This is a genomic window from Streptomyces sp. NPDC088252 (assembly GCF_044740965.1).
Lineage (GTDB): Bacteria > Actinomycetota > Actinomycetes > Streptomycetales > Streptomycetaceae > Streptomyces.
This window is the reverse complement of sequence record NZ_JBIURS010000032.1, coordinates 1-57,671: the sequence shown is the minus strand read 5'-3', so window position 1 is coordinate 57,671 and position 57,671 is coordinate 1. Positions and strand designations below refer to the sequence as shown.

Here is a 57,671-nt window from a genome sequence, read left to right as displayed (position 1 = left end):
AGTGTGCCGTTGCTGATCCCGCTGGAGAAGGCTCTGTGTCTGTACCGCCGAGATGGCCGTGTCGGCCTGGATACGCCCGGCGAGGAGCGCGGCAGATGTTGCGCTCTCTGCGCTGCGCTTGGTCCACCACGCTGCAACCAAGGCAGTGGGAACGGAGAGAAGGGCTGCGACCGCGCCCAAGTCGACCATGTCCATGGACCAATGCTGGGTGAACAAGACCTGCCATGAGGGCGATTCGGTGCAAATTGATGAGACCCGACATTTGTTCCTGCTCGCCCGGCTGTTGAGGCAGTTCGTTTGATGAGACGTCAGCGCCGTGTACGGAGATCACGGAACCGACCGACGAGGCAGTGTGATGGAGACAGACGAGGGTGCGTTAGCCAGGATGCGGGCGGCAACGGCGAAGCCTTGAAGCTGACTGCGGCCATGTCGCGCGCACGGGCTCACGATGTACCCGCAGAGTCCGTCCACATCAGCGTTCGGCCAGCGGGCTTTGGACAACTGGGTCGTGCTTGGGGGAATGAACTGGGTTGACTGGCGGCTTGGTGCGGCGTACGGAGGCCGACGTGGCGCTGCGACGTGCAGGTCGCGCCTGTGCCGCGTTCGCGTTGAAACTCCGACGCCTGGAAGGCCAATTTGGCTGCGCCGGGAACAGCCGGTCCGGTCGGCACGGTTACATCGACCGAGGGACCGGCGCCGTACGGGCGGGGAGACGCGGAGAGTGCAAGGGTGTCCGCCCCGTCAGGATCCGGGCCCCAGGATCGCGGTACGCCCGCCGCGCACTCGGACCAACCCGTATTTCTGCAGGAGGACTGTTTCATGATTGACCAGCCGTTGACGCTCATGGCAGTGCACGCTCACCCCGACGACGAGGCCACCGGAACCGGAGGGGTCCTCGCGCGGTACGCGGCGGAAGGTATCCGCACGGTTCTCGTGACGTGTACCGACGGCGGTTGCGGTGACGGACCGGGGGGTGTCAAGCCGGGCGATCCCAGGCATGATCCGGCGGCCGTTGCCCTGATGCGCCGCCAAGAACTCAAGGCGAGTTGTGACGTACTGAAGGTCAGCGATCTGGAACTGCTGGACTATGCCGACTCCGGGATGATCGGCTGGCCGAGCAATGACGCCCCCGGATCCTTCTGGCAGACCCCCGTGGAGGAAGGTGCTGCCCGACTTGCGGAACTCATGCGGCACTATCGACCCGATGTGGTCGTCACCTACGATGAGAACGGCTTCTACGGCCACCCCGACCACATCCAGGCCCACCGCATCACGATGGCGGCGCTGGAGATGACCGCGCTGACACCGAAGGTGTACTGGACGACAATGCCTCGCTCGATGATGCAGCGGTTCGGGGAGACCATGCGCGAGTTTCGTGGGGACATGCCGGAACCGGATCCTGCCGAGGCCGCCGCGATGGCCGAGATCGGCCTGCCCGACGATGAGATCACCACGTGGGTGGACACCACCGCGTTCAGCGGTCAGAAGTTCGATGCGCTGGCCGCGCACGCCAGTCAGGGCGAGAACATCTTCTTCCTCAAGATGGGCAAGGAGAGGTTCGGCGAGTTGATGGGCATGGAGACCTTCGTACGTGTCAAGGACGCCACCGGCGCGGCCGTACCCGAGAACGATCTCTTCGCCGGACTGCGCTGATCGGCTGTATGTCGTCATTACCGCGTCGGCGCCGGCGTGGACTGGACAATTCGCCAGTCGGGTGGCGGCCAGCACAGCACTGGGGCTCCTGCCCGCAGTCGGGCTGCCCACGATGGCCCGAACGTCGCAGAGCCGGATCCGTGAGTGGCGCAACTCGCCATGGAAGGGCTGCTGTTTGCGGGTGTGCTTTGGGCCGCTTCGGCGCCGGCCTCCTTTGCCGTCCACTTGACCGTGCTGCGTGAAGACGCAGCACGGTCGGTCCAGCCAGTTGGTAACGTCCTTCCCTGGAGGACCCTCGGGCTGTCTATCGAACTCACCGTCGCTGAACCCACGTCCCGGCTGGTTCCAATCGGGAGCGAGGAACAGCCCACCGCGGGCTCAGAGGTTTCTGGCGACTTACGCTTTCAAACCTCCACACGGGCCTGGCCTTGCTCCCCTTCTCCTGCAGCCTCATCGCCGCAGCCACGCTTGGTGCCGCGCTGGTACCAAAGGTCGGCCCCAAGCAGCTGATGGTCAGCGGTATCGCCGTAGCGCTGATCGGCGCTCTGTGGCTGCCCCAGATCGAACAGACCGGCGGCTAGCTCCTCGTCGTGCTGCCCGCGACGATCCTGATCGGACTGGGCCTCGGAGCAGCATTCGTCGCCCTGCCCAATACCGCCCTGGCCGACATCGACCCCTCGGACACCGGTGTGGCCAGTGCCGTGATCAGCACAACCCAGCCGATCGGAGGCGCGATGGGGCCGGCGCTCCTCAACACGCTGTAGGTTTCGGCGCTCACCGGGTTCCTCGCTGCCCAGGACGGCACGATCACCAAGGCGGTGCGCCTGGACGGATACGTCCACGGGCACCGCGTCGCCTTCATCGCCGGTACGGTTGCCTTCACCCTCGCCCTTGCGGCCGTCACCCTGCTGATCAAGAACCGATGCGTGCGGACACATCCCCGGAAGCACCCGTGCACGTCGGTTGACCGGTGCCCGGCGCACGTACTCGGGCCGACCATTCAGGTCGAGCACGCTGCCGTCGTCGGTGATCTCCACGCCGGTCTTGGTGGCAAGAACGGCTGCATCCCGGCGCCCGGCCAGCGCCTTGCCAAGGAGCTGCTCGTTGGCGAAGGGGCCGTAGCTCTCGGCGGTGTCCAGCAGGGTGACGCCCAGCTCCAGCGCGCGGTCGATCGTGGCCAGCGACTCGGTGTCTCGTCGATGACGCCGTAGAAGACGCTCACGCCCATGCAGCCGAGACCCTGCACGCTGACGGTCAGCCCCTGGCGGCCCAGTGCACGGTGCCCCGACGCGCAACAGCGTGGCGATCTCGCCACGGAGATAAAGCCGGACGATCTCCTGATCACGGTCCTCGCCATGGCTCAGGCGTGGTTCTGGGCCGCCGAGGACGTCGACCCCGGGCCGGTCAGCCAGCCCTGGTCTCCAGAGCGACTGGCCCCGCACCGTTCAGCAGTTGTCGAGGCCGCCCGCCGAATCGGCCGGAAAACTACTGAGGGCTCGTAACACGATCCGGCCGTTCACTGGGTACGGCGCCTGGATCTGCATGGCGCCCATAATTGCCCATGCCTGCTCACTGGCCTGCCGACGCCAGCGGCCGGCCCGTCGAACGCCCCGAGGCGGTCGCGGCCTGAGCACCTCGCGGGCGAGATCCGACGGCACCGGACCATCAGACGATATCTTCAACGATCCACAGAACGCGCGGCGACGGCGGCGGGCTCGGGCAGCAGTTCGGCGGCCGGCCGGTCTCCTCTGCGAGTTCACGGGCTGCGGCAGCCCGCGGTGTCTCTCCCGGCTCGACCTTGCCGCCGGGCGAAGGGGGCGGGTTCGCTGATTTCTGGCGGTCGCAGCCGAACCTCGCCAACGGCATCGCGATCTCCAACCAAAAGGTGCTCGCCCCTTCTCCCTACTGGCCGGCGCCATCACGGCCGACGGCAACACGCTCGTACGCACGGGCGCCATGAACCCCAACTGGAACCACCCTGTGGGCGCCTGTGCGTCAACTCATACGGCAACGCCGTCGACGCCACCGTGAACATCGCCAACACCACGATCACCAACAGCCGTACAGGGCTTGGCGAGGTTCAGCGACATCCAGGCCACCGGGGTCGGCTCGGCCCGACATCTACAACTGCCCCTAACCGTCCGGCTCGGGCACCCACAACCTCGACGCCGGCGATGGCAACTCCATTACACCGCATGGTCGGACTGCGCGGCCTGGCCGCAGCCCGGCCACCGCGATCTCGCCAAGGGCCGCCCGCGTACACGGCCTCGTCGATGTCGAGCGCCACGAACAGGATCGTGGTCCCCCGCTCCCGCCGCAGCCCCTTACGAGGGCCTTCAGATCGGCGCGCGTCTGCGCGTCGACGGCCGCGAACGGCCCGTCCATCAGCAGCACGGGGCTCGTACGCGAGCATGCGGGCGACGCCAATCGCTGATGCATCCCGCGCCTGTCACCAGTTCCCCGCGGGCGCGCGGGCTGCGTCCGCAGAGACGGCGGCGAGCGGCGCCTCCGTTCACCTGAAGAATTCCCTAACCCGGCACGAACACATGCGTCCATGCTGATCAGAGCGGTGGACCGGACCGGACAGTACGGGGCCGGAGCTGCCGCCCCCGCGCGGCGCAGAGTCGGCGGCGGTGACAAGGAGGTCTGGCTGATGATGTCCCGAAGACGCTTACGGCATGCTCCGGTGCTGACCGTGACGCTGCTCGTGACGCTTGCCGCAGCCGGGTGCGGCGGTTCCGGCGATGGGGCTCCCTCCGCTGCCGACCGGCCGCGGTCGGACGCCACGGACCGCACCGGCGACAGCGGCGGAGCCCCGGCGAAAAGGCCGCCGGCGGACCCCTGCGGGCTCGTCTCCGTCCAAGAGGTCGAGCAGTTGGGAGGCGCGTCCGTCACGGCGAAGACGAGCGAGTTCAACACCACGGGCTGCGAGTACTCGCACGAAGGGGTGCTGATCTCCTCGACCGTACGGGGCGACGAAGCCAAGGCCTTCGCCGACGACACTCTCGCGGGAGCCCACAAGAAGCCGCTCTCCGGCGTGGGCGAGGAGGCCTACTCCTACGACGCCTCCGATCACGGGACCTTCGCCGTGCTCTTCCAGAAGTCGGGGACCTGGGTGGCGATGACCGTGGTGGCGGACAGGGCGGACAACGCCGGGCGGCTGAACGAACTCGCCCGGACGGTGGCCGCGCGCATCTGACACCGGCAGCCGGGCCCGCGCCGGGCCGCACCCCACGAGCACGGCGCGCAGTCGGCGGGGGCACGTGCCGGGGGTGGGGGCCGGGCGCGGGCGGAAGTGCTGTCGTGCCGCGCGACCCGTTCCTGCGACCCGCCTCGTCCGGCCGTGCCGAAGCCCTGCACGTCCGCGTGCGAGGCGAGGCGAGGCGGTGGCGGAGTACTCCACGAGGCCGTCTGCCGCCGTTGCCCGGTAGCCGCAGCGACCACGAGAGGCGACGCGGCGACCGGTGGCCCGAAGGATTCTGAACAGGGCGCGAACACGCCAGTTGATGATGGTCTACGAGGTACGGCGCCGCGCGCGTCGGCCATGGCGAACGGATCACAGCATGAGAGGTATCCGGCTGCTGTCGGCTGCGTCACGGGGGGTTGCGGCCCTCCGCCCGGGGTGGACCCTGAGCGCGCGGCGCCCGGGGAGGCGGGGCGCGCCGATCGCGATCGCACTCCTCCTGACCACCACAGCGGCATGCGGTGGCGCACCCGGGCGTGCGCACGAGGGCTCCGGTCCGGCCGACACGTCCGAGGCCGCGCTCACCTACGGGACCCGGCCGGTCCGTGATCCGTCGATCACCTACCAGCCCGACGTCGTGATCGTCGAGGGCGGACCGCGAGCGATCCGGTCGGCATCCAGTGACGGTCTGACCTGGACCATCGACGGAAAAGCCCGCGGTGCCCAGGATGTTCGGCTCGGAAAGGTCCTGTACGCCACCAGCCGCGCGGTGGGGCGGGTGCAGGAGGTGCGTCGGGTGCACGGAGACGTCGTGGCCACCCTGGGCCCGGTGGAGTTCACCGAGGTCTTCCGCGATGCCCACCTCACCCTCGACCAGGACATCGACGGTGGCGCGCTCCACTACCTGGAGATCCCGGACCTGCCCGGGGCGGTGACCGTGTCCGCGGATGCCCCGACGGATGCCCCGACGGACGCTGCGACAGAGGCCGAGAAGGGCGCTGCCAAGGGCGCCGTGCGGGATGTTCCGACGACGGCGCGGACGATCGGACAGACGTCGGTGCGCTCCGCGCATTCGGGGCGCGTCGGCGCCGTGGTCGCACGGGAAGCGGTCCGGGTCGCCGCGGCGGCCGGGGGCACGCTGCCGCCGGCCAGGTCGAGCAGCGTCACTGCGGATCTCGGGGAATGGAAGGCCCAGCCGTACCGCAGCCCGGGGGCGTTCGGCCTGAAGTTCAATCACAAGGCCGCGGCGGGGCTCAAGGTCTTTGTCGACTTCTCACTCAAGACGGAGAAGCTGCACATCCGTTCCGATGTGCCGATCTCCGGCGGTCGGGTCGCCGACGGGGCCACGTTCGCCGTCGAGGGGATCAAAAGCGTCGCGATCACCATCGCCGCCGGTGCGGCCAACGGTGTCATCGACAACTCGAAGATCCGGGCCGAGGTACCGGTCCAGATGACCCTGCCGATCGCTGGGACCCCTTTCGCCTTCAACATCAGCTGGAAGTTCAGCGTCGCCACCGCACTCGGGGGCAACAACACCACGGTGACCGCCGGCGGTGAGTGGGGGCTCGACGGTGCCATCGGCATGGTCAACGGCTCGATCGTCACCCCGAAGCTCTCGGTGATCAAAAGCATCATGGACTCGGTCACCGGAATCTCCGTCGGAGTCAGCGGCATCGCCACCGCCGTCGAGTTCAAGGTCCAGGTCGGAGTCGGTGTGCCCGCTGCCTTCGCCGGTCCCTACGCCAAGCTCGTCATGGACTTCGGGGTGACCAACGGCTCGGCCCTCGGCGCCCCGCTGACCCGCTGTGTCGGAGCGACGCTGGACGGCAAGGTCGGCGGGGGCGTGGGGGTCTCCGTCTCCGCCGTGGCTATGGCCGCCCTCAAGAAGCTCCTGCCGACGATGAAGTTCCAGCTGCTGCAGGAGAGCCTGACACCTTTCGTCCACAGACAGCAGACGCTGCCGGACGTACCGCTGTGCAAGTCCTGACACCGAGACGAAGGCAGACAGTGAGGATCCCCATGAACCGCAACCGCAGCCGCCCGCCGTCCCCACTGGTGCCCCTGGCCGTGCTCGCCCTGCTCGCGCTGTCCGGGTGCGGCGGCCACGGGCAGTCCCCGGCAGCCGGCCCCTCGTCGAGCGAGCCGGCCACGGCAACCCGGACTCCGGAGGAGAGCACCGAGGCGCCGTCGCCGAATGGGGCAGCCGTCGACTCCTGCGCCCTGGTGACCAAGCAGGAGGCCGAGAAGCTGGCCGGAACAGCGCTCGACCCCGCGACACCGGTACGGGACACATGCACCTACACGGGTCCCGTCGCCGGGCCGACGGCCCAGGTGGAGATCTTCGTCGGGGACGGTGCGAAGAAGTACCTCGACATCGAACGCGACCTCGGACACACGCTCAGGCCGCTGGCCGGTATCGGCGACGAGGCGTACGCCGAGGACGAGGCGGTCTTCCTCCGCAGGTCCGACCGGTGGGTGTCGATCCGTCTGGTGCGGCTCAACGCCCCGGCGGAGAACCGCACACCACTGCAAGAGCTGGCCCGAAAGGTGGCCACCCGGATCTGACCCGTGTCCACCGTGCGCACCCGCCCCATCCACAGGAGCCCCCCGCGATCCTACCCGTCGCTGTCGTTCTCGTCGTGCTGCTGTTCATCCTCGCCTTCGCCGTGCCCTACAACGGTCTCGTCCGTAGACGCGGTGCGGTGGACAATGCCTGGGCCCCAGATCGAGGTACAGCTCGAGCGGCGCCACGATCTGGTCCCCCAACGCGTGGAAGCCGTCAGCGGGTAGGCCGCGCACGAGCGGCAGACACAGGAGAAGCTGTCGGTCACCGAGAACCGCATCGCCTACTCCCGGCAGTAGTACAACGACGCGGTCTTCACCTGCAACAACGCGATCCAGACGGTCCCGGCCGACGTCATCGCGGGCTGACCGGCTTCGCGGTACGTGTGCGACGGCGGACGACGGACGACGGGAAGCGCAACGCCGGACCGGCGCAGGCCTGGTCTCCTGTGCGCTGCTGTTGACGCTGATGGGCAGACTGAACGGCGAGCGCGGCACCCGGCAGGACGCCGAGGTCGCGGGCCGCCGGCTGGGTGTTCCTGAACACCTCGCCGCGAGTGGGCTGTTCGGCCGACAGCCCACCGTCCCGGTCACCCCGTGGGGTCGGCATCTGGCTTGCACGGCGGCGCTCGGCCTCGCCCACGCGCGGTGGCCGTCCCGGTCGCCAGTGCCCCCAACCGCTGCTGGGTCGCTGACTTCACGCACGTCGCCACCTGGAGCAAGGTCGTCCACGGCGCCTTCGTCGTGGACACCTTCTCCCATCGCATCGTCGGCTGGTCAGCCTCCACCGCCAAGAAACCAGGCTCGTCCTGGACGTTCTCAAAGTGGCCCTGTGGCAACGCGATCGTGTTGGATTCACGTACGAACAGGGCGAGTTGATACATCATTCGGACGCGGGGTCGCAGTACATATCGTTCGCGGCGCTGGCCGAACATCTGGACCGAGCAGGAATCGCGGCGTCGATCGGCTCGGTCGGCGACGCCTACGACAAGGCCCTGCTGGAATCTACGATCGGGCCTGTTCAAGACCGAGCTGATCAAACCCGGCCGGCCCGGGAAGACACTCTCCCAGGTCGAGCTCGCCACCTCCGAGTGGATCGGCTGGTACTGCCACCGCCGACTCAACGGCGAGACAGGCCACGTCCCACCTGTCGAGTAGGAGACCAACCACTACAGGAGATCCACGAAACCCCAGGTCACAACCACAATCTGGGATCTCTGCCGAACCCGGGGCGGTTCAGAGTATCCTGACGCGGTGACCACCAGCGCGGGAGGGGCTGCGGGTGCTGACCGGGTGCGCGACCCCGATACTGTCGCGCGACTGGCGGAGTCGGCCCTGCGGCAGGGGCAGTACAACGAGGCGCTGCGGCATGTCGCGACGCTCCCGGCAGACGCGCTGCTGCCTGCCGAAATGACCTGGAGGCTCGGCCGCGTACTCCATCAGCGGGGCGAGTTCGAGGGCGCCGAGTCGCTGTACGAACGCGCGGCCTCCGGTGCCGGGGACGTCGGCGCGGACCAGGCCCAGTTGCTGGCCGGCCGGTCGGCAGCACGCTGGGCCCGTGGTGACCGGACGCTGGCACGGAGCCTCGCCGACGAGGCGGTACGGGCTGCCGAGCAGAGCCGCGACGACGCTGCGCTGGCGGCGGCCTACCTCGCCCAGGCGCTGGCCGCCTTCAGTGAGGGCGATCGCGCCGCCAACGAACACGCCTACGCCAGGGCCTTCGCAGCGGCCGAACGGGCCGGGGACATAGGCCTGCAGCTGCGGATCCGCTGCAACGTCGGCTCCCGCCTGGTCGAGGAGGGGCGTCTGCGCGAGGCGGTCGACGCCCTCACCGAGGCGATCCGCCTCGGTGAGGGCGTCCCCCATCAGACGCTGCTCGCACTGGCCCTGCACAACCGCGCCGAGGCATGGCTGGGGCTCAGCGATCTCAACGCCGCCCGCGCCGACGCCGATCGCGCGCTCACCCTGTGGCAGCGGGAGGGCTCACCGCTGGCCGCGTTCGGACTGCTGATGATCGCCCGGGTGCACCTGACCCGGGGCTCCGCCTGGCAGGCGACGGCGACCTACCGCGAGGCCCTGGCGATGGCCGAGCCGGACGGCAACGCCCAGGTCGTGGCACAGGCATGGGCGGGGCTGGCGCGCACCTGCTACGCCGACGATCCGCGCGAGGCGGCACGGTACGCGGAGTTGTCCCTCACGCTTCCGAGCGCCGCCGGGCCGGTCACCGGCGAGTTGGCCGCAGGCTGGATCGCACTGTGCAGCGGAGACACCGCCTCGGCCGCCCAGTACGCCGCAGACGTCCGCTCGGAGGCCGGCCGCCGCCGCGACCCGGCCGGGCTGGCCGAGGCGATGGAACTCGCCGCGCTCGCCGCATACCGGGGTGATTCAGCCGCGATGCCGGGGCGCCCTACCGCACGTCGTGCCGCCGGGCTGGTGGAGGCGGCCGCGGTCTGGGCCGACACGGGCAACGAGGTGGCACTGGCCACCAACGCACTGCTGCGGGCGCGCCACGCGGGCGACCGGCTGTCTGAGGACGTCGCCTGGCAGCGGCTGCACCGGCTGGGGGTGTGCGACGACGTCTGGCACATCGCCGGGCCGCTGGCGGCGATCGGTCCGCCGCCGATCTCCGAGGTTGCCGTGCAGACCCTGGGCCACTTGGCGGTACTGCTCTCCGGAACGCCCGTCCCCCCGGCCGGATGGCAGTCGCGGAAGGCCCGTGAGCTCGTCAAGGTGCTGGCGGGTCAGCTGGGAAGACCGGTCACCCGGACCGCGCTCGCCGCCCTGCTGTGGCCGCAGACACCTTCGGAGGTGGCCAACCGTCGCCTGTCGGTGCTGATTTCGACGGTGCGCGCGGTCCTCGACCCGGCGCGGCGGCATCCGGCCAACCGCTTTCTGGTCACCGATCCCTCCAGCGTGCGGCTCAACACGGGGCACGTCGTCCTCGACACGGTCCGGTTCCACGACGCGGCCCGTGCGGCCATCGCGGCGAACGCCGCGGTCGAGGGCAACCGGGACACGGCGGCCGGCGTCGACATGGTGGCGCGCCTGGAAGTGGTCGTCAGCATGTACACCGGCGACTTCGGCGACGACGGCGAGCCCACCGGGGAGTGGAGCGAACGCCCGCGCGCGGCCTTCGCCGAGCTGCACCGTGACGTCGTCCGTGCCCTCGCCCGCCGCTGCCTGCGGCTGGGCCGCTGCGACGCGGCAGCCGGCTGGTACCTGCGCCTGATCGGCGAGGACGGCTACGACGAGTCGGCCCACCTCGGACTGATCGCCGCACTCTCCGCGGCGGGCCGGCACGGCGAAGCCCGCCGCCGCTACCGGGACTACGCCAAGCGCATGCACGAGATCGATGTCCACCCCGTCCCCTTCCCCACGGCGTGACGGCCCGGGCGAGAAGCCCGCAGGCGTTCCGGTTTGCCTCCCGCGCCCGGCCCTGGCCCGCACCTGACGTCGGTCGCCGGACCGCGACCGTCCCCCGGCCCCGAAGCGGGCCACCCCGCTTCGTCGTCATTCAACCGGCGAAGCAGGAGCAGCAGGTTCACCAGATGTGGCGGACATGAAGGTGAAGGCTCCCGGGGCAGGTACGGCGATCCTCGACGCCTTCGCCCAGCACAAACACGGCCTGTGCTCGAGAGAAGCCCGCAGCACCCCGGCTGCAGCCCCGACCATGTCGGCGAAGCTGACACGGCGACACCTGCAGTCCCTACTCAAGCAGGCCGGCCGGGTCCGCGGCATCCAGACCGAAGCCGAAAGGCTCGACGAAGTCTTCAAGAACGAGAATCTCCACCGCGCGGTGAGCCGGTCGGCCTTCGCCGCGGGGACCGTCACCACCAGGCCGTTGACTACGTTGCGAAAATGGCGGTGGACGGTCAGTGGAATCCCTGCGTGCCCCGCGGCATCGACCAGTTCCCGCTGGGAGTCGTCGACGGCGTGGCCGCCGCGGCACGTTCCTTGGGGAGGATCGCTGCGCGGCCGGTGCACTGTCGAGCGTGATGATGCGGGTTACGGACGACCCGGACCGATCGTCCGTGGCTGCGTGTGCCAGGCTGCCGGGCACGGCGAGTGGCAGCAGCAGGAGGGCGGCCGCTGCGGTGATGGATTGTCGGTTCACGACCAGAGATCCAAGCCCGCGCCTCCGTAGCGGATCAATCGTTTGCAATGTCGCGTTCTTGCCGTGCCGAAAACTCGACGTGGTCCTGTGCGCGCGGCCGGCCTGCCCGAGGCAGGTGGGAACCCGGATGGCTCCGGCGAGTGCCCGGTCAGGTCCGTCACCCGACCGGTGCCGTTGAACGCACAGGTTGCATCAGGCACCCACGTCGATGGGCACGACGTCAAGCCGGTCCCGCCAGACGGGCCGTCAGAACACGGGCCCGGGCCTGCTGGACCGCCCCCGCCTGGGAGGCGGCGAAGCGGAGCAGGCCCGGGGGCGTCCGCAGGTGCAGCGTGTCGGTGACGACGCAGCCGGCCTCATAGCGGTCGATGGTGAAGCGGTAGCTCATGCGGACCCGGCCGGGGCTGCGGACCTCGCCGGATATCTCGGCGGACTGCGGAAGACCGTCCGAGACGGCGACGAGCGTGACGTCGATGATGTTGTCGTGCCGTAGGACGCCGAGGAACCGGAAGCGCTCCACGGCCGTGTAGTGCACGGTCCCGCCGCTGCGCCGCACGTCGCGGACGGCGACGAGGAGCGGCGACAGGCCGACGTAACGCGATGGTTCGGCCAAGTGCGCGAAGACCTCCTCAGGCGGCGCTGTGATCCGGAACGTGTGTTTCAGCTCGGCGGACGGCACCTCGGACCCTCCTCGATACGGTGTGGTGGCACGGTGATCCTCCCATCGCGGGCGCTCGTAAAGGGTCGTTGAGCCCTCGCCCCAAGGGAAGGTCCCTGCGCCTGAGTCGAGGGCACCCGAGTAGGGGCCCACATGCTCTTCACACGCGATCAGTGCGCGACAACGGCCTTGCGCACCCTCAATACGACCTGACGAGACCCCAGCTCAGGGCCAAGCTGTACAGCTCACGAACCTTATGAGCCTCAGAGGAAAGCAGAGCAAAAGCCGCGTATGCACCGGTCCCCAGGTGTCCGGCCCCGCGATGGTGGCTCGCTTACACGGGCGCGCCGGGCCATAGCAGATGGCCAGGTTGCGCCAGGGCGCCTAGTGGGCCAGGTCCCCTGCTCGGGGGGCGGGCGCGTCCGGGGCGCCGGATGTGTCCAGTTTCCGAGGGAGGTCGGCGACCCGCTCGGTCCGGTGGAAGTCCTCCAGGCCGAGCGAGAACGGGAGCAGCGCGGCGAAGTCCCTGGCAGCGGAGCTGTCGCTCAGGGTGGCTCGGACGGGATGTCCGTCGAAGGTGAGCTGGATGCGCACGGCGCTGCTCCTGTCGGACGGTGGGGTGGGCTGGGTGCTGGCCGTCCTGAGGCGCACGGAGGCGGTCGCCGGGGCGGACCGGTCGGCAGTCTGCCCGCTGCCGGAGCAGGTGGTCAGAGCCAGTAGTCCCAGGGCCGCGTCGATCGCCGACTGAACCGGTCGAAGCGGCCCGAGTAGCCAAAGTTGCACCGCCTGGAGAGGGCGCCGGAGACTTGTCCACGGCCTCTTCGTCACTCGCGCATCGGCTCGGCATAGTGGCGGAAGCCGTCGCGCTCGGTGTGCAGGGCGTACAGGCGCTCGGCCGGCACCTGAGGGCTGCTGTGCTCGGAGTCGGGCCGGATCGCGCCGGGGATGATCAGCTCGGTGGCGTGGATGTTCTCGGCGGCGAGCGCGTCGTGGAGCATGCGGGCGTAGGCGCTCTCGGCGGCGAAGGCGACCGAGGTGCCGGCCCGCTCGGAATGCGGGAGGACCGCGCACTTCCACCACGAGGCCGTCGGAGATATCACCCTCGCCTACAAGGGCGTGGAGATGGCGGCCGAACCCGGCCTCACCGTCACCATCTACACGGCCGAACCCGGCTCACCTCCGAAGAGGGCCTGCGCCTGCTCACCTCCTGGGCCGCGACACAGGAAGCCCTCGCCGGGCGGCCGCGAGAGAACTGACCTCTCTCCCCGCGGCGCGCCCGCAGTCCCGGAAGGTGGCGGCGCCGCTTCCAGGGAGCCAGAGGTGGCAGGGTGGCAGAGGCCATCCCGGAGGCGATCCGGCCCCGGGCCTTGGGCCGGATCGTGTCAACGCCGTCGCTGGTCAACCCGCAGCTCGAAGTCGCCGTAGCTGTTGTCGACCGGGTTGACCGTGACCCCGGGGGCGACGATCTCGTCGATGGCGTCGAGCACGTCGGAGGACAGCGTGACGTCGGCGGCGGGCAGGAACGCCTCCAGCTGCTCCATGGTGCGCGGGCCGATGATCGCCGAGGTGACGCCCGGGTGGTTGATGACGAAGGCGACAGCCAGCTCGATCAGAGTGAGGCCGGACTTCTCCGCCAGGACGGCGAGCCGTTCGACAGCGTCGAGCTTGCGCTGGTTGGCGGGGGTGCTCATGTCGAAGCGGGCCTGGGGGCGCGCCGCGGAGGCGGGGCCCTCGGAGGCGTTCTTGCGGTAGCGGCCCGAGAGCCAGCCGCCGGAGAGCGGACTGTAGGTGAGCGTGCCCATGCCGTGGCGGCGCGCGGTGGGGAGCACGTCCTCCTCAATGCCCCGGACCAGGATCGAGTACGGCGGCTGCTCGGTAACGAACCGCTCCAGGTGACGCTCCCGCGAGGTCCACTGAGCCTCGACGATCCGGGAGCCGCAGTAGGACGAGGAGCCGATGTAGCGGACCTTGCCCTGGCGCACGAGGTCGGTGAGGGCGCCGAGGGTCTCGGCCACGTCCGTCTCCGGGCTGGGGCGGTGGACCTGGTAGAGGTCGACGTGGTCGGTGCCCAGGCGCCGCAGGGGGTTCTCGACCTCGCGGATGATCCAGCGCCGTGAGCCGCCTCGCTGGTTGGGGTCGTCCTGGTCCATCGGCATGAAGAACTTGGTCGCCAGGAAGACATCGTCGCGGCGGTCCTTGAGCGCCTTGCCGACGATCTCTTCGGAGACGCCGGCGGAGTACACGTCAGCGGTGTCGACGAAGTTGATGCCCGCGTCGAGGGCGCGGTGGATGATCCGCACCGAGTCTGATTCGTCCGCGTTGCCCCAGGGGCCGAACATCATCGCGCCCAGGCAGAGGGGGCTGACTTGGACGCCGGTGCGGCCGAGTGGTCGGTACTGCATGAAGCACTTCTCCTCGTTGGTGTCCGTCTGGTCAGTCGTTCCCCGGCCGGTCGCTCCCGGAGGAGACGGCCGTTCCGGTGCTCGCCCAACTGGCGAGGAGACCGAGTGCCTCCCGCTCGCGCGAGCCCGGTTCAGGGGTATAGAAGTTGAGCCGGAGGCCGGGGTCTGACGGCAGGTCCATCGCCTCGTAAGGCAGGGCGAGGTCGCCCACCAGCGGGGGGTGCAGGTTCTTGACGCCGGAGCGGTGGAACTTCACGTCGTGGCGTGCCCACCGGCGGGCGAAGTCGCTGCTCCTTGTTGTCAGCTCTCCGATCAGGTCGGTCAGCGCCTTGTCCTGCGGTGCCCGGCCCGTCTCGTTGCGCAGGAAGGCCACCGCGTCGTCGGCGCCCTTGTCCCAGTCGACCCAGAATTCCCTGCTCGCGGGGTCCAGGAACATGAAACGGGCGCTGTTGCCCGGCCCGCGCTGAGCGAACAGCGGCGAGTCGAAGACGGGTGCGTACAGCGCGCGGCCCAGTCCGTTAGTGGCGAGGATGCCGGTACGTCGGTCATGGAGTCGAGCAGCCGCAGGATCGTCGGACGCACCCGGGAAGCGGTCACCGTGGGCCGTCGGCTTGAGGGAGTGGCCGCACGAGCCAGGTCGTAGAGGTAGGTGCGCTCGGCCTCGTCGAGCTGCAGGGCGTGCGCGAGAGCTTCGAGGACCGAGTCGGAGGCTCCGCTGACGTTTCCGCGCTCCAGCCGGACGTAGTAGTCCACGCTCATGCCCGCCAGCAGAGCAACCTCTTCACGGCGCAGGCCCGCGACACGGCGCTTCCCGCCGAAGACCGGCAACCCGGCCTGCTCCGGAGTGATCCGAGCGCGCCGGGTGCTCAGGAACTCGCGGACCTCGGCGGCCAGATTCCTCTTCTTTTCACTCTCAGTCATGGTCAGACCTCGGGAGCTTGATGGGCGACGCGTCGGCGGGGCGCGCCCTCGGACCGGTCGGCGTCGAACGTGGGGTGGGTGAAGGCTTCGGCGCGGGCGGCGAAGGGCACGGGGGCCTCCTCTTGCTCGGTCGGTGCGGATCTGGCCTGCACCCTCACGGTAGGTGCGTCGGTGAGCGCCTGCGAGGTACTGCCATTACCTGGAAAGGGAGTGACTCCCACCTGCGCGTCCAGCCGCGGTTCCCTGGAGAAGGACTGCGAATCCTCGACGGGCCTGATGAAACCGACCTGAAGGAACAGCGTGCGCGCAGCACTCATGTACAAAACCCTCGACATCCGCGTCGGGCAGGGCGCCGACCCGTACCTCAAGGAAGCGCAAGGCCCTCAAGGTTCTGGTGGGGCTGTGAACAGGCAGCATGTGATCAGCACGGTGGACGCCTCCCCTTCTGACGTGCAGCTTCGCCGAGGGCCGGGCTCGTAACCGGGCGATGGCCGCCTACAGCGCTGTCGCCGGTCTCGGCGCCGCGTCCGGCCTGGTCGTCGGAGGTCTCGTCGCAGATCTGATCTCATGGCTGGCCGGGTCTTCCTCAACCTCCCGGTCGGCATCGTGATGACGGTGCCGGCCCTGCGGTTCCTGCCCGAGACCGAACGCCGGCAAGGCCGCTTCGACATCGCCGGGGCGGTGCCGGCGACACTGGGTTCGACCGCACTTTTTTCTCGGCATCGTGAACGCCGCCGACTTCGGCTGGACCGCTGTCCTGACCCTGGTGGCGCTGGTGGCCGGCGTGGTGATGCTCGGGCTGTTCCATGGGCGCGATGATGGGCTTCTTCTTCACCGCGCAGTTCGTGCAGAGCGTCTACCACTGGACACCCGCTGCAGGCCGGCCTCGCGTTCCTTCCGATGACGCTGGTCAACTTCGTTCTCGCTGTCCAGGTCCCGCGGCTGCTGGAACGGGCCGCAAGGCCGCTCGTGCTCCTGACCGGGGTTGTCCTGACCACGGTGGGCGTGGCGTGGCTCAGCCGCCTCGACCTGCACACCCCCTACCTGACGGGCGTGGCCCTGCCCATGGTGCTGATCGGCTCCGGCCGGGGCCTGACGCTGGCCCCGCTGACCTCCAGCGGTGGCGACGGCGTCGCCCCCGCGGACGCGGGGGTCGGCTCGGGCCTGGTCAACACCGTGCACCAGATCGGCAGCGCGCTCAGCCTGAGCATCCTGACCGCCGTCGCCGCCTCCGTCTCCACCGGGCACGCGGCCGAAGACATCGCGGCCCGCTCGGGAACGGCCCTGACCGGCTCCGCTGTCCTGCTCGCTCTGGCGGTCATGAGCGTCCTCACCCTCATCCTGCCCGCACGGGCTACTCACAACGAAAGGTCCCTGTGATGCAGACCCTCACCCTCAACAACGGCGTCGAGATGCCCGCCCTCGGACTCGGTGTCTTCCAGACCCCGCCCGATGAGACCCGGGCCGCTGTCGAGGCCGCGCTCGACCTCGGCTACCGGCACATCGGCACCGCCGCCGCCTACAGCAACGAACGCGAGGTCGGCCAAGCCATCCGCGACTCCGGAGTGTCACGCGACGAGATCTTCATCGAGACCAAAATCTGGATCAGCGACTACGGCTACGACGAGACCCTGCACGGATGCGACAAGAGCGCCGCAAAGCTCGGGGTCGACCAGATCGACCTGCTGATCCTGCACCAGGCCCTGCCATCGGACTTCGACAAGACCCTCGCCGCCTACCGCGCCCTGGAAGAGCTCCTGGCGGACGGCAAGGTGCGAGCCATCGGCGTCAGCAACTTCATGGTCGACCACCTGACCACGCTGCTGGACGCCACCTCCGTCGTGCCGGCGGTCAACCAACTGGAGATTCACCCCTACTTCCAGCAGCGTGCCGTGCTCGACTTCGACGACCAGCACCACATCCTCAACCAGGCGTGGTCCCCGATCGGCGGGATCACCTTCTACCCGGGCTACGGCGAGGACCGCAAGAGCGTCCTTACGGACCCGGCCGTCACCCGCATCGCCAAGGCGCACCTCAAGAGCCCCGCCCAGGTGCTGCTGCGCTGGGGCCTCCAGCAGGGCCGCTCGGTCATCCCCAAGTCCACCAAGCGCACCCGCATCGCCGAGAACATCGGCGTCTTCGGCTTCGAGCTCACAGCAGACGAACTCACCGCCCTGGACGCGTTGGAGACCGGTCGGCGCGGCGGCCCCGATCCCGAGAACGTCACCCTCACCGCCTACGGCCGCGTCATTCCCGAAGCCTGACCCGATCCTCCAGCACCAGAACCCCGGAAGGAATCCATGTGCCCACCACCGTCAAGGCGTTCGGCGCCCACGACGTGCGTCAAACGCTCGGTTCCCCTCATGATCGAGCGCCGCGACGTCGGCCCGCACGACGTCAGGCTCGACATCCTGTACTGCGGCATCTGCCACTCCGACCTGAACTTCACCTGCGGCGAGTTCGGCCCACTGCCGACCAGCCCGCTCGTCCCCGGCCACGAGGTCGTCGGACGGCTCACCGAGACCGGGACCGAGGTCACCCGCCACCAGGTCGGCGACCTGGTCGGCATCGGTTGCGTGGTCAACTCCTGCCGCGACTGCGAGAACTGCCGGGCAGCGCAGGAGCAGTACTGCGGCACGGCGACGGACCGGGCACCGAGGTCGCGGTCGTCGGCCTCGGCGGCCTCGGCGGCCTGGGCCACCTCGGCGTGAAGATGACCAAGGCCATGGGCGCCGACGTCACCGTTCTCTCGCGGTCCGACCGCAAGCGGGAGGCCGCCGCGGCCCTTGGTGCCGATCACTACGCCGTCACCGGCGACGGATCCGCGTTCACGGAGCTGGCCAACGCCTTCGACTCCATCCTCAACACCGTCAGCGCACCGCCCTCACTGAAGGACTTCCTGGTGATGCTGCGTCTGCACGGCACCGTGATCAGCGTGGGAACGGACAAGGAAGCCAGTTCCCAGACCGAACAGAGGAAGTGATTCCCGGCCATCAGACCCGCTCTCCCCTCGTCCGCCGCGTCCGGTCCCCGGCCGGGCGCTGGACACGGCCCGCCGGGCTGGGAAAGCAGCCAGGTCCTGGCTCACCTGCCGCGATCCTGTCACTTCCGGTCGAAGGAGAGCCATGTACCGGCGAGGCCCTGCTGACCCGCCCCGGGCTGGGACCAGTCGCAGACACCGGTTCGGAAGATCGCCTTCAGATCCTCGAACTGGCCGTCGGTCACCGGCACTCGGTAGTCGGAGCGGACCACGGGACGCTTGCGGCACTTGACGATGTCGTTGGCCACATCGGCTCCGGCGACCATCCGCGGCGATGTCCACACCGGGTAGAGGGTGTTGCACTCGGTGTTGTCGATGCCCTCGACCTGGGGCTCCGCGATCTTCTTCGCACCGATGCCACGGGTCCAGCAGGCGTCCGTGAGACCCTGCGGCCGGTGGCGGGCGATCTTCTCGATGGGGGCGTCGTTGCCGGAGTCTGCCTTGATGCCGGTGAGCCACTGGTCCATGTCGGACAGCATCCCGGCGAGAGTGAATCCGTGCCCGTTGGAGCGGGTGAGCATGACCTGGTTGGCGTGGGTGCCGTTGGCCTTGTCCAAGCGCGCACGGGTGGAGAAGGAGTGGAAGCGCATGTGCATGTCGCCGGCCGCCGCGTCGTCCGTGTAGTCGCGGTAGTCGATGATCGGAACGTCGGCGAGACCGCCACCGCCGTTCAGCATGCGGCCCGTGCGGTAGGCCGTCCGTACCGCCTTGAGATCGGCGACGGTGCGCTCGGCGGCGGGCTTGGCGTCGCCGTCGAGGCCGCCGATGCGCCGGTTCAGGTCGATGAACTGGTCCATGTCGATGGTCCCCTTGTTCAGGGCCTCAAGTCCGTACTGGATACCGGTGTTGTCGAGCGGCCTGCGCGCCTTCCCGGTCTCCGGCACTTCGCCGTAGACGTTCACGGTGTGGCTGTAGACGTCACAGCGGGCACCGTCCGGATTGGTGTCGGGGTCGTAGCGCTGCCCCTCGGGCAGCTGGGGCGGGCAGAACACCGTGGGGTCGATACGGCCGCCCGCCCTGGCCAGGCTGCCGATGCTCTCCCACTTGCCGAACCCGGAGACCGCCTGCTGCTGGTCCTTGGTGAACGCGTCCGGCGCGACTTCCTTGAAGTAGTGGTTCAGGAGCTGGGCGTCGCTGAGCGTCTGAATCGTCCCGAAGCCGACGTCGGGGAAGCTGCAGCCGGAGAGGATGCCGTCCAGCAGACCCGGGTAGTTGTCGGCGATCTGGTGGGTCTGGTACGAGCCGCCGGAGCAGCCGTTTCCGATGGTGAAGGCAGGCTCGCCGTACGTCTCCACGAAGCGTTCCTTGACCATGCTCATGGTCTCGGCGGCCAGCAGGTCGTTGCAGTTGTTGCCGAAGACGTTCAGCGTGGACGATGCGACGCCATAGCCCTTGCTCAGATACGTGTCGTTCATGATGCCGACGGTGTTGCGGCCCTGGACGTACCAGCCGCCGTTGCAGCCCCCGCCGAAGCCGTACACGAGGCGCCCGTTCCAGCCCGGCCCACGCTGCAGCGGGTCGGGGGTGCCGGACCTCGGGTCGTGCAGCACGGCCGTCTCGTAGATGCCGCGGTTGATGGTGCCGGTCTCGACGCGGACGATGTACGGCACCTTCTTGCCCGCGCTCGTCGTGGCGGTCGCCAGGTCGGCGGGAAGGACGTTCTCGTCGGGCAACGGAAGGAACTTGCCGGCCGTGGTGCGATACATGTAGTCGACACGGGTCTTGACCGAGCAGTCCTTGTCGATCGGCTGCCCGAGGGTGCCGCCGGTGACCGTCTTGAACTCGGCGGTGTCACAGACGAACGGCTGCTCGTGCGGCCCGGCGAACACCGGCCCCGTGATGGGGTGGTTCTTCAGGGTCAGTTGTCCGGCGTCCGCGCCCTGAGCCCTGGCCGTGAGCCTGTTGTCGCCCTTGGACAACTCCTTCACCACGCCCATCAGCGCATTGTCGCCGGACGGCCGGAAGCTCGAGGTCACGTCCCGGCCCTCTACCTCGACCCGGACTTTGTCGGCCGCTATGGAGGGGGGCACCTCCACACGGATCAAGGCGTCGTCTCCTGACACCGTGCCGGGCCGCGACGACACGGCCGTCACCTGCAGCTTCTCGCGTTCCTGGCTGCCGGCCGGCGTCGCCGACGCGCCTACCAGCACGCCCATGAACGCTATGCCGGCAAGGCCCAGCTCGACCGGCCTCGCGGCTCCTCTGAACGACACGACGGAACTCGCCTCACTTTCTGGAGTCGGAATTCGTGCTCAGTGTGCAGACGCGGGCTGTGGGCCCGCCGGGACGGTGATGCGAATGCCCCGTTGTCATGGTGTGCGGCTTCCCAGCCAGTAACCGGAAGGGACCCGCTCCTTGTCCGGCCACCTGTTCGGTACCGGATGGGACACAAGGGTTGTACGCGGCTTTCGATTCCGCGCGGGCGGGCCCGCGTGGCCGACCGGCCCTCCCCGGCTACCAGTTGGTGAACGCCCCGTCCGCCGTGCGCAAGTGCGGGCGCTCGGCCGCCGCGGCCTGGTACCGGCGCGCCGCCTCCCGGTCGATGTCGACGCCGATGCCGGGCAGTTCGCTCAGCTCCACCCGCCCGGGAAGGATCGTCGGCCGCGCGGTGAAGAGGTCGGCGATGGCCGGATCGGGGTCGGTCTGGTGCTCCTGGATCGCCACATTGGGGCAGGCCAGGTTGAGCTGGAGCGAGGAAGCGGCGGTCACCGGGCCGAGCGGGTTGTGGGTGGCGAGCTTGATGTGGTGGGTCTCCGCCATCGCCGCGATCTTCTTCGCCTCGGTCAGGCCCGCGGCCACCCCGACGTCCACGCGCGCGTAATCGATGAGATCGTCCTCGATGAGTGTTCTGAACTCCCATTTGGAGCCGTACTGCTCACCTGCGGCCAGTGGTACGCCGGTACGGGTCCGCAGCATGCGGTAGCTGTCCGGGTTCTCACAGCGCAGCGGGTCCTCGACGAAGTACGGGCGGGCCGCCTCGACCTCCCTGCACAGGGTCAGCGCCTCCGGCGGATCCAGGCGCGTATGGACGTCAAGGATCAGCTCCACCTCGTCGCCGACCGTGTCCCGCACCTGGTGGAAGAGGTCGGCCGAGTCGCGCAGGCAGCGGCGGGCGTCGAGCGTGCCGTCGGCGTCGTGCGGAGAGGCGAACCGCAGATGACGCCAGCCCTCGGCGACCAGCTCGCGGCAGCGGTCCAGGAACCAAGCGCGATCGTGGTAGCCGTCGCCGACGTGCACATAGGCGGGTACGTGATCACGCACCCGGCCCCCGAGGAGTTCATGCACCGGTACGCCGAGCGCCTTGCCGCGGATGTCCCAAAGCGCCACGTCCACCGCTGCGATGGCGGCGCCGAGTATGCGGTCGGCGGGAAAGAACCCGCGCCGGAACATCACCTGCCAGAGGTGCTCGATCCGTCGCGGGTCCTCGCCGACGATCAGCTCCGCGAGGTGCTCGAGACCGCCCGCGACCGCCCGTTGGCGCGACCTGATGCCGACCTCGCCCAAGCCGTGGATGCCCTCGTCGGTGTCGACCACGACCAGCATCATGCTGTCGCCGTGGTCGGGGAGAGTCAGCACTTCCAGGCCGGTGATCTTCATGCCACTCCTCTATGAAAACGTTCCCGCAATTTCAGTGCCGTTCTTGAGAACACATCATCAGCAGCAGTCGAGTCGAAGCGCAAGACCCGCGCATCCAGCGGGTTTTCCTCGGTGAAATAGTTCTGACACACGTCTTGACACGCCCTGGGAACGTTCGCAAACATCAACCGCATTCGCAGGATCCAGATGCGAGACGACCGGGGTCCCCCGGCTCAAGACGACGAGGAGGCCGTCCGTGGCAGTCACGATCCGGGAGGTGGCGAGCGCCGCGGGCGTCTCGGTGTCGACGGTGTCCCGTGCGTTCACCGCACCCGACCAGGTGCAGCCGGCGACGCGGCAGCGCATCCTCGATGCCGCGGCCGAGCTCGGCTACTCCCCCAACCCGGCGGCCCGTTCACTGCGCGGCGGCGGCACCGGAACGCTCGGCCTGATCGTCCCGGACATCGCCAACCCGTTCTTCCCGCCGATCATCAAGGCGATGCAGGCCCGCGCCCGGCACCTGGGCTACACGGTCCTGGTCGCCGACAGCGACGAGCGCGAGGCGGACGAGTTGGCCGCCATCGCGGCCGTATCGAAGCGGGTCGACGGCCTGATCCTGTGGGCCTCCACCCTCACCGAGGGCCGGCTCCATGAACTCGCGGGCCAGATGCCGCTGGTGGTGGTGAACCGTCATGTGCCAGGCATCCCCGAGGTCCGGATCTCCCTGTCCGCGGGCATCGCACAGGCCGCCGAGCAGTTGAAGGCGTACGGCCATCGGCGCTGCGTCTTCATCAACGCGTCCCGCGCCGAGCTGAGTCGCGGCAAGTCCATCCAGGAGTCCTTCGAAGCGCTCGACCTCTCCCTGTCCGAGCTCGGCCCGTACGAGCCGCGGTTCGAGACGGGTGTGCACGCCGCCACCCTCGTCGCCGCCCACGACGCGACGGCCGTGATCGCCCACAACGATCTGGTCGCCCTCGGCGTGCTGCACCAGATGGCCAACCTCGGCGTGAGCGTGCCGCGCGACGTCAGCGTCATCGGCATCGACGACACGCTGCTCGCCTCCGTCTCCACCCCCAGCCTCACCACGATCAGGATCGACCCCGAAGAGATCGCCACGCGCGCGGGGGACCTCCTGATCGAGACGATCGCGAGCTCAACAGGCCGCGTTGGAACGGGACTTGAAGCAACTGCCCCCTTCGTGGAGATCGGCTCCCGCCTGATCCCCCGCGCCTCGACGGGACCCGCACCCGCCCACTGATCCACGGTGCACGCCACCACAACGAGCAAAGCACCGCACTACACCGCACCGAGCCCACTCCTGCCCTTCTTGGAGCCGTTATGCCCAGAAACTCCCGCCGTGCGGCCATACTTGGCTGCATGGCGCTGACCGCGACCCTCGCGGGCTGTTCCTCCCTCACCCCGAGCAGTGCCGGCGGGAACGGCGATCTCGTGCTGCGGGTGCAGGGCATGCCGCCGGCCACCGACAAGCCGGGGGTCGCCCTGTTCAAGAAGCAGGTGGCCGACTTCGAGAAGGCCAACCCGGGCATCAGGGTCAAGGGTTCGACCACGGTCTTCGACCCGCTGACCTTCTCCGCGAAGCTGTCCGGCGGCAATGTCGAGGACGTCATCAAGGTGCCGCTGACCGAGCCGCAGCGACTCATCCAGCAGAAGCAGGTGCAGCCGATCACCGGGCAACTCAAGGAGTGGAAGCACTTCACGGAGTTCAACCCTCAGGTCCTCCAGCCGCTCACCGACAGCGACGGCGACGTGTACGGCGTACCGCAGAATCCGTACGCCCAGGGCCTGGTCTACAACCGCGAGCTCTTCGAGAAGGCCGGCCTCGACCCGGACAGACCGCCGACCACCTGGGCGGAGGTCCGCACAGCCGCCAAGAGGATCAGCGACAGTACCGGCAAGGCGGGCTTCGTCCACGAGTCCAAGGACAACCAGGGCGGCTGGCAGCTGACGATGCTGTCGTACGCCTTCGGTGGCGAGCTGGAGAAGGAGCAGGGTGGCAAATACGCCGCCACGCTCACCGGAGAGCCGACGAAGAAGGGGCTGCGGCTGCTCAAGGACATGCGCTGGAAGGACGATTCGCTCGGCAGAACCCTGCTCAACAATCAGAACGACGTGATCAAGCAGTTCGCGGCCGGGCAGGTCGGCATGTTCATGGGCAGCCCGGGGACGTACCGACTGGCGAAGATGCAGTTCGGCATGGAGAACACCGACGCCTTCGGAGTGGCCCCGATGCCGCAGTCCGGCGGCGATGCGACACTCACCGGCGGCGACATCTACATGGTCCCGAAGTCCGCCGACAAGAAGCATGCGGCAGCGGCCGTCGAGTGGCTGACCTTCGCCTACGCCAAGCCGCAGTACAGCACCGACATCGCCGCCGAGCAGGCCAAGGCGCTCTCTGCCGACCCGAAGTCCGCGGTGGGCGTGCCGACGCTTCCGGTCTTCGACAAGAAGCGGCAGACCGAGATCGACGCAGCGATCAAGCCGTACGTCAATGTGAAGCTGCAGAACTTCAAGCCGTACATCGACGGTCTCTCCACGTTGAAACTGAAGCCGGAGCCGCCGTACCAGGCGCAGAAGCTGTACACCGTGCTCGACCCGGTGGTCCAGGCTGTGCTCACCAAGCGCGACGCCGACATCGACTCCCTGCTGGCCTCGGCCGAGAAGGACGTCAATGCCAAGCTCGCCGCGGACCAGAAGTAGCCGGCCCATGGCCCTGCTCACTCCGTCCCGGCGCCCGGCCGCTGTGGCCGAGGATCCCGTGCCGCGAACCCTGCCGCAGCGGCGGCGTGGCACCGGCTCCCGCAACCAGTTCACGGCCTGGCTGTTCCTCGTCCCCGCGCTGCTGGTCTTCGGGCTCTTTGCCTGGTGGCCGATCGTGCGCAGCCTGCTGCTCAGCTTCCAGAAGACCAACCTCGTCGAGCCCGCGGTCTGGGTCGGCCTGGACAACTTCCGTACCCTGTTCGACGATCCGCTGCTCGGCACCGCCGTCGGGAACACTCTGTTCTTCGTGGTCCTCGGCCTGCTGATCGGCTTCCCGGCGCCGCTGATCCTGGCCGCGATCATGTCGACGGTGCGGCGCGGCGCGGGCGTCTACCGTTTCCTGGTGTATCTGCCAGTGGTCATCCCGCCAGTGGTGGCGATCCTGCTCTGGAAGTGGTTCTACGATCCCGGGAGCGGGCTCTTCAACAACGTCCTCGGCAAGGTCGGGCTCGGCCCGTACTCGTGGCTGGAGTCCTCCGACAGCGCCATGCTCTCGCTGGTCCTGGAGGCCACCTGGGCGGGCATGGGCGGCGCCGTCCTGATCTACCTCGCGGCGATGGTCGGCATTCCCGGCGAACTCTATGAGGCCGCCGAGGTGGACGGCGCCGGGATCTGGCGGCGGATCTGGCACGTGATGCTGCCCCAACTCCGCTCCGTCATCGGACTGTTGATGCTCGTCCAGCTGATCAACACGGTTCAGGTCTTCACCGAGCCGTACGTCTTCACCGGCGGCGGACCCGAGAACTCCACCCTCACGGTCCTGCTGCTGATCTTCCGGTACGCCTTCCAGGACGGCGAGTACGGCCAGGCCGCCGCGCTCTCCTTCCTGATGGTGCTCGCCCTCGCCCTGCTCTCCGCGGTGTATCTGCGGGCCACCCGCAGCTGGAGCACGTCATGACCACGCTCACCACCTTCGTCTCCACCAACGACCGTCAACGCCCCGGCGTACGCGCCGCAGTGCGCTCCATCCAGGTGTTCGCCCTGATCCTGCTGCTGCTCATCGGCATCGGACCGCTGTACTGGATGGTCAAGGGCGCGGTCTCAACGCCCACCGAGCTCACCACTCAGCCCCTGGCCCTCTGGCCGGACCGGCCGGCCCTGGGCAACTTCTCGGCGGCGTACACCGATCTGAGTGTCGGCCGCTATCTGATGAACACCTTCCTGGTGGTCGGCGGATCGTGGTTCGTGCAGCTCTTCGTCTCGGCCACGGCGGGCTTCGCCCTGTCGGTGCTCAGGCCGAGGTTCGGCAAGGCCGTCTACGGGGCGATCCTCGCCACGATGTTCGTGCCGTACACGGTGAACATGGTCAGCCTCTTCATGACCGTGATCGATGTGCCGTTCCTCCATCTCAACCTGGGCGACACCTACTGGGCGATCTGGCTGCCGGCCGGCACGAACGCCTTCACGGTGCTACTCGCCAAGCAGTTCTTCGACGCCCTGCCGAAGGAGCTGTTCGACGCGGCGCGGGTCGACGGGGCGAGTACCTGGCAACTGCTCACCAAGATCGTGCTGCCCATGAGCAAGCCGGTGCTCGCCGTGATCAGTCTGCTCGCGGTGATGCACTCCTGGAAGGACTTCATCTGGCCGCTGGTGGCCATCACCGACCCCGAGAAGCAGCCGATCAGTGTCGCTCTCGCCCAGCTCGCCACGCAGGCTCCGCAGGACCAGCTGATCGCCGCGATGGTGCTCGCCGTCGCCCCGCCGGTGCTCGTCTTCGTCGTCTGCCAGAAGTACATCGTCGCCGGGCTCGGCTTCACCGGAGTCAAGGGCTGAGTTCCACCGGAGCCAACGGCCGAGCCCGCAACTTCCCCACCACACCTTCCGCTTCGGAGCCTTCGGAGCATCCGGAACACCCCGACCAAGAGAAGGGCACCTCCATGTCAGTCGCCCGCCGCAGATTCATCCAGGGCACGGCCGTCGCCACCGGCGCCGCACTGCTGCCGACCGTTCCCGCGTACGCCGCAGACCCGGTCGCCATCGAGGCCGACGGCATCACCCTGGTCGGCCGTAGCGACGGCAGCGTCCTCGTGCAGGACGGTGCGGGCGCCGACCGCATCCTGCTCAACCACTTCATGATCAAGGACAGCGCGTTCGGCCAGCAGCGGACCTTCGGCGGTACGCCCGCCCGGATCACGCTCCCCGACGGGCGGCCCGCGATTCAGGTCACGTACACGATGGCGAGCGGCGTGTCCGGAGTCACGGTGCACGGCACCTTCGACGTCACCCCTCACAAGGCTCACATGAAGTGGGAGGTCAGCGGCTCCAGCACGCTCACTCCGGCCGGCTTCATGTTCTCCCGCACGGTGTACGAAGCGACCGCGGCGGAGTCGTACGAAGCGCTGACCGTCTGGGAGCGGGACGCCCGAGGCGGCATTCCGTACGAGGTGAACTCGGGCGGCGCGTACGTGGAGACGTGGGCGGGATCGAAGGGCTTCTTCTGCCTTTCGTCCACCAACCCGGCGAGCACGAATGCCACATGGGTCCATTCCCCCGGCACCTCGACCGGCGCGAGCACCGCGGTCACCGAGGCCGATCTGGTCCTCGGCGACCTCCGGCCGCGCGGGGCGGGAGCGCTCGCTGCCAAGAGGCCCCTCGGCGTGGAGGTGTGGACCGACCAGCCGTTCAACCTCTACAAGGCGGCCGGGCAGACGATGACGCTCAAGGCGCAGGTCGTCAACGGCTCCGCCGCGGCCAGAGCGGTGACACTCACCTGGTGGGCGCGGGACTTCGGCGGCAAGAAGATCGCCTGCGGAACGCTCTCCAAGAACCTCGCGGCGGGCGCCGCCTGGAACGCCTCCTTTCCCCTGACCTCGCCCTCGCAGAACATCGTGTTCACCGAGGTGGAGGCGGTCAGCGGCAATGACAAGGCGCTGGCCCGCACGAATCTGAGCGTGCTCCCGGAGTTCGCGTACAAGGCGGGCAAGGAGTCGATGTTCGGCCTCGCCAACTACCCCTGGCTGCTGAAGCCCGGCAAGGACGCAGTACTCGGGCTGGTCAGGACGCTCGGCATCAAGTGGATCCGCATCGCCTACGCAGGCGCCCCGGGCATCGACACCGCGACTCTGGACGCGAACGGCATCGGGCACAACGTGGAGCTGAGCGGCATCCCCGTGGGCGGTAGTCCGGAGCAGATCGCGGCCTGGGCCGACACGAATGTCGCCAAGGCCCTGGACGCCGGGGCCGCGTACTTCGAGGTGAGCAACGAGGTCAACCAGCCCTGGATGTCGGGCCGCGGCGCCGACGCCTACGTCCGGGACGGTCTGCGCCAGGTCACCACGCGCCTCGACGCGGCGGGCTCGCGGATGAAGGTCATGAACGCCGGCCTCGGCGGCATGGACTACGTATGGACCAAGAACTTCCATGACGCGGGCGGCTGGGACCTCATCGATGCCTTCGCCTTCCACCCCGGTCGCGGCAACTTCACGCCCGACTTCGCGCCGCCGCCCGAGGAGTGGACGCAGGGGTCGTCCGGCTCGTACTGGAACTTCCTCGGCGCACTGCGCAAGGCGAACCAGGTCCTGGAGGAGTACGGCGGCGACAAGGAGCTGTGGCTCACCGAGGCGTACGCACCGACCCGGCCCAACGCGTGGTGGAGCGACACCTACCGGCACGCCGCCGAGAACACGCTGCTCACGCTCGCTCTCGCCATGTCCGAGAAGGTACGCGCCGTCAACTGGTACCAGCTGCACGACTCGACGATCCACCACCCCCAGGAGGCCGACCCGGCCAACCCCGAGTACCACTACGGCCTGATGAACCGCGACACCAGTGCCAAGCCCTCGCTCCTCGCCTTCGCGACTGCCGCCCGGGTCCTGGACGAGGCCGAGTTCGTCCGGCATCTCGCCTTCGCGGACCAGGACATCAAGGGGCTCCTCTTCACCACTCCCGGCGGACCGGTGTCCATCATCTGGAGCCGCAAGGACGGGTACATCCTCAACTCCGAGCACGGCGAGGATCCTTGGTATGCATCGCCCGAGCCATGGATCGACACCTGGACGACCAAAACCACGGTCGTGGCCCACTCGGAGACGGTCAACGGCAGGGTGCGGGAGCTGAACTGCATCGGCCAGGAGCGCTCTCTGAAAGCCTCCAACGGCAGGGTCACCCTCACCCTCGACGGCGCCCCGCGCGTCTACTACGGTCTCGCCGCCAATCCCGACTGGAAGTAAGTGACGTACGACATGAGGAATGAAACCGCACGGCACGACGTCACCGTCGTCGGCGGCGGCCTGGCCGGGGTCTGCGCGGCGATCGCCGCGGCCCGGCTCGGCCGGAGCGTCGCGCTGATCAACAACAGGCCGGTGCTCGGCGGCAACGCGAGCAGCGAGGTCCGGGTCTGGGTGTGCGGCGCGACCGGCCACGGCAAGAATCACCATGCCCGTGAGGGCGGCATCATGGGCGAGTTGCTCGTGGAGAACCAGTTCCGCAACCCGGACGGGAACCCCTATTACTGGGATGCCGTGGTCCTGGACGCCGTGCGCGCCGAGCCCGGCATCACGCTCTACCTCAACACCGACGTGCGCGAGGTCGACGCCGAAGGCCCGGACGAGGCCCGGCGGATCACCTCGGTCACCGGCTGGATGATGGGCTCGGAGCGGCGGATACGTTTCGAGAGCTCGCTCTTCCTCGACTGCACGGGAGACGGCCTGATCGGCCACCTGGCGGGCGCCCGCCACCGCATCGGCCGGGAATCGCGCGCCGAGTACGACGAGGCATGGGCTCCGGAGACGGCCGACGACATCACTCTGGGCTCAACTCTCCTCTTCTATACGAAGGATGCGGGTCACCCGGTCAAATTCGTGCCGCCGAACTTCGCCAAGGACATCACCCGGACCTCCATCCCGCAGCGCCGCATCATCAAGGCGGGCGACAACGGCTGCGCGTACTGGTGGATCGAGTTCGGCGGCGAGCTCGACACCGTCCACGACAACGAACGCATCCGCGACGAACTGTGGTCGGTGATCCACGGCATCTGGGACCACATCAAGAACTCCGGCGAGTTCGACGCGGCGAACATGACCCTGGAGTGGGTGGGCTCGGTCCCCGGTAAACGGGAGTACCGGCGCTTCCTCGGCGACTACGTCCTGCACCAGGGCGACATCCTCGGCCAGACCGAGTTCGCCGACCGGGTCGCTTTCGGCGGTTGGTCGATCGATCTGCATCCGCCGCAGGGCATGTTCGCCACCGAGGCAGGGGCCAGACAGCTCTACGCGGACGGCATTTACCACATTCCGTACCGCAGCCTCTACTCGGTGAACACCGAGAACCTGCTCTTCGCCGGGCGCAACATCTCCGCCAGCCATGTCGCCTTCGGCTCGACCCGCGTCATGGCGACCTGCGCCACGATCGGGCAGGCGGCCGGCACGGCGGCGGCACTCTGCGCCACCGGAAATGTCACCCCGCGCGAACTCCCCGTACCCGAGCTGCACCGGGCGCTGCTGCGCCAGGATGCCTCGCTCATCGGCCTCGCCTCGACGGACCCGGAGGACCTGGCCCTGCGGGCTAGGGCCACCGCCTCATCCACTCTGACCGGCTTGGCAGTCGAGGACTCCGACGAGCTATGGCCGCTCGCGGCGGACGCCGGACTCGTCCTCCCCGCGGACCCGGACCTCTCCGGGGTGGAACTGCTCGTCGACGCCGACCGCGACACCGAGATCGTGATCGATCTGTACGACCCTGCACTCGGCCAGAACTACGTCCCGCGCCGCCTCGTCACCTCCACCACCCTGCCCGTCGCCGCCGGTGCCCGGCAGTGGCTCAAGACGGGCCTGGACTGGTCTCCCGAAACCCCGCGCAACGCCTTCCTGGTCGTCCGCGCCAACGACGCCCTCGCTCTGCACCGCTCCGACCGCCCGACCCCCGGCGTCCTGTGCTTCACGCGCGTCCCGCTGCGCCCGTCGGACGAATCGCCGCAGCCGCTGCGCGAGTGGACGGACAGGGGTCTGCTGCGCCGCACCTTCTGCCTCCGTACGGGAGAGACCGCAGCCTACTCCCCCGCCAAGGCCACCGACGGCTATGCCCGCCCGTACGCGGGACCGCACATGTGGGTCTCCGCACCACTGGCGGACGTCCCTTCCCCCTGGCTCGAGTTGGCCTGGCCCGAACCGGTCGCTCTGGGCCGGATCGAGGTCATCGCCGACGACGACGTCAACGAGGACCTGATCAACTTGCACCACCACCGCACGCCCTTCGACACCCTCCCCACCCTCCTTCGCGACTACCGCGTCGAGGCATTGGATACTGACGGCACCTGGCGCGTCATCGCCCGTGCGGCGCAGAATCGGCGGCGACGCGAGACGCACACGCCGGCGGAGCCGGTCACCACATCGGCGATCCGGATCGTCGTCGAAGCCACCAACGGGGCGGCGTCGGCGCACGTCGTCGCCGTGCGCGCCTACGAGTAGAAGCACCGACGCAGGAGAGTGACTGGATGGTCGGAAGAGCGATGGTCACCGGGGCCGCCGGGCGGATCGGGCGAGCGGTCCTCGCGCTGCTCGCCGAGCGCCGGATCGAGGCGAACGCCTTGGTCCTCGACGATCCCGGTGATCTCGCGGCGCGCCTGGTCGTGACCGGTGACGCGGCCGACGCGAAAACCGTGCGGGCGGCTCTGGAAGGCGCTGACGCGGTCATCCACCTGGCGGCGATCCCGACTCCCGCGCGCAACACCGCATTTGAGGTCTTCGCGGGCAACAGCCTCTCCACCTTCACCGTCCTGGAGGAGGCCGGTCGGGCCGGGATCCGGCATGCGGCGGTGGCAAGCTCCTGGGGTGTCACGGGCCTGCCCTGGACGGACGTCGAGGATCCGCATCCGCCGTACGCACCGGTCGATGAGGCGATGGTCTCCCAGGTCGCCGACCCTTACGGCCTGTCCAAACAGGTCGACGAGCTCACAGCGCAGATGATGGCGCGGCGGCACGGGATGAGCGTGGTGTGCCTGCGCTATCCGTACGTGGGCGGATTCGAGGAACGGCTGCACGCCCACGCCGCCCGGCTCACGGCCGACCCGGCCGCGGGGGCAAGGGACCTGTGGACGTACCTCGAGGTCCATGACGCGGCGAGGGCCGCGCTGCTGGCCTTGGACGTACCCGGCCGTGCGGCGCACGCGGTACACCTCTGCGCCCCCGAGATCATCGTGCCGTACCCGACGGAGGAACTGCTGCGCCGCTATCACCCCACCACCGTGCTGCGGCGCCCGCTGCCGGGTCGCGCGGCGCCGGTCGACACCTCGGCCGCGCGCAGGCTGCTGGGGTTCACGGCACAGAATCTCCTCGGTCACGTGGCGGTTCCGCCGAGTTGAGATCACGACGGCCACCGAGCCAAACGCATGCCGCAGCCGATGCCGGCGCGTCAGTCGGGCGTCGGCCCCCGGTGGCGTTCCAGTGGTGCCGCGGCAGCGGAATTGCTGACACTGAACGCGACGCTGCCGGCGCGGTAGCGGTCGTCGGTCCACTCGATCGCTTGTCCCGACTGGTCGCAGGTGACATGGCGCTGGCGCAGCAGCGGGCTGCCGCGACGTACGTGCAACAGGCCGGCGTCCTCGGTGTCCGCGGCCACGGCGTCGATGAGGTGCTCGCCGTACTGGGCGACGATGCCCGCGTCCCGGGCGATGCTGTCCATGATCGACACACAGTCCTCGGGCAGCGCCTCGACCGCCGGTGCGGCCCAGTCCGCGTAGACGGTCCGCTCCACCATCGTCGGCTCTCCTTCGAGGGAGCGCAGGCGCAGGACGTGGAGGATCTCGGTGCCCTCAGGCAGGGCGAGGCGATGGGCCTCCTCGGGGGTGGCCTCCCGCCTCGTCCGCACCAGGATGCGGCTGGTGACCTTCAACCCCATGGTCCGGGCCCACTGGGCGAAGCTGTTCAGCTCGGCGAAGCTGTGGCGTCGTTCCTGACGCAGCACGATGCGGCGGGCTCCCTGGCGGGAGCCGATCAGCCCTTCCGACGTCAGGAGTGCGACGGCCTGGCGGACCGTACCACGAGATGCCGACCAGCGGGCCACCAGCTCGCTCTCCGAAGGGAGTTGGGCTCCTACGGCGTAGTCGCCTTCGAGTATCGCCCGCCGTATGGCGTCGGCGATCTGCAGATAGCGTGCCGTTCCCACGTGCCAGCCTCTCTGTCCGTTCCTGTGCGCAGCCGGTCGTGTGCAGCATGCCGGTCGGACACCGACTCCCGCCGGACCCCCGCGCAGACACGTTCCCCTCCCGCAGGCCCCAATTTTACTGCGTTCACCTGTACTTCATGAGCGCCAGGTCTTCGTGCGGCGCTCCCCGACCGGCCATGCCCCGTTCATCTCCACGTCGGTCCGCACGGGCGAACTAGGAGTCACTTGTTCAGACAAGTTGCCCCCTCTCGCTTCAGGAGACTCCTGTGCCCAGACCTTCCGGTCGTCGTGCCGCCGTCCTGCTCGGCGCCGCCGTGCTCACCACCCTCAGCGCCGCCTGCGGGGCGGCACCCGACGCCCCCGCCGACGCCGCCGGACACAAGGGGGGCGCGAAGGCCGCCGAGTCCGCCGCAGCCTTCGGGGGGATGAAGGCACTCGTCGCGGCAGCCGAGAAGGAGGGACGGCTCAACGCGATCGCGCTGCCCTCGGACTGGGCGAACTACGGCGAGCTCATCAAGACCTTCGAGGCCAAGTACAAGGTCGAGATCAAGGTCGAGAACCCAGACGCGGCCAGCGCCGACGAGATCGCCGCGGTGAAGTCCCGCAAGGGCCAAGACCGCGCCCCCGACGTCCTCGACCTCGGCATCGCCTTCGCCCGGAGCGGCGCCGAGGAGGGCCTGTTCGCCCCGTACAAGGTGGAGCCGTGGGACAAGATCCCGGACGGCCAGAAGGACGCGGACGGCCGCTGGTACAACGACTACGGCGGCTACGTCTCCATCGGCTGCGACGCCAAGCGCATCAAGGTCTGCCCGCAGACCTTCGCCGACCTGCTCAAGCCCGAGTACAAGGGCAAGGTGGCCCTCAACGGCAACCCGACCAAGTCGGGCTCGGCCTTCGGCGGCGTCTACGCCGCATCGCTCGCCGACAAGGGCTCCTTCGCAGACATCCAGCCGGGCATCGACTTCTTCGGGAAGCTGAAGAAGAGCGGCAACTTCATCCCCGTCGAGTCCACCCCGGCCACCGTGGAGAAGGGTGAGACGCCCATCTCCATCGACTGGGACTACCTGAACGCCGGATACGCCGACCAGTTCAGGAGCAAGGGCGTCGACTGGAAGGTGGCCATCCCCACGGACGGCGTCTACGCCCAGTACTACTCCCAGGCGATCAACAAGCAGGCCCCGCACCCGGCGGCAGCCCGCCTGTGGATGGAGTTCCTCTACAGCGCCGAGGGCCAGAATCTGTGGCTCAAGGGCTACGCCCGCCCGGTTCTGCTGCCCACGATGACCGAGGACGGCACCGCCGACAAGAGCTTCGTCGCCAAGCTCCCCGAGGTCTCCGGCACCCCGACCTTCCCTGCCTCCGCCGAACTCGACAAGGCGAAGGCCACCCTCGCCGAGAAGTGGGACAAGGCTCTCTCCTGATGTCCGCCTCCCCCGTCCCCCGCCCGGGGACGCGAATCGCCGGCGGCACCCGCCGTCGGCGGCGCGGCCCGCGCACCGGGCTCGCCGCCCTCCCGCTCCTCGTCTTCACCGGTCTGTGCTTCGGCGTTCCGCTGGCCGCCCTCCTGTTCGGCGCGGTCACCCGCACCGACCCCGGCTCGGGTGCCACCTCCCTCACCGGCGAACACCTGGCGCGATCCCTGCAGGGCCCGTACCTCGGCTCGCTGATCGGCAGCGTCGAGCTCTCCGCCCTCACCGCGCTCATCGGCGGGGTGCTGGGGGTCCTGATCGCGCAGGCGGTCGTCACCTCCCGCTCCCAGGCACTGCGCGACGCGACGCTGACCGCGTCCGGAGTGCTGGCCAACTTCGGCGGTGTCCCCCTGGCGTTCGCGTTCATCGCGACGCTCGGCATCTCCGGTGTGGTCACCCAGCTCGCCGACCTCGGCGGCCTGGGCTGGGATCTCTACTCCTTCACCGGCCTGACCGTCGTCTACCTCTACTTCCTGACCCCGCTCATGGTCCTGGTCATCGTCCCGGCGCTGGACGGGCTGCGCCCCCAGTGGCGGGAGGCGGCCCAGAACGCGGGGGCCACCCCGTGGCAGTTCTGGCGCCACGTCGGCCTGCCCGTGCTCGCGCCGTCGCTGCTCGGCGGCTTCGTTCTCCTCTTCGGCACCGCCTTCGCCGCGCATGCCACGGCCGCCGCGTTGGTCGGCGGTTCGGTGCCCCTGGTCACCCTGAAGATCGCGGACGCGCTCTCCGGGAATGTCCTGGTCGGTCAGGAGAACGTGGCACTCGCCCTCGGCCTCGACATGATCCTCATCGCCGGCCTGGTCATGGCGGTCTATCTGCCCCTCCAACGACGGAGCGCCCGATGGCTGCGATGACCCGGACCGTCCCGGACAGTGCCGCGTTCGAGGCGCACGGCCCGGCACCGCGCACCCGGCCCCGGGCCCCCCGTCGGCGGCCACGGATCTGGCGCGGGCTCGTCCTCGCCCTGGCGGGCGCGTACTTCCTCGTTCCCGTCCTCGCCTCGTTCGTCTTCACCGTGCACGTACCGGGCCGGGGCCTCTCCTTCGACGCGTACACGGAACTGCTCGCCGCCGACGGCTTCACCGGGAGCCTGCTGCTCTCGCTGTCGCTCGCCGCCGCCACCATCGTGCTGTCCCTGCTGCTGACCGTGCCCGCCCTGCTCGCCGTACGGCTCGGCTCGCCCCGGCTGCGGCCGGTGATCGAGGTGGTGTGCATGCTGCCGCTGGTCGTACCGCCGATCGCCCTCGTCACCGGCATCAGCACAGTGCTGCGCTGGGGGCCGGAGCACCTGTCCCGGACCCCGCTGTACCAGACCTTCATCGCCGTGCAGAACGAGTCCTTCCCCGTCGTCCTGGTACTGGCCTACACCATCCTGGCTCTCCCCTTCGTCCACCGCTCGCTGGACGCGGGACTGCGGGCCGTCGATGTGCCGACGCTGGTGGAGGCCGCGCGCAGCTGCGGTGCTTCGTGGACATACACCGTCGTCCGTGTCCTGCTGCCGAACCTCCGGTCGTCGATCGCCTCGGCGGCGTTCCTCACCCTGGCCCTGGTCCTGGGCGAGTTCACCATCGCCTCGCTGCTCGGCTTCCAGCCCTTCGCGGTGTGGATCGTCACGATCTCCGGAGCCCAGGCCCGGATGTCGGTGGCCGTCTCGATCCTCAGCCTTGTCATCACCTGGGCGCTGCTGCTCGTCCTCTCCCGCACGGGATCGGCGGCATCCGCTTCGGCGCCCTCGCGTAAGGAGTCCTGACCCATGTCCTCAGCAACCGCGGAGCGGTCCCAGCCGCCCGCCACCACCGGAGCACGGGTCGAATTCCGTTCCCTGCGAAGGACTTTCGGCTCGACCGTCGCGCTCGACGGACTCGACCTGACCGTCGAGCCCGGTGAGCTGATCGCCCTCCTCGGCCCCTCGGGCTGCGGAAAGACCACCGCGCTGCGGATGGTCGCCGGTTTCGAGCGCCCCGACTCCGGCGAAGTCCTCCTCGACGGCCAGGACATCACCGGTGTGCCGGCCAACCGCCGCGACGCGGGCATGGTCTTCCAGTCGTACAGCCTCTTCCCCAACCTCACCGTCCGCGACAACGTCGCCTTCGGCATGCGGGTACGCAAGGTCGCGGCCGCCCGGCGGCAGGCGCGCGCGTCCGAACTCCTCGAACTCGTCGGACTGCCCCAGCACGGCGACCGCTACCCGCACCAGCTCTCCGGCGGTCAGCAGCAACGCGTCGCCCTCGCCCGGGCGCTGGCCCTGCAGCCGCGCGTCCTGCTGCTGGACGAACCGCTCTCCGCCCTCGACGCGAAGGTGCGGCTGAGCCTGCGCGAGGAGATCAGGCGGCTCCAGCTCTCCCTGCGCATCACCACCGTCTTCGTCACCCACGACCAGGAAGAGGCCCTGTCCATGGCCGACCGGGTCGCCGTGCTCGACGCCGGCCGGCTGGAGCAGTGCGCTCCACCGGCCGAACTGTACGAGCGGCCCGCCACCGCGTTCGTCGCCGAGTTCGTCGGCACGATGAACCGGCTGCCGGGCCGTCTGACGGGCGGAGACATGGTCGAGGTCGCCGGGCGCAGGCTTCCGGTCGACGGAGAGGTCCCCGCCGGGCGTGAGGTGGACGTACTGGTGCGGCCGGAGAACGTGACGGTCACGGCGGACACCGAGGGCACGGTCACGGTCGTCTCCGCCTCGTTCCTCGGCGCCGTCACCCGGGTCCACCTCGGTCTCCCCGGAGGGGACACCGTCAAGGCCGATCTGCCCTCGCGGGACGCGGGCGAACTGGTTCCCGGCGCCCGCGCGGTCATCGACCTCAGCCCGCGCTCCGTCCTCGTCGTCCCGCGCAGGCCGGCGTGAGCGCCCTGGCCGCCGTCCTGTTCGACATGGACGGCACCCTGGTGGACACCGAGGAGCTGTGGTGGCAGGTGGCCCGGGACGTGGCGGCCGGACTCGGCCACGACCTCACCGACGCCGACGCTCCCGAGGTCGTCGGCCGAGCCGTAGAGGACACCGCGGCACACCTGGCACGGATCACGGGCGGGGACGACACGGAACGGGTCGCGGCGGCGCTCGGTGACGCGTTCTTCCGCCGGGTCGACGCGGGTGCGCCCCTGCGCCCCGGCGTCCAGCGGCTGCTGTCGGAGCTGGAGCACGAGGGCGTTCCGTTCGCCCTCGTGAGTGCTTCCCCACGAACGGTGGTCGACTCGGTGACCCGGGGGTCACTGGCACACGTGCCGTTCGCGTTCACCCTCTCGGCCGACGACACCGTACGCACCAAACCCCATCCCGACCCCTACCGGGCGGCGGCGGAGCGCTTCGGAGCGGCCCCGGCGGTCTGTGTCGCCGTCGAGGACTCACCGGACGGCGCCGCGTCGGCCGAGGCAGCGGGCTGCCCGCTCCTCGTGGTGCCGTCGCTGCTCCCCGTGCCTCCCTCGCCGCGACGGACCTTCGCGGAGAGTCTCGACGGGATCGGTGCGGCGGACCTGCGCCGCTGCGTGGAGGCGGGCCGGCGGAACCGCGACTTCGACGGCAGCCAATTCTCCGGCTCAGGGCCGCAGCTGGCGCCCCGGCCGTCGACGGGCATCGCGCCATGACTGACCCGCCGGGCTGCTGCACCGCCATCACGGTCGTGGCGGAACGGACACCCCGGCCCCACCCGCAGGGCCTCGCGTTCCCGGTTCGGTCCGACATACGAGCGTGGCAGCACCGGGGCCGGGCGGTCTGATCGTCCGGCCGTCCGGCCCTTCCAGGGCGCATGGGGGGAAACCCGGAACGGCCACGGAACAGTGGCATGCTCCTCGCCATGTATGAAGATCCGCAGGACAAGACAACGCCGGGGTTGTGGGGGCGTATCGCATGTGCTTGGGCGGTCGCTTTCGCCGTGCTTCATCTCTACTGGGCGCTGGGCGGCGACTTGGGCCTCAGTGTCTCGGCGGGGCCCCTGGCCGAGGAACGCCCCGGGTGGTTCGTGGCGGTCGGCTTGTGGGGCGTGGGATCGCTGTGCCTTGTCGCCGGTGTGCTGGGATGGCTTCTCGCCAGGCCGCACCCTCGTGGCCTGGCAGGACGCCTGATCAAGGCCCTGGGTTGGGGTGTCTGCGCCGTGCTGCTGGTGCGCGGCATCGCCGTTGAGGTGCTGCTGCTGACCAACACTGCGGGCCAGGAGATAGACGTAAGCCCGGAACAGCGGCTGTGGACGCTGCTGCTGTGGAATCCCTGGTTCCTGGTCGGTGGTCTCGTCTTCGGTTTGGCCGCACGGGGGTCCGGAAGAGCGAAGGGTGCGAGTAGCGGCGCCGCCTGACGGCACGTCGGGGAACACGAGGAGGGTGTCCGAGATCGTTCTGTGACGAATGAACTGGACATCCTGCTGACGGCACCGTACGTGAAGGTCGACGACGAGCTGGAGGTGGAGCGATGGATGGGCTGCCCGCCGCAGTTGAGCGATGCCGAGCTGGTCACGCTCGCCTTGGCCCAGGCGATTGCTCGGCTTCCACTCCGAGGCTAAGGGGTGTCCCGTAATCCCTGGTGGATCAGCGCGCGGCGTCGGATGCGGTGCGTCGCAAGGCGGAGGGACGTCCGCATACTGGATGTATGCGGACGTTCCGACAACGCGGCGAGGTGCCGTAGGGCTCGCCGTCGAGGACCTCGGTCTCGCAGGTGCCGCAGATGCCCTCGGCACAGGAGGAGAGCGCGGCCACGCCGCCTTCCGTACGGCATCCAAAACGCTGTGTTCCGTGGGCACTTGGACGGTGATCCCGGATCGGGCGAGCATGACTTCCAAGGCGCCCCTCGAAGTCGCCTCCTGCTCCTTGGCCTGGAACCGCTCGCTCGACCCCGTCGACCGGTCCCCGCGCGGGAAGTGCGGGCGAGCGGCGCAACACCCTCGTAGCGCGTTCTCCACGCCTCGGTGCAGAGCGAGGCGCCACCTGAGGACGAGGAGGTGAGCACGCCGCTGCTGTCCTCCTGGTTACGTCTCACTTTCGACCAGGAGGACGGTGATTACCACACCTACGTGGGCGCCCACCTCTACGACAGGTTGAGGGAACGGTCGGAAGGGAAAAAGGGCGACGTCCTCTCAGACACCATCATGGCAGCCCTTGCCGTGGACCTTCTCTCCATCGAGACATCTGCTCTCGCCGCCGAGCCCGGCCGACGGCAGCGGACCAGGACGCGCGCGGCCTACCAGCTCCTGAGAAGCATGAACGCTCTCGCACCCGCCTGGGGAGAGAAGTTCGAGGGCAAGGTCGGCCCATTCGCCACGGCGGACGAACTCAATGGAGATGAAGCCCTGATGGCTGCCGCGTCCAGGGCCATCTCGGCAGCGGCCGATCAGATCGAGCAGCCCGTCCGACGCCTCGTGGAAACCACGATGCTGCCTGTGACCCGGCTTCATGACGAACAGATGTTCATCAGGATCATTCAGATCTTCGAGGGCTTGTACGTCCATATCGGCCGATGTCTCGGACGTGCCATCACTGCCCTGGACAACGGTGATGCCGAAGGTTGCCGCGACGAACTCAGTGACGCGGCACATCGGCTCGATGCCACGCCTGCGCTCTTCCGCGTCCTGACCACGATGCCGCGCGAGGCATTCGCCGTCATCCGCGAGAACACCTACGGCAGGAGCGCCGTTCAATCCACCTCGTATCGACGGGTGGAGTCGCTGAGCGCGCCGCGAGATCCCGGCTCGTTCTCTCCTCAAGCGCCGCTTCTCGCTCTCGAAGGCGAAACACTGCAAGAAGTTTTCGAGCGACAGTTGCCCGAACTTCCCCCGCAGACCGTCACCAGGCTGGAGGAGAGCATGCGGAGGCTCGATGCCGGCTGGCACATGTCGAAGCGCACTCACTGGGGAATAACACTCAAAATCATCGGCTCCGCACCTGGAACCGGCGGCACATCCGGGGCTGACTACCTGCAGCGGACAGCGGAGGTTCCCCTGTTCCCCAACTTGATCTTCAGCGTCCGGCGTCGCATGGTGCGTCGAACTTGATCACTCGGTTCGGTAACCGGATTACGCGGAAGCGGCCTTCGTCTGAACATGTGCTCCGGCCAAGGACCACACACGTCCGGCGCGAAGGCCGTGAGGATGGGTCTGCTGCATTGCGACGCCCGGAGAGAACAGTTGGCGGAACTGTTCTGCTTCCGGTGTGAGTTACACTCCTGTCCCACTTCTGGCGGTGCTCGCCCTGACCGGGAGGACCCGCAGGTGGGAGCCCCGCCTCCACACGGCGGCCGGCACCACCTGCAGCGCAAGCTCCTCGCGCACGTCGGCGGACGTCTCGGTGACGACGCCTCTGTCGCCGTGTTCCACCACAGGCCCAGCTCCCGATCCTGGATCACCATCACGGAAAGTTGCCGGGCGGAAGCCGTGAGTGACACCCGACCGCTGTGGACCGACGCGGCTCTCACTGGTCGCGTGCGTCCGCGAATGCTGTGCCATCACGCGTGGATCCGCTTCTCAGCGTCCTCTCAGCGGGCGTCGCCCAGGCTGAAAGAGTCACCGGGAATGACTGCGCACCTTTCGCACCGAAAAAAGGGAGAACCCATGGCCTCCCACACCGCCGCCCCACCCGTCGTTCCTACGGGAGACCGCACCACCTCGGGGACGGCGGGCACCCTCGGCAGACTGAACCGTTTCTTCGAGGATGCCTGCGACCGCACGCCGTCGGCCGTCGCCCTCGCATGCGGCCCGCGCCGCCTGACCTACGCAGAACTCGACGCCCGAGCCAATCGAGTCGCCCACCACCTGCGCCGTATCGGCATGGGCCCGGGCAGACGCGCGGCCCTGCTGCTGCCCCGGTCCGTGGACATGTACGTGTGCCTGCTGGGCGTCTGCAAGACGGGCGCGGCGTTCGTTCCCATCGACCCCGCTGCGCCGCCCGACCGGGTCGCCTTCATCCTGAGTGACGCGGGCGCCACCGCGGTGCTGACCACGTCCGCTCTCGCTGCGGGCGCCGCCTGGGCGGGGCCGCGCCAGGTGTGCCCGGTGATCGAGATCGATGCGTACGCCGGAGACCTCGTCCCGCTGCCGTCCTCGCGCCCGGCCGCCGAGGACTGGGGCGCTGACGATCCGCTTGCATACATCATGTACACCTCGGGATCCAGCGGCAGGCCCAAGGGGGTGGAGATCGCTCAGTCGAGCATCTGCAACTTCCTGCGCGTCGTTACCCCGATCTACGGCGTCCGGCCGCAGGACCGGGTGTATCAGGGCATGACCATCTCGTTCGACTTCTCCATCGAGGAGATCTGGCCGACCTGGACGGCCGGCGCCACGCTCGTTGCCGGACCGGACGGTTCAGGACGGCTGGGCGCCGAACTCGCCGACTTCCTCCAGGACCAGGACGTGACTGTCCTTTACTGCGTGCCGACGCTGCTGGCGACGATCCCGTACGACCTTCCGCGGATCCGCAGCGTCGTGGTGGGAGGCGAGGCGTGCCCTGCCTCGCTCGTCGAACGATGGAGCAGGCCAGGACGGCGCATCCTCAACACCTACGGGCCGACCGAGGCCACGGTTACGGCAACCTGGCAGGAACTCCGGCCGGGCCGCCCGGTGACCATAGGCCGCCCCCTGCCGACGTACTCGGCCGTTCTCCTCGACGAGCGGCGCCGGCCCGTACCGCACGGAGCCGTCGGTGAGATCTGTCTGGGCGGTCCGGGCCTTGCCCGGGGCTACGTGGGCCGGCCGGACCTGACCGCCGACCGCTTCGTCGATCACCACCTGGCGACCGGCGGCCGCCTGTACCGCACAGGAGACCTCGGGAGGATGACCGACGACGGGGAGATCGACTACCTTGGCCGGGCCGACGCCGAGGTGAAGATCCGCGGCTACCGTGTGTCGCTGGACGAGATCGACAACGTACTGCTGGAGGACCCCGGAGTGGCCCAGGCGGCCACCGCTCTCGTGGCCCGGCACAACGGGTACGACAGTGACCGTGCTCTGGCCGCCTACGTGGTGCGCGCCGAGGACGGCGTGATCCCCGACGACATCCTCGCCGGACGGCTGCACGAGCGCCTGCGCCGCTCGCTGCCCGCCTACATGGTGCCCTCGACACTGGACTTCCTCGACCGGCTGCCGGTCATGCCGAGCGGCAAGGCCGACCGCACGCGGCTGCCCGCGCCGACCGGCCGCCGGTTCATCGACACCGGCCGTGTGGCGCCGGCCCGCGGCGAGTTGGAGACGACGGTGCGCGGCGCCTGGGCGCAGACGCTCGGCATCGCCCCCGAGGAGTTGTCGGCAGAGGCCGACTTCTTCACCGACCTCGGCGGTCACTCCCTGCTTGCCGCCCGCGCCGTATCGCTGCTGCGGGGTCGGGACGGCGGGACCGGCCCGACCCTGCGCGACCTGTACGAGAACCCGACCGTGCGAACGTTCGCGGCACGCCTGCGTTCCTCGGCAAACGCGCCTCGCCCGATGGGCCGGGCCCGGCCCGCGCCCCTCCGGCACGGCTGCGCACGGATCGCGCGTGCCGGACTGGCCCAGGCGGCGGCTTTCTACGGGCTGCTGTTCCTGCTCACGGGACCGGTGGCCATCTCCTACGCGCTGAACCACGGCCGGATATCGGGCTGGGGGGCCGTCGTGTCGACGCTCGCCGTGCTGGCCGGTTACACCACCATTCGCTGGCTCGTACCCCTCGCCCTGGCACGACCGCTGGCGGCGGGCATCAGGCCCGGCCGGTACCCGCTGTGGGGAGCGACGTATCTGCGTCTGTGGGCGCTGGACGTGCTGCTGCTCGGCATCGGCCCCCTGCGGGTACTGAGCGGGTCCCCTCTGATGGGCCACTACCTGCGGCTCCTCGGCGCACGCATCGGCCCTGGCGCCACCATCGCCACCAGCTTCGTCGGCCTGCCCACGCTGCTGCGCATCGACCGTGACGCCGCCATCGGCTACGGCGCCACGCTGCGCCCTTGGCAGGTCACCGACGGATGGGTCACGGTCGCCCCGATCACCGTCGGAGAGCGGGCGTTCGTCGGCGCCAACGCGGTCCTCGAACCCGGCGCGTGCCTGGGCCCCCGGTCCGCGCTCGGCGAGCAGTCCGTGGCAGGCCCCGACGAGGCGGTTCCCGCCGGGGCGCGCCGTGCCGGATCGCCCGCACGCCCGGTGGAGGCACTCTCCCCGCTCGTCGAGAAGATGCTGAGCACCGGAACCGGGACGGACCGCTGGCACCCACGGCAGTTGGCCGCCGTCGTGCTCGGCCTGGCCGTGCTCGAAGCAGCGGTGGTCGCCATGACCCTGCCGGGCGTCGCCCTGTTCTGGTGGGCCTGGCTGTACGGCGGACCGGCCGCCGGTCTGGTCGCCACCGCGTTGTCCGGCCCGCTCTTCGTGACCACGGCGTGTCTGATCGTTGCCGTCGCGAAGCGGGCGGTCCTGCGGAGGACACCCCCCGGGATCCACCGGGCCCGCTCGGCACTCGGCGTGCGCAAGTGGTTCGCCGACAAGTTGCTCGAGCACAGCCTCTTCCTCACCAATTCGCTCTACGCCACGCTCTACACGGCCCCGTGGCTGCGGCTGCTCGGTGCCCGCGTGGGCCGCAGCGCCGAGGTCTCCACCGCGGCACACATCGACCCGGACCTGCTCGACCTCGGCGACGGCAGTTTCGTCGCCGACATGGCCGGCATCGGCGTCGCCACTTTCGCGGTCGACCGCGTGGCGTTCGTGCCCACCGAAGTCGGCCGGCGCGCATTCGTGGGCAACGCGGCGCTCGTTCCCGCCGGAACTCGGCTGGGCCCGGGCTGTCTGATCGGTGTGGGAACGGTGCCGTCCCTGGACCATGTGCCCGCCGACAGCACATGGCTGGGCTCGCCCGCACTGCGGCTGCCGGTGCGCCAGAGCAGTGGGAACTTCCCCGAGGAACTGACCTTCCGGCCCACGCGCAGGGCGGTGCTCGTCCGCCTGGCCATCGAGTTCTTCCGCGCCGCCATGCCCGCCTCTGTGCTCGCCACCAGTGCCTGCCTCTACCTCCTGGTCCTGGCCGGCATCGCCGGCCGGACGGGGCCGCTGGTGCCGCTGCTCGTGTCGCCGCTCCTCGCCATGGGCGCGGCGCTGGCCGTCATCGGGTACTGCGCGCTGGCCAAGTGGGTGGTCGCCGGACGGTACCGGCCGCGCGTCGAGCCCCTGTGGAGCCTGTTCGTGCGTCGTACGGAGTTCGTCACCGGCCTGTTCGAGGCGGCCGCGGTCCCGGCCGGTGTGGGTACCCTGGTGGGGACGCCGTTCCTGCCCCCGGTGCTGCGCCTGTTCGGCGCCCGCATCGGACGGCGCACCTGGATCGGCACCACGTACCTCACCGAGTTCGACCTGGTGGAGGTCGGCGACGACGCCGCGATCGGCCTGCACGTCTCACTGCAGACCCACCTGTTCGAGGACCGCGTGATGAAGATGTCGACGGTGACCGTCGGCCCCGGCACAAGCATCGGCCCGCGGACCATCGTGCTCTACGACGCGGTGGTGGGTGCCGGTGTCCGGCTCGGGGCACTGTCCCTGGTCATGAAGGGCGAGCGGCTGACGCCGGGAACGAATTGGCACGGGCTCCCCGCCGAAGGGCTCGGCGTACCGCCCACCGTGCGGCCTGTGCCCGCCGGACCGACGAAGCAGGTGCGGTGAGGCTGCCATGGCAGCCGCCGAGCCCCCGGCCGGGCACCGTCGCCTCGCTCTCGTCTATCGCGGGCCGGCTTCGCTGCCCGGCTGTCCCGAGGCGGTCGCCGGACTCCTCGCCTCCGGGCCGTGGGGCCTGGACGTCCGCTACACCGGCCCGGACGAGACGTGCCCGCTGTCAGCCGAGTCCTTGTCCCGCGCCGTGCTGTACGCCCAGCCCGGCGGGGGCACACTCGCCGCCGCTTGGCGGACTCTGCGTCGGCAGCGCCGAACGATCCGGGACTTCGTCCACGGCGGCGGGCGCTATCTGGGCTTCTGCCTCGGCGGCTACCTCGCCGGGGTCACCCCGGGTTTTGGTCTCCTTCCGGGCGACACCGACCAGTACATCCACTCTGCGGGGGCCACCGTCCACGACGAGGGCAACACTCTGGTCCAGGTGACGTGGCGGGGTCGCCCGCGCACCGTGTTCTTCCAGGACGGCCCCCTCTTCGTCCTCGAAGAGAACGCCGACGCGAGGATCCTTGCCACCTACGACAACGGCACCCCCGCCGCCTTCGTGACCCGGTTCGGCAGCGGTCCCGTGGCGGTCACCGGACCACACCCGGAGGCCACGGATGACTGGTACACCGACCACGGCCTGCAGGTTCAGCACACCCTGGACCTGGCCCTGGACCTGGTGGAAGCGGTGATGCAGGGGTGACACCACCGCCCGCCCTGTGGCTCGTGCGCGCGGACATGCCGGTTGCGCCGACGACTTTGGACGCCGGGGAACGGCGGCGGGCCCGCGCCTTCGCCCAGGGCGCGGTCCGCGACCGGTACGTTGCCGGGCACGCTGCACTGCGCCGCCTCCTTGCCGCCCGGCTCGGTGTCCCGCCCCGGCAGGTAGCGCTCACTCGCGAGCCGTGCCCGGTGTGCGGCGGTCCGCACGGCCGGCCGACAGTGGTCGGTGGCACACCGTACTTCTCCGTGGCCTACAGCGGCGGCCTCTGCCTGATCGCGCTCGCCGACACACCCGTCGGCGTCGACATGGAGCGAATCCCGCTGTCCGACGCCGTGAGCGGACTCGCCGCTGACCTGCACCCGGTGGAGCGGGCCGAGCTCGCAGCCCTGCCCGACGACGAACGGCCCTTGGCCTTCGCCAGGGCCTGGGTGCGCAAGGAGGCTTACCTCAAGGGCCTCGGCACAGGCCTGGCCCGGGGGTTGTCCTTCGACTACGTAGGCACGGGCATCGCACCGGCCGAGTGCCTTGAGGGGTGGACGATCGCGGACGTCGCAGTGGACTCGGGCCGTGTCGCAGCGATCGCCGCCCGCCGCTGTTGACGGCGCACGCGGCCGGTCCGTGCTCCGTACGGCACGGACCGGCCGCGATCACCGTCAAACAGCCCTCAATTCTCCAGTTGTCCCCACCCCTGTCAGCCGAACGGCCGATCGGCGACGCGCGACGTGCGCACCAGGTACTCCCGCTCGTCGAGGTCCGTCTCCCGCCGTCCCTCGGGCCGGCCGCCGACTCGCCGGACGTCGGTTGTTGCCCGCCGGTCGCGGTCGTCGTCGCGCCGCATGCGCTCCCTGGTGTCCCGGTTCCGGCGCTCGTCTCGGAGGCTCTTCATCGTTCCTCACCTTGCCTGTCCGAGCCTGTTTGACGATTCCAGCCTGTGACCGCGGTGCTAAGAGGAAGCTGAGAGCCGAACCGATCCTCAGGGTCCTCTCGATCAAACAGCCGCCGGTCCGGAGCTACGGTGGATGGAGAGAGGCTGCCATGCGGATGCTGATCATCGAGGACGAACATGCACTCGCCGAGGCCATCGCCGACGGACTTGCCGCAGAGGGCTTCGTCGCCGACCTCGCACACGATGGGGCGGACGGGCTGTGGCATGCTCTCCACGAGCCCTACGACGTGATCGTCCTGGACATCATGCTGCCCGTCCTGTCCGGGTACGAGGTCCTGAAACGGCTGAGGGCCGCCAAGATCTGGACGCCGGTGCTGACGCTCACGGCGAAGGACGGGGAGCACGACGAAGCGGATGCCCTCGACCTCGGCGCCGACGACTACCTGAGCAAGCCGTTCTCCTACGTGGTGCTCGTCGCCCACCTGAGGGCCCTGCTGCGGCGCGGGGCACCCGCCCGGCCCGCCGTGCTCGCCGCCGACGACCTCACCGTGGATCCCGCACGCCGCCGCTGCCGCCGCGGGGACCATGACATCGATCTGACGGCACGGGAGTTCACACTCCTGGAGTATCTGCTCAGGCACCCCGACGAGGTGATCAGCAAGACGGACATCCTCACCCACGTGTGGGACGAGCACTTTGACGGCGACACCAACATCGTCGAGGTGTACGTCAGCTACCTCCGGCGCAAGATCGACGCCCCGTTCGGCCGCTGCACCATCGAGACCGTCCGCGGTGCCGGCTACCTACTGCGCAGCGGTGCGAGGTGACGCATGGCCGCCGGCGTTCGGTCCTGGTGGGCCCGTCGGTCGCTGCGGCTGCGGCTGAGCGCCGCCGCAGCCCTGGTCATGGCCGTCGCGCTGGCCGGGGCTGCCGTGCTGCTCGCCGTCTGGCTGCACACCAGCCTGATCAGCGGTCTCGACCAGACCGCCCTGCAGCGCGCCCAGGTCGTGGCAGCGAGCACGGACAGCGACCGGGTCCCCGTGGAAATACCCGTCACCAGCCACGGAGAAGTCGCGGTGCAGATCGTCGACAGCAAGGGAAACGTGCTCTCCAGTTCGGCCAATCTGCGCAACCGGCCGCGGGCGTTCGACTTTCCGGCGAGCGAGTCCGGCAACCCACGGGCCCACACCGTCCACGACATTCCTGTGGGGTACAGCGGGGCATGGCGCGCCGTCGGTGTCCCCGCCGGCACGGCCCGCAGCCCCATGACCGTCTACGTGGCCGTCTCCACGGAAAGCGTGGATCACGGTCTGGCCCAGCTCGCCACCGGTCTGGCCACGGGCGTGCCGGCAGTCATCGCCCTGCTCACCGCAGTCGTGTGGCAGCTCACCGGGCGCGCGCTGCGCCCCGTGGACGCCATGCGCGCCCAGACCGCCGAGATCACCGCGTCGGACCTCAGTCACCGCCTCGGCGAACCGCCCGCCGACGACGCGCTCGGGCGGCTGGCCAGGACCTTCAACGACCTGCTGGCCCGTCTGGACACGGCGACCCAGCGCCAGCGAAGATTCATCGCGGACGCCGCCCACGAGCTTCGCAGCCCTCTCAGTACCCTGCACACTCGTCTGGAAGTCGCCGCTCATCATCCCGATTCTGCCGACTGGCGGACCCTCGCCCCCGGCCTGCTCCACGAGACCGAACGTCTCACCCGGCTCGTCGACAACCTGCTCCAACTCGCCCGACTGGACGCCCGGCCCCAACCGCCGGCGCGCCCCGTGGACCTGGACGACATCGTCTTCACCGAGGTGCGTGAGGCTCGCCGCCGCACCTTGCTCGTCATCGACCAGCGCGCCGTCGGCGCGGCACGTGTGGCGGGCGATGAGGACGCCCTCGTCCGTGTCGTACGCAACTTGCTGGACAACGCCCTGTGCTACGCCGCCACGCGCGTCGACGTCAGCCTCAGCAGCCACGACGGCACCGCAGAGCTGGTCGTCGCCGACAATGGCCCCGGCATCCCCGAGGCCGACCGGGGGCGCGTCTTCGGACGCTTCACCCGCCTGGACGACGCCCGCGCCCGTGACACCGGCGGCAGCGGCCTCGGCCTCGCCATCGTCCGTGACATCGTCAGGGCCCACCACGGCAGCACCCGCATCGAGGACAACCGGCCCGGCGCCCGGTTGGTCGTGCTGCTGCCGGCGGAGAACCGGTGATCGCTGTCGGGGCAGCGCAGGTCCTTGCCTCCCTCATCCTCACAGTCGGGGGTCTCGGAGTCTCCCGGCGCGCCAGCATGATCAGCAGGCCTGCTCGGGCCGCCGTGGCCAGAACGGTCGCCTCGAAGTGAGTAGGCGGGTCGAGTCCAGTTGCACGACGCGCGGCGGGTGCCGCGCCGTACCGGAAGACGGCAATTCCGTGCTTGGACGGCTTGTGCCACTGGACGCTTCAGACGTACGAGCCGAACTCGCCGGGAGCAGGCTCCGAGACCGCCGCCGACCCGCCAACGGTTGTCCCGTATGTCAAGGGGCTCAGAAAAGTTTTCGAACGACACAGGGGGACGGCGTCCCGGGGTCACCATTCGACAGGCAAACCAGACATATCATCTGCCGGGGTGCAAGCATCCCGAGAGAATCGCGCCCGGAGAAAACCGGGGCGCCCGCACTTCAAACATGGAATTTCGGACGTTCTTTTTCCGGAACTTACAGAGAGAGTCGCCCCACAGCGCGTCCGAGCAGAAAAGAAGTTGACAGGCGCGGCCCGGAAAGTGAGTCGTTGACTGACCCCTTTCGATCATGCAATCATTCGAATGCACATCCCGTATCCGCTTTTCGTACACCTTGCACCAGTATTCGAACACGCCAGGCGCGGTGGAGGTCGGCGGGCCTGTACATCAGGCCGGGCACCATCGCCCTCTACGAGCCGTCACCACCTCGAAGGGGGGCCCATGCAGTTCAGGATTCTGGGGCCGCTCGAAGTCGTGGACGACGGCAGGCGCATAGATGTCAGCGGGCAGCGTCAGCGCACGGTTCTGGCGATGCTGCTTCTCGAATCGGGACGTGTCGTCTCCAATGACCGTCTGGTGGAGGCCATATGGGAGCGGAAGCCCCCGGCGACGAGCCGCACCCAGGTACAGATCGGCATCTGCGCGCTGCGGCGCATACTCCCCGCGGGAACCCAGCCCGGCCCGATAGTGACCCGCTCGCCCGGCTACCTCTTACGGATGGCCGAGGGGCAACTCGACCTCCATGCCTTCGAGGAACGGGCCGCCGCAGGCGGAAGGGCCGCTGCCGCCCGGCAACCCCAGCAGGCGGTGAAGGAGTTACGGGCCGCGTTGGAGCTGTGGCAGGGACACGCCCTGACCGATATCAGCAGCAAGCCGGTACGGGCGAAGGCCGTCCAACTCGACGAGCGCCGCCTCGCCGTACAGGAACAATGTCTTGAACTCGAACTACGGCTCGGCAATCACCACCGCGCCGTGAGTGAACTCGGCGCTCTGGTCGTCGCCCACCCCCTCCGGGAACGCCTGCGGGTGCTCCTGATGACCGCGCTCCACCGCGCGGGACGGCAGGCCGAGGCCCTGGACGCCTACCGTCAGGCGCGGGCGGCCCTCGTCGAGAGGCTCGGCATCGAGCCCGGCGCGGAACTGCAGCGACTGCACCGCATGATCCTGGCAGGGGAAGAGGAGTGGGGCACGCCACCCCGGATCCAGCCCTTCATCATGGTGACGGCGGACGCCGCCCAGCCGAACGGGCCCGGCAGCGGCCCGGCGGTCCCGGAATCTCCGGCACCTCCGGCGGTTCCGGCACCTCCGGCGCACAGGATTCCGCGGCTGCTGCCCGCCGACATCGCAGATTTCACCGGCCGCGCGCGCGCGATCCAGCGCATTCTGGCCGCCTCCACCCGCACCGACGCACCCCGGACCGTCGTCCCCGTCACCGTGATCACCGGCCGGGGTGGCTCCGGCAAGACAACCCTGGCCGTACATGTCGCCCATCGCCTCGCCCCCGACTACCCCGACGGGCAGCTCTTCGCGAAATTGTCCGACGCCCCGGGCCACCCGACGAGCGCCGCCGAGGTGCTCCGGCGCTTCCTGCGCGCGCTCGGGGTGACCGACGAAGCCGTCCCCGGCAGCGTCGAGGAGCGCGCCGAGATGTACCGCGACCTGCTGGCGGAGGGCCGAGTCCTCGTCGTGCTGGACGGCGCGGCATCCGAGTGCCAGGTCGCCCCGCTGCTCCCCGGGTCGTCCGGATCGCGGGTACTGATCACCTCGTGGCGGCGTTTCACCGGGCTGCCCGCGGACACCCGCATCGAGCTCTCCCGGTTCCGACGGGAAAGCTCCGTGGAAATGCTGATGAAGATCATCGGCCGGCGGCGGGTCGCCGCCGAACCGCTGGCCGTCGAGGAGCTCTGCCGTGCCTGCGACGATCTGCCGCTCGTGCTGCGCGCGGTCGCCGCACGTCTGGCCGCCCGGCCGCACCGGAGCGTGGCGGACGCCGTCGCCCAGGCCGAGGCGGTGGGCCGATGCGCCGATGCGGCCCGCCGCCCGGACGAGCTGCGCCACGTGGAGCAGGCGGTCCGCATGTGCATGACCCCGGCTTACGGGGCGCTCAGTCCGGAGGCCCAGCGGGCCCTGCGCCAACTCGCCCAGTTGGAGATACCCGACTTCGCCCCCTGGATCGGCGCTCCTCTCCTCGAATGCGAACCGCATCGCGCCCAGGACCTGCTGGACGAGCTCACCGAGTCCTATCTGCTCGAAGCGGTGGTGGACCAGGCGTCCAGAGCCGTCCGATACCGTTTCCCCGCCTTCGTACGGGCCTTCGCCCTGGAACGCCTGGCGGCGGAGGAGTCGCCGGAGGAGCAGCGGGCGGCGCTGCGGCGCGTTCTCGACACCTTGGCGTATCTCACCGGAGAAGCACAGCGCCGCGGCGGGTACGGAGACCCGCCCGTACCGGATGAGCCCATCCGCTGCCATGCGATGCCGCGGAGCCTGGTCGACCGTCTGCTGGCGGACCCGTTCGCCTGGTACCAGCAGGAGCGCGTCCAGGTGGAGGCGGCAGGCCGACAGGCGGCCGAAATCGGCCTGTGGACCATTTCCTGTCGCCTGGCGAGCAGTTCGACGGCGCTGGCCCGGAAGTGATCCCTTCTCGGGTGGCAGCACGGGTTTGGCCGTAGGCGCCGATTCCCTTTGGCCGGCTCGATATCGGCGCGCAGCCCGTCACGGCTGTCCTGCTGACAACCCGTCCGGCGGTCCCGCGCAACTCCCCGCGAACCTCGACGGGCTCCGGGGGTACGACGCGCCCGGACGCGATTCAATCTTCCGTTCATATACAGGGCAGGCGTGCGCTTATTTGGCTCTATTACTTCCCTAAATTTACGCTAAGGATGTGATCCAAAACCCTCCCGATCGTTAAAAGGCGCAGGTCAGGCGCTAATCACGAGGGTTGACCGCTCCTGATGCGCCTCTCTAATGTGACAGCGCTCCTCCATGTCCCATGCAAATAATCCCGCAGTTCTTTGCAGCGTTCACAGGTTCTCTTCGGCGATGCGCGTACGCACTGCTCTGTGTGCTCTTCAAGAAACCGCGGCCACGTTTCGTTTTTATTGGACCTTTAGTGGACCGGTGAGAAGGGCGTCATCATGGACGGCATCCCCACGACCGACGAGAACGCGGCAGACGACGCGCGTACTGGAAGCGGAACGAGAGCGTCCTCGGCCGGCCGGCTCCGCGCCAGGAAGGATGAGCGCGGTCCGCTTTCTTTCGGCCAGCAGCGGCTCTGGTTCCTCGACCGCTGGCTCGGGGACAACGCCGTCTACAACGTTCCGGTCGTTCTTCGCTTCACCGGCCCCTTGGACGCCGCCCGCCTGACGGCCGCCGTCACTACGGCCGCGGCCGGCCAGGACGCCCTGTACACCGTCTTCGAGGCCGACGAGAACGGGGAGCCGCGCCAGCGGTTGCTGGACACTCGTGAGACGGACTGCCCGCTCGTCGACCTCACCGGCCTCGCACCCGCCGACCGCGTCCGCGGCGCTCAGGAGGCCGTCGAGGCGGATGCCCGCAGGCCATTCGACCTGGCCCGGGATCCGATGCTGCGTGCGTCGCTGTACCGGCTGTCCGAGGACGAGCACTGGTTGCAGCTGACCTTCCACCACATCGCCTGCGACGGCTGGTCGCTCGATGTGTTCCAGCGTCGTCTGAACGAGGCATATCGTGCCGGCGACGGGTCGGTCGAGCCCCTGCCGGTCCAGTACGCCGACTACGCGTTGTGGCAGCGCGAGACGCTGCGCGGTCCTCGTACGGAGAAGGCCCTGGCGGCGTGGACGGATACGCTGGCCGATGCCCCGGCCGTGCTGGACCTCGGGACGGACCGCCCCCGACCGGCCGAGATGAGTTATCGGGGTGAGACGACGGACTTCCCGCTCACCGGGGTGTCCTCGGCGGCGCTGGAGGCGTTCGCCGCCGAGGAGAACGTCAGTCTGTACACGGTGATGCTCGCCGCCTTCCAGGTGCTCGCCGCACGCCACTCGGGGAGCAGCGATGTCGTCGTCGGTTCGCCGGTGGCGGGCCGGGACAACGCCAAGCTCAACGATCTGGTCGGCTTCTTCGTCGACACGCTCGTCCTCCGGGTGGACCTGGGGGACGACCCCTGCTTCCGGGAACTCGTGGCGCGCTCCCGCGCGTCGCTGCTGAGCGCGCTCTCCCGCAGCAGGGCCCCGTTCGATCTCGCCGTGAAGCAGTTGCACCCCGAACGGTCACTGAGTCACAACCCGATTGTGCAGACGCTTTTCGCCTTCCACGAGGAGGAACCGCCGGAGCCCTTCGGTGAGGGGCTGCGCGTCGAGCGTTCCATGGTGGCCACGGGGACCGCGAAGTTCGACATCACCTGGTCGGTGTACCGGCGTCCGGGCGGGCTCCATCTCCAGGTCGAGTACGCGACGGACCTGTTCGACGCCGACACCATCCGTACCCTGGTGGACCACTGGCAGATCCTGCTCGGTCAGATCCTCGCCACGCCCGATCTCCCGGTGAGCCGACTTCCGCTCATGGGGCCCGCCGAGCGGCAGTTGGTGGAGTCATGGGCGGGTGACGGCGGACAACTCCCCGTAGGAGCGATCCACGAACTGGTGATACGCCGGGCACTGGAAACCCCCGACGCCGTGGCCGTCGTCTGCGACGACACCACCCTCACCTACACCGAACTCGTCACCCGCGCCGCACAGATCGCCACACTCCTGATCGAACACGGCGTGGGACCCGAGGTCTGCGTCGGGATCTGCGTCGAACGATCCCCCGACACCGTGATCACCACCCTCGCCGTCCTCATGGCCCACGGCGTCTACGTCCCCCTCGACACCGCCTTCCCCACCGACCGCAAGCACCACATGCTCACCGAAGTCGGCGCCACCCTCGTCCTCACCCACCAACCCACCCACGAAACCGTCCCCCACGGCCCCTGGCACACCCTGAACATCGACACCCTCCCCGCGCCCGGGACCACACACAGCCCCAGCCACGCCCTCGCCCACCTCCCCCAGCACCTCGACCCCGACCACGCCTGCTACATCATCTTCACCTCAGGATCCACCGGACGCCCCAAGGGCACCACCGTCACCCACGCCAACGTGACCCGCCTCTTCAACGCCGTCCAACAACGCCTCCCCTTCGGCCCCGACGACACCTGGAGCCTCTTCCACAGTTACGCCTTCGATGTGTCGGTCATGGAGATGTGGGGTGCCCTCACCACCGGCGGACGCCTCGTCGTGGTACCGTATCTGACCAGCCGGGACTCGGAGGCGTTCTACGCACTCGTACGCGACCGGTCGGTCACGATACTCAGCCAGACCCCTTCTGCCTTCCGCCAGTTCGAGACGGTCGACGCGGTGGAAGGCGGGGAGCTGGGGCTGCGGGCAGTGCTGTTCGCGGGCGAGGCGCTGAACCGGGCGTCGGTGCGCCGCTGGGGTGCCCGTCACGGTTACGCCTCGCCGCTTCTCATCAACCTGTACGGCATCACCGAGACCACCGTGCACGTGACGTACACCGAGGTGGACGAGGACCAGCTCGACGGTACGTTCAGCCGGATCGGCAGGGCGCTGCCCGATCTCCGTCTCTACGTCCTGGATCCGTCGGGTGATCCGAGTCCGATCGGTGTCATCGGGGAGCTCCACGTCGGCGGGCCCGGCGTCACTCGTTGCTACACGGGCCAACCGGCGCTCACCGCACAGCGTTTCGTGCCGGACCACCTCGGCCGTACGCCGGGAGCCCGGCTGTACCGCAGCGGGGACCTCGCCCGCTGGACACCCTCCGGCGGCCTGGAATACCTCGGCCGGGCCGACGCCCAGGTGAAGGTGCGCGGCTATCGCATCGAACTGCCCGAGATCGAGGCACGACTGGGCCGGCGGCCCGAGATCCGGCAGGCCGTCGTGGTCGTGCGGGACGATCTCGGCGGCCACACGGACCTCGTCGCCTATCTCGTACCGGAGCCGGGCGCCGACCGGCCCACCACCAGCGAACTCCGCGAAGCCCTCGCCGGCGACCTCCCCGAGTACATGATCCCGAGGAACTTCGTCTTCCTCGACGCCCTCCCGCTCACTCCGCAGGGCAAGCTCAATCAACGGGCGTTGCCCGCTCCGACGACCGAACGCCCTTATCTGACATCCGAGTTCATCGCACCGCTGCCCGGGACGGAGGAACTGCTCGCGGGGATCTGGAGGAGCGTTCTGGGCGTCGACCGGATCGGTCGCCAGGACAACTTCTTCGACCTCGGCGGCGACTCCATCCGCAGCATCCAGGTGCTGGGACTGGCTCGTGCCCAGGGGGTGGGCTTCGAGCTGCAGGACCTCTTCCGCACACCCACCCTGGCTGGGCTGGCCGAGGCCGCCTCGACCCACGCGGTATCCGACACTCCGCAGCGCGACCGTGAGCCGTTCTCCATGGTGAGCGTCGAGGACAGGGCGCGGCTGCCCCAAGGCCTCGTGGACGCCTATCCGATGGCGGAACTCCAGGTCGGCATGATCTACGAGATGGAGCTGGACCGTGAACGGCTGCCGTACCACAACGTGGACAGCATGCGCATCAACGGCCGGTTCGACGAGCGCAGCTTCAAGGAGGCGCTCCGCCTGGTCGTGGAACGCCACCCGATACTCCGTACGTCCCTGGAACTGAGCGGCTACAGCGAGCCGCTCCAGCTGGTGCATGCCACGGCGGAGATGCCGTGCGTGGTGTCCGATCTCCGCGCACTCGACGACGAGGCGCAACAGACGGCGATCGCCGCATACGTGGCCTTCGAACGCTCCCACGTGTTCGACCACTCCCGGCCGCCGTTGCTGCGGTTCGGCGTCCACTGGCTCTCCGACGATGCGTTCCAGTGGACGGTGACCGAGCACCACGCCATTTTCGACGGCTGGAGCCTTCATTCCACGCTCGCCGAGATCACTGGCCTCTACCACCGGCTCGCGACCGGTGCGGGCGCGGTCGCCGCCCTCGACCCGCCCGAGTCCGCCTACCGCGATTTCATCGCGGCGGAACAGGAGGTGCTGCGCTCGAAGGAGAGCGAGGCGTTCTGGCTGGAGCGGCTCACGGACCGGCCCACGGGCCGGCTCCCACGCTGGCCGGACCGGCACGACGCCGGGCTGGCCACGCCCGAGCGCGAGAACGAGTGGCGGGTGCTGCACACGGCGGAGAAGCACGGCTCGATCGAGACACTGCTACCGGCGGAGCTGTGCGACGAGCTGCTGGCGCTGGCCAAGCGTTGTGGGGTGCCGCTGAAGTCCGTGATGCTGGCGGCGCATCTGCGGGTCATGAGTCTGGTCACCGGGAGCAGGGACGTACTGGCCGGGCTGTCGTCCAACGGACGGCTGGAGGAGGCCGGGGCGACCGAGGTGCGGGGGCTCTTCCTGAACACCGTCCCGTTCCGGCTGGAACTGCCGGAGGGCAGTTGGCTGGATCTCGTACGCGCGGTGTTCGAGGCCGAGCAGGACATGCTGCCCCATCGCAGATACCCGCTGGGGGCGCTGCAGCGTCGTATGGGTGGCGAGGCCCTGTTCGAGACCAGCTTCGTGTACAACCATTTCCACGTGCTCACCGACGAGTTCGGTGAGGGGCGTCTGACGATTGTGGACGGGAAGATCGACAGCTTCAGCACGCTGCGTGCCGAGCCGACCAACTTCCCGCTGAGTGTCGGCGTGATCCGCAATCCGTACTCCACACGGCTGCTCCTGAGCCTCGACTACCACCTCGGTGTTCTGGTCGAGGATCAGGTGGCGTTGATGCGGGACTACTACGTGCGGGTGCTGGAGTCGATGGTCTGCGAACCCGACACCGCGTTCGGCGACGTCGTCCTGCTCGGCGACACCGAGCGGGAGCTGATGGAGTCATGGGCGGGTGACGGCGGACAACTCCCCGTCGGAGCGATCCACGAACTGGTGATACGCCGGGCACTGGAAACCCCCGACGCCGTGGCCGTCGTCTGCGACGACACCACCCTCACCTACACCGAACTCGTCACCCGCGCCGCACAGATCGCCACACTCCTGATCAAGCACGGCGTGGGACCCGAGGTCTGCGTCGGAGTCTGCGTCGAACGATCCCCCGACACCGTGATCACCACCCTCGCCGTCCTCATGGCCCACGGCGTCTACGTCCCCCTCGACACCGCCTTCCCCACCGACCGCAAGCACCACATGCTCACCGAAGTCGGCGCCACCCTCGTCCTCACCCACCAACCCACCCACGAAACCGTCCCCCACGGCCCCTGGCACACCCTGAACATCGGGACTGTCCCCGCGCCCGGGATCGCACAGAGTCTCAGCCACGCCCTGGCGCATCTGCCGCAAAGCCTCGACCCCGACCACGCCTGCTACATCATCTTCACCTCGGGATCCACCGGACGCCCCAAGGGCACCACCGTCACGCACGCCAACGTCACCCGCCTCTTCAACGCCGTCCAACAACGTCTCCCCTTCGGCCCCGACGACACCTGGACCCTCTTCCACAGCTACGCCTTCGACTTCTCCGTCTGGGAAATGTGGGGAGCCCTCACCACCGGCGG

General features: G+C 69.2%; 46 protein-coding genes and 4 pseudogenes. 36 read left to right on the top strand and 14 right to left on the bottom strand.

Going from position 1 to position 57,671, the window contains the following annotated elements; all coding sequences use genetic code 11:
• Positions 1-819: 819 nt before the first annotated feature.
• Positions 820-1,653, top strand: a complete 834-nt coding sequence (locus tag ACIOHC_RS38755; protein ID WP_401846257.1) for a PIG-L family deacetylase — start codon at positions 820-822, stop codon at positions 1,651-1,653.
• A gap of 404 nt (positions 1,654-2,057) precedes the next feature.
• Here the strand turns inward: ACIOHC_RS38755 and ACIOHC_RS38750 are convergent, their stop codons facing one another.
• The gene (locus tag ACIOHC_RS38750; RefSeq protein ID WP_401846255.1) at positions 2,058-2,948 is read right to left on the bottom strand and encodes an aldo/keto reductase; all 891 of its coding nucleotides are present in this window, start codon (positions 2,946-2,948) and stop codon (positions 2,058-2,060) included.
• Between ACIOHC_RS38750 and ACIOHC_RS38745 the strand changes: the two genes are divergently transcribed.
• Positions 2,880-3,155 (top strand): hypothetical protein, encoded by a 276-nt coding sequence (locus ACIOHC_RS38745; RefSeq protein WP_351085442.1) that lies wholly within the window; start codon positions 2,880-2,882, stop codon positions 3,153-3,155. The two genes, ACIOHC_RS38750 and ACIOHC_RS38745, sit on opposite strands and share 69 nt — an antisense overlap.
• Before the next feature lie 163 nt (positions 3,156-3,318).
• Here the strand turns inward: ACIOHC_RS38745 and ACIOHC_RS38740 are convergent, their stop codons facing one another.
• A complete protein-coding gene (locus ACIOHC_RS38740; protein ID WP_351085444.1) occupies positions 3,319-3,519 on the bottom strand; it encodes an NUDIX domain-containing protein in 201 nt (66 codons plus the stop codon).
• Positions 3,520-3,904: 385 nt separating this feature from the next.
• A pseudogene (locus ACIOHC_RS38735) lies at positions 3,905-4,081 on the bottom strand (ABC transporter ATP-binding protein); the annotation flags it as partial.
• A gap of 126 nt (positions 4,082-4,207) precedes the next feature.
• Here ACIOHC_RS38735 and ACIOHC_RS38730 point away from each other — a divergent pair.
• From ACIOHC_RS38730 to ACIOHC_RS38710, 5 genes are all read left to right on the top strand, one after another.
• On the top strand, positions 4,208-4,852 hold the full coding sequence (locus tag ACIOHC_RS38730; protein ID WP_351085446.1) for a DUF3558 family protein: 645 nt from the start codon (positions 4,208-4,210) through the stop codon (positions 4,850-4,852).
• Between the two features lie 364 nt (positions 4,853-5,216).
• Positions 5,217-6,824 (top strand): hypothetical protein, encoded by a 1,608-nt coding sequence (locus tag ACIOHC_RS38725; protein ID WP_401846252.1) that lies wholly within the window; start codon positions 5,217-5,219, stop codon positions 6,822-6,824.
• Between the two features lie 32 nt (positions 6,825-6,856).
• A complete protein-coding gene (locus ACIOHC_RS38720) occupies positions 6,857-7,402 on the top strand; it encodes a hypothetical protein (protein ID WP_351085450.1) in 546 nt (181 codons plus the stop codon).
• A 594-nt stretch (positions 7,403-7,996) separates the two neighbouring features.
• Positions 7,997-8,278, top strand: coding sequence for a DDE-type integrase/transposase/recombinase (locus ACIOHC_RS38715; RefSeq protein ID WP_401846249.1), 282 nt, complete (start codon positions 7,997-7,999; stop codon positions 8,276-8,278).
• A 375-nt stretch (positions 8,279-8,653) separates the two neighbouring features.
• Positions 8,654-10,783, top strand: a complete 2,130-nt coding sequence (locus ACIOHC_RS38710; protein WP_365693059.1) for a BTAD domain-containing putative transcriptional regulator — start codon at positions 8,654-8,656, stop codon at positions 10,781-10,783.
• Positions 10,784-11,733: 950 nt separating this feature from the next.
• Here ACIOHC_RS38710 and ACIOHC_RS38705 read toward each other — a convergent pair.
• Both ACIOHC_RS38705 and ACIOHC_RS38700 read right to left on the bottom strand, forming a co-directional pair.
• Positions 11,734-12,126, bottom strand: a complete 393-nt coding sequence (locus tag ACIOHC_RS38705; protein ID WP_401846246.1) for an SRPBCC family protein — start codon at positions 12,124-12,126, stop codon at positions 11,734-11,736.
• 429 nt (positions 12,127-12,555) lie between these two features.
• Entirely contained in the window at positions 12,556-12,765 is a 210-nt protein-coding gene (locus ACIOHC_RS38700; protein ID WP_351083005.1) for a cyclophilin-like fold protein, read from the bottom strand.
• Here ACIOHC_RS38700 and ACIOHC_RS38695 point away from each other — a divergent pair.
• On the top strand, positions 12,758-12,919 hold the full coding sequence (locus tag ACIOHC_RS38695; RefSeq protein ID WP_351083003.1) for a hypothetical protein: 162 nt from the start codon (positions 12,758-12,760) through the stop codon (positions 12,917-12,919). The two genes, ACIOHC_RS38700 and ACIOHC_RS38695, sit on opposite strands and share 8 nt — an antisense overlap.
• 76 nt (positions 12,920-12,995) lie before the next feature.
• Here the strand turns inward: ACIOHC_RS38695 and ACIOHC_RS38690 are convergent.
• Positions 12,996-13,220, bottom strand: a pseudogene (locus ACIOHC_RS38690) (dehydrogenase); the annotation flags it as partial.
• 13 nt (positions 13,221-13,233) lie between these two features.
• Here ACIOHC_RS38690 and ACIOHC_RS38685 point away from each other — a divergent pair.
• Positions 13,234-13,427 (top strand): annotated as a pseudogene (locus ACIOHC_RS38685) (transcriptional regulator); the annotation flags it as partial.
• Positions 13,428-13,553: 126 nt separating this feature from the next.
• Here the strand turns inward: ACIOHC_RS38685 and ACIOHC_RS38680 are convergent.
• The 3 genes and pseudogenes from ACIOHC_RS38680 to ACIOHC_RS38670 all read right to left on the bottom strand — a co-directional run bounded on the left by ACIOHC_RS38680 (position 13,554) and on the right by ACIOHC_RS38670 (position 15,811).
• A complete protein-coding gene (locus ACIOHC_RS38680) occupies positions 13,554-14,573 on the bottom strand; it encodes an aldo/keto reductase (RefSeq protein ID WP_351083001.1) in 1,020 nt (339 codons plus the stop codon).
• Between the two features lie 31 nt (positions 14,574-14,604).
• Positions 14,605-15,494 (bottom strand): annotated as a pseudogene (locus ACIOHC_RS38675) (helix-turn-helix transcriptional regulator).
• A 2-nt stretch (positions 15,495-15,496) separates the two neighbouring features.
• Positions 15,497-15,811 carry a hypothetical protein gene (locus tag ACIOHC_RS38670; RefSeq protein WP_351082999.1) on the bottom strand — a complete coding sequence of 105 codons (315 nt, stop codon included), beginning with the start codon at positions 15,809-15,811 and terminating at the stop codon, positions 15,497-15,499.
• A 407-nt stretch (positions 15,812-16,218) separates the two neighbouring features.
• On the opposite strand from ACIOHC_RS38670, the gene ACIOHC_RS38665 reads away from it, so the two are divergent.
• The 5 genes from ACIOHC_RS38665 to ACIOHC_RS38645 all read left to right on the top strand — a co-directional run bounded on the left by ACIOHC_RS38665 (position 16,219) and on the right by ACIOHC_RS38645 (position 18,477).
• Entirely contained in the window at positions 16,219-16,398 is a 180-nt protein-coding gene (locus ACIOHC_RS38665) for a hypothetical protein (RefSeq protein ID WP_351082998.1), read from the top strand.
• Positions 16,395-16,874, top strand: coding sequence for a hypothetical protein (locus ACIOHC_RS38660; protein ID WP_401846245.1), 480 nt, complete (start codon positions 16,395-16,397; stop codon positions 16,872-16,874). The genes ACIOHC_RS38665 and ACIOHC_RS38660 overlap by 4 nt, the downstream gene beginning before the upstream one ends.
• Positions 16,874-17,758: an aldo/keto reductase gene (locus ACIOHC_RS38655; RefSeq protein ID WP_401846243.1), complete on the top strand. Its 885-nt coding sequence runs from the start codon at positions 16,874-16,876 to the stop codon at positions 17,756-17,758. Before ACIOHC_RS38660 ends, ACIOHC_RS38655 begins: the two co-directional genes overlap by 1 nt.
• Before the next feature lie 99 nt (positions 17,759-17,857).
• A complete protein-coding gene (locus tag ACIOHC_RS38650) occupies positions 17,858-18,205 on the top strand; it encodes an alcohol dehydrogenase catalytic domain-containing protein (RefSeq protein WP_401846242.1) in 348 nt (115 codons plus the stop codon).
• A 2-nt stretch (positions 18,206-18,207) separates the two neighbouring features.
• Positions 18,208-18,477, top strand: a complete 270-nt coding sequence (locus ACIOHC_RS38645) for a zinc-binding dehydrogenase (protein ID WP_401846286.1) — start codon at positions 18,208-18,210, stop codon at positions 18,475-18,477.
• Between the two features lie 119 nt (positions 18,478-18,596).
• On the opposite strand, the gene ACIOHC_RS38640 is transcribed toward ACIOHC_RS38645, so the two are convergent.
• Both ACIOHC_RS38640 and ACIOHC_RS38635 read right to left on the bottom strand, forming a co-directional pair.
• Positions 18,597-20,747, bottom strand: a complete 2,151-nt coding sequence (locus ACIOHC_RS38640; RefSeq protein ID WP_401846241.1) for a DUF6351 family protein — start codon at positions 20,745-20,747, stop codon at positions 18,597-18,599.
• Positions 20,748-20,988: 241 nt separating this feature from the next.
• Positions 20,989-22,131 carry a mandelate racemase/muconate lactonizing enzyme family protein gene (locus ACIOHC_RS38635; protein ID WP_351082987.1) on the bottom strand — a complete coding sequence of 381 codons (1,143 nt, stop codon included), beginning with the start codon at positions 22,129-22,131 and terminating at the stop codon, positions 20,989-20,991.
• Between the two features lie 235 nt (positions 22,132-22,366).
• Between ACIOHC_RS38635 and ACIOHC_RS38630 the strand changes: the two genes are divergently transcribed.
• From ACIOHC_RS38630 to ACIOHC_RS38600, 7 genes are all read left to right on the top strand, one after another.
• A complete protein-coding gene (locus ACIOHC_RS38630) occupies positions 22,367-23,368 on the top strand; it encodes a LacI family DNA-binding transcriptional regulator (RefSeq protein WP_351082985.1) in 1,002 nt (333 codons plus the stop codon).
• A gap of 119 nt (positions 23,369-23,487) precedes the next feature.
• Positions 23,488-24,828, top strand: coding sequence for an extracellular solute-binding protein (locus ACIOHC_RS38625; RefSeq protein ID WP_351082984.1), 1,341 nt, complete (start codon positions 23,488-23,490; stop codon positions 24,826-24,828).
• Between the two features lie 7 nt (positions 24,829-24,835).
• On the top strand, positions 24,836-25,786 hold the full coding sequence (locus ACIOHC_RS38620) for a sugar ABC transporter permease (RefSeq protein WP_365693042.1): 951 nt from the start codon (positions 24,836-24,838) through the stop codon (positions 25,784-25,786).
• Positions 25,783-26,661 (top strand): carbohydrate ABC transporter permease, encoded by an 879-nt coding sequence (locus ACIOHC_RS38615; protein ID WP_351082979.1) that lies wholly within the window; start codon positions 25,783-25,785, stop codon positions 26,659-26,661. Before ACIOHC_RS38620 ends, ACIOHC_RS38615 begins: the two co-directional genes overlap by 4 nt.
• A 104-nt stretch (positions 26,662-26,765) precedes the next feature.
• Positions 26,766-29,057 (top strand): hypothetical protein, encoded by a 2,292-nt coding sequence (locus tag ACIOHC_RS38610; RefSeq protein WP_401846238.1) that lies wholly within the window; start codon positions 26,766-26,768, stop codon positions 29,055-29,057.
• A 12-nt stretch (positions 29,058-29,069) separates the two neighbouring features.
• Entirely contained in the window at positions 29,070-31,292 is a 2,223-nt protein-coding gene (locus ACIOHC_RS38605) for an FAD-dependent oxidoreductase (protein ID WP_401846236.1), read from the top strand.
• Between the two features lie 26 nt (positions 31,293-31,318).
• Entirely contained in the window at positions 31,319-32,185 is an 867-nt protein-coding gene (locus tag ACIOHC_RS38600; protein WP_351082973.1) for an NAD(P)-dependent oxidoreductase, read from the top strand.
• A 50-nt stretch (positions 32,186-32,235) separates the two neighbouring features.
• Here the strand turns inward: ACIOHC_RS38600 and ACIOHC_RS38595 are convergent, their stop codons facing one another.
• Positions 32,236-32,988 carry a GntR family transcriptional regulator gene (locus ACIOHC_RS38595; protein WP_401846234.1) on the bottom strand — a complete coding sequence of 251 codons (753 nt, stop codon included), beginning with the start codon at positions 32,986-32,988 and terminating at the stop codon, positions 32,236-32,238.
• 266 nt (positions 32,989-33,254) lie between these two features.
• On the opposite strand from ACIOHC_RS38595, the gene ACIOHC_RS38590 reads away from it, so the two are divergent.
• From ACIOHC_RS38590 to ACIOHC_RS38560, 7 genes are all read left to right on the top strand, one after another.
• On the top strand, positions 33,255-34,409 hold the full coding sequence (locus ACIOHC_RS38590; RefSeq protein ID WP_401846231.1) for an ABC transporter substrate-binding protein: 1,155 nt from the start codon (positions 33,255-33,257) through the stop codon (positions 34,407-34,409).
• Positions 34,409-35,311, top strand: coding sequence for an ABC transporter permease (locus tag ACIOHC_RS38585; protein ID WP_351082969.1), 903 nt, complete (start codon positions 34,409-34,411; stop codon positions 35,309-35,311). Before ACIOHC_RS38590 ends, ACIOHC_RS38585 begins: the two co-directional genes overlap by 1 nt.
• Complete coding sequence (locus ACIOHC_RS38580; protein WP_351082968.1) at positions 35,299-36,207, top strand: ABC transporter permease subunit; 909 nt, start codon at positions 35,299-35,301, stop codon at positions 36,205-36,207. The genes ACIOHC_RS38585 and ACIOHC_RS38580 overlap by 13 nt, the downstream gene beginning before the upstream one ends.
• A gap of 3 nt (positions 36,208-36,210) precedes the next feature.
• Positions 36,211-37,299 carry an ABC transporter ATP-binding protein gene (locus ACIOHC_RS38575; protein ID WP_351082965.1) on the top strand — a complete coding sequence of 363 codons (1,089 nt, stop codon included), beginning with the start codon at positions 36,211-36,213 and terminating at the stop codon, positions 37,297-37,299.
• Positions 37,296-38,036 carry an HAD family phosphatase gene (locus ACIOHC_RS38570; RefSeq protein ID WP_351082963.1) on the top strand — a complete coding sequence of 247 codons (741 nt, stop codon included), beginning with the start codon at positions 37,296-37,298 and terminating at the stop codon, positions 38,034-38,036. The genes ACIOHC_RS38575 and ACIOHC_RS38570 overlap by 4 nt, the downstream gene beginning before the upstream one ends.
• A gap of 197 nt (positions 38,037-38,233) precedes the next feature.
• The gene (locus ACIOHC_RS38565) at positions 38,234-38,740 is read left to right on the top strand and encodes a DUF3995 domain-containing protein (RefSeq protein WP_351082961.1); all 507 of its coding nucleotides are present in this window, start codon (positions 38,234-38,236) and stop codon (positions 38,738-38,740) included.
• Positions 38,741-38,782: 42 nt separating this feature from the next.
• Positions 38,783-38,944: a hypothetical protein gene (locus ACIOHC_RS38560; protein ID WP_365693036.1), complete on the top strand. Its 162-nt coding sequence runs from the start codon at positions 38,783-38,785 to the stop codon at positions 38,942-38,944.
• Positions 38,945-38,969: 25 nt separating this feature from the next.
• On the opposite strand, the gene ACIOHC_RS38555 is transcribed toward ACIOHC_RS38560, so the two are convergent.
• Entirely contained in the window at positions 38,970-39,320 is a 351-nt protein-coding gene (locus ACIOHC_RS38555; protein ID WP_401846228.1) for a 2Fe-2S iron-sulfur cluster-binding protein, read from the bottom strand.
• Positions 39,321-39,379: 59 nt separating this feature from the next.
• Here ACIOHC_RS38555 and ACIOHC_RS38550 point away from each other — a divergent pair, with 59 nt between their 5' ends.
• The 4 genes from ACIOHC_RS38550 (at position 39,380) to ACIOHC_RS38535 (ending at position 46,348) form a co-directional block, all read left to right on the top strand.
• Positions 39,380-40,429, top strand: a complete 1,050-nt coding sequence (locus ACIOHC_RS38550; RefSeq protein WP_401846225.1) for a hypothetical protein — start codon at positions 39,380-39,382, stop codon at positions 40,427-40,429.
• Positions 40,430-40,984: 555 nt separating this feature from the next.
• Entirely contained in the window at positions 40,985-45,037 is a 4,053-nt protein-coding gene (locus ACIOHC_RS38545) for a Pls/PosA family non-ribosomal peptide synthetase (RefSeq protein WP_351082952.1), read from the top strand.
• 7 nt (positions 45,038-45,044) lie between these two features.
• Positions 45,045-45,728, top strand: a complete 684-nt coding sequence (locus tag ACIOHC_RS38540; RefSeq protein WP_351082950.1) for a BPL-N domain-containing protein — start codon at positions 45,045-45,047, stop codon at positions 45,726-45,728.
• Positions 45,725-46,348 (top strand): 4'-phosphopantetheinyl transferase superfamily protein, encoded by a 624-nt coding sequence (locus ACIOHC_RS38535; protein ID WP_365693025.1) that lies wholly within the window; start codon positions 45,725-45,727, stop codon positions 46,346-46,348. Before ACIOHC_RS38540 ends, ACIOHC_RS38535 begins: the two co-directional genes overlap by 4 nt.
• Before the next feature lie 92 nt (positions 46,349-46,440).
• On the opposite strand, the gene ACIOHC_RS38530 is transcribed toward ACIOHC_RS38535, so the two are convergent.
• Complete coding sequence (locus tag ACIOHC_RS38530) at positions 46,441-46,635, bottom strand: hypothetical protein (RefSeq protein WP_351082947.1); 195 nt, start codon at positions 46,633-46,635, stop codon at positions 46,441-46,443.
• Positions 46,636-46,784: 149 nt separating this feature from the next.
• On the opposite strand from ACIOHC_RS38530, the gene ACIOHC_RS38525 reads away from it, so the two are divergent.
• The 4 genes from ACIOHC_RS38525 to ACIOHC_RS38510 all read left to right on the top strand — a co-directional run.
• Entirely contained in the window at positions 46,785-47,462 is a 678-nt protein-coding gene (locus ACIOHC_RS38525) for a response regulator transcription factor (protein WP_351082945.1), read from the top strand.
• 3 nt (positions 47,463-47,465) lie between these two features.
• Positions 47,466-48,842 carry an ATP-binding protein gene (locus ACIOHC_RS38520; protein ID WP_351082943.1) on the top strand — a complete coding sequence of 459 codons (1,377 nt, stop codon included), beginning with the start codon at positions 47,466-47,468 and terminating at the stop codon, positions 48,840-48,842.
• 728 nt (positions 48,843-49,570) lie between these two features.
• Positions 49,571-51,763: a transcriptional regulator gene (locus tag ACIOHC_RS38515; RefSeq protein ID WP_351082941.1), complete on the top strand. Its 2,193-nt coding sequence runs from the start codon at positions 49,571-49,573 to the stop codon at positions 51,761-51,763.
• A gap of 500 nt (positions 51,764-52,263) precedes the next feature.
• Positions 52,264-57,671: amino acid adenylation domain-containing protein (locus ACIOHC_RS38510; protein ID WP_401846219.1), on the top strand; the 5,408-nt coding region annotated here is incomplete at its 3' end.

Bases quoted from the DNA above. Each gene is read 5' to 3' on its own strand.
- ACIOHC_RS38755 (WP_401846257.1), top strand. From the start codon at position 820: ATGATTGACCAGCCGTTGACGCTCATGGCAGTGCACGCTCACCCCGAC.
- ACIOHC_RS38745 (WP_351085442.1), top strand. From the start codon at position 2,880: ATGCAGCCGAGACCCTGCACGCTGACGGTCAGCCCCTGGCGGCCCAGT.
- ACIOHC_RS38740 (WP_351085444.1), bottom strand. From the start codon at position 3,519: ATGCCGTTGGCGAGGTTCGGCTGCGACCGCCAGAAATCAGCGAACCCG.
- ACIOHC_RS38730 (WP_351085446.1), top strand. From the start codon at position 4,208: ATGCTGATCAGAGCGGTGGACCGGACCGGACAGTACGGGGCCGGAGCT.
- ACIOHC_RS38725 (WP_401846252.1), top strand. From the start codon at position 5,217: ATGAGAGGTATCCGGCTGCTGTCGGCTGCGTCACGGGGGGTTGCGGCC.
- ACIOHC_RS38720 (WP_351085450.1), top strand. From the start codon at position 6,857: ATGAACCGCAACCGCAGCCGCCCGCCGTCCCCACTGGTGCCCCTGGCC.
- ACIOHC_RS38695 (WP_351083003.1), top strand. From the start codon at position 12,758: ATGCGCACGGCGCTGCTCCTGTCGGACGGTGGGGTGGGCTGGGTGCTG.
- ACIOHC_RS38680 (WP_351083001.1), bottom strand. From the start codon at position 14,573: ATGCAGTACCGACCACTCGGCCGCACCGGCGTCCAAGTCAGCCCCCTC.
- ACIOHC_RS38670 (WP_351082999.1), bottom strand. From the start codon at position 15,811: ATGAGTGCTGCGCGCACGCTGTTCCTTCAGGTCGGTTTCATCAGGCCC.
- ACIOHC_RS38660 (WP_401846245.1), top strand. From the start codon at position 16,395: ATGACGCTGGTCAACTTCGTTCTCGCTGTCCAGGTCCCGCGGCTGCTG.
- ACIOHC_RS38655 (WP_401846243.1), top strand. From the start codon at position 16,874: ATGCAGACCCTCACCCTCAACAACGGCGTCGAGATGCCCGCCCTCGGA.
- ACIOHC_RS38650 (WP_401846242.1), top strand. From the start codon at position 17,858: ATGATCGAGCGCCGCGACGTCGGCCCGCACGACGTCAGGCTCGACATC.
- ACIOHC_RS38645 (WP_401846286.1), top strand. From the start codon at position 18,208: ATGACCAAGGCCATGGGCGCCGACGTCACCGTTCTCTCGCGGTCCGAC.
- ACIOHC_RS38635 (WP_351082987.1), bottom strand. From the start codon at position 22,131: ATGAAGATCACCGGCCTGGAAGTGCTGACTCTCCCCGACCACGGCGAC.
- ACIOHC_RS38625 (WP_351082984.1), top strand. From the start codon at position 23,488: ATGGCGCTGACCGCGACCCTCGCGGGCTGTTCCTCCCTCACCCCGAGC.
- ACIOHC_RS38620 (WP_365693042.1), top strand. From the start codon at position 24,836: ATGGCCCTGCTCACTCCGTCCCGGCGCCCGGCCGCTGTGGCCGAGGAT.
- ACIOHC_RS38615 (WP_351082979.1), top strand. From the start codon at position 25,783: ATGACCACGCTCACCACCTTCGTCTCCACCAACGACCGTCAACGCCCC.
- ACIOHC_RS38610 (WP_401846238.1), top strand. From the start codon at position 26,766: ATGTCAGTCGCCCGCCGCAGATTCATCCAGGGCACGGCCGTCGCCACC.
- ACIOHC_RS38605 (WP_401846236.1), top strand. From the start codon at position 29,070: ATGAGGAATGAAACCGCACGGCACGACGTCACCGTCGTCGGCGGCGGC.
- ACIOHC_RS38600 (WP_351082973.1), top strand. From the start codon at position 31,319: ATGGTCGGAAGAGCGATGGTCACCGGGGCCGCCGGGCGGATCGGGCGA.
- ACIOHC_RS38585 (WP_351082969.1), top strand. From the start codon at position 34,409: ATGTCCGCCTCCCCCGTCCCCCGCCCGGGGACGCGAATCGCCGGCGGC.
- ACIOHC_RS38580 (WP_351082968.1), top strand. From the start codon at position 35,299: ATGGCTGCGATGACCCGGACCGTCCCGGACAGTGCCGCGTTCGAGGCG.
- ACIOHC_RS38575 (WP_351082965.1), top strand. From the start codon at position 36,211: ATGTCCTCAGCAACCGCGGAGCGGTCCCAGCCGCCCGCCACCACCGGA.
- ACIOHC_RS38565 (WP_351082961.1), top strand. From the start codon at position 38,234: ATGCTCCTCGCCATGTATGAAGATCCGCAGGACAAGACAACGCCGGGG.
- ACIOHC_RS38545 (WP_351082952.1), top strand. From the start codon at position 40,985: ATGGCCTCCCACACCGCCGCCCCACCCGTCGTTCCTACGGGAGACCGC.
- ACIOHC_RS38540 (WP_351082950.1), top strand. From the start codon at position 45,045: ATGGCAGCCGCCGAGCCCCCGGCCGGGCACCGTCGCCTCGCTCTCGTC.
- ACIOHC_RS38530 (WP_351082947.1), bottom strand. From the start codon at position 46,635: ATGAAGAGCCTCCGAGACGAGCGCCGGAACCGGGACACCAGGGAGCGC.
- ACIOHC_RS38525 (WP_351082945.1), top strand. From the start codon at position 46,785: ATGCGGATGCTGATCATCGAGGACGAACATGCACTCGCCGAGGCCATC.
- ACIOHC_RS38520 (WP_351082943.1), top strand. From the start codon at position 47,466: ATGGCCGCCGGCGTTCGGTCCTGGTGGGCCCGTCGGTCGCTGCGGCTG.
- ACIOHC_RS38515 (WP_351082941.1), top strand. From the start codon at position 49,571: ATGCAGTTCAGGATTCTGGGGCCGCTCGAAGTCGTGGACGACGGCAGG.